47 protein-coding genes, 1 other RNA gene and 3 pseudogenes (1 of these 51 only partly in view) are annotated in these 57,671 nt (G+C 40.0%); 36 read left to right on the top strand and 15 right to left on the bottom strand.

Going from position 1 to position 57,671, the window contains the following annotated elements:
- The 14 genes from AC3ANV_RS03850 to ssrA all read left to right on the top strand — a co-directional run.
- Positions 1-485: the 3' portion of a GDP-mannose 4,6-dehydratase gene (locus AC3ANV_RS03850; protein ID WP_488312361.1), read on the top strand. 439 nt of this gene lie to the left of the window's left edge; only the last 485 of its 924 coding nucleotides appear in the window; its start codon lies off the left edge, out of view; the stop codon is at positions 483-485.
- 453 nt (positions 486-938) lie between these two features.
- The gene (gene rpoN / locus AC3ANV_RS03855; protein WP_488312362.1) at positions 939-2,267 is read left to right on the top strand and encodes an RNA polymerase factor sigma-54; all 1,329 of its coding nucleotides are present in this window, start codon (positions 939-941) and stop codon (positions 2,265-2,267) included.
- Positions 2,268-2,283: 16 nt separating this feature from the next.
- Positions 2,284-2,541: a glutaredoxin family protein gene (locus tag AC3ANV_RS03860; protein ID WP_488312363.1), complete on the top strand. Its 258-nt coding sequence runs from the start codon at positions 2,284-2,286 to the stop codon at positions 2,539-2,541.
- A 132-nt stretch (positions 2,542-2,673) separates the two neighbouring features.
- The gene (locus AC3ANV_RS03865; RefSeq protein WP_488312364.1) at positions 2,674-3,696 is read left to right on the top strand and encodes a sugar-binding transcriptional regulator; all 1,023 of its coding nucleotides are present in this window, start codon (positions 2,674-2,676) and stop codon (positions 3,694-3,696) included.
- Between the two features lie 50 nt (positions 3,697-3,746).
- Positions 3,747-4,754, top strand: a complete 1,008-nt coding sequence (gene gap / locus AC3ANV_RS03870) for a type I glyceraldehyde-3-phosphate dehydrogenase (RefSeq protein ID WP_488312365.1) — start codon at positions 3,747-3,749, stop codon at positions 4,752-4,754.
- Between the two features lie 155 nt (positions 4,755-4,909).
- Positions 4,910-6,094 (top strand): phosphoglycerate kinase, encoded by a 1,185-nt coding sequence (locus AC3ANV_RS03875; RefSeq protein WP_488312366.1) that lies wholly within the window; start codon positions 4,910-4,912, stop codon positions 6,092-6,094.
- A 156-nt stretch (positions 6,095-6,250) separates the two neighbouring features.
- Positions 6,251-7,012 (top strand): triose-phosphate isomerase, encoded by a 762-nt coding sequence (gene tpiA, locus AC3ANV_RS03880; RefSeq protein WP_488312367.1) that lies wholly within the window; start codon positions 6,251-6,253, stop codon positions 7,010-7,012.
- Positions 7,005-8,540 carry a 2,3-bisphosphoglycerate-independent phosphoglycerate mutase gene (gene gpmI, locus AC3ANV_RS03885; RefSeq protein WP_488312368.1) on the top strand — a complete coding sequence of 512 codons (1,536 nt, stop codon included), beginning with the start codon at positions 7,005-7,007 and terminating at the stop codon, positions 8,538-8,540. Before tpiA ends, gpmI begins: the two co-directional genes overlap by 8 nt.
- A gap of 24 nt (positions 8,541-8,564) precedes the next feature.
- Positions 8,565-9,863 carry a phosphopyruvate hydratase gene (gene eno / locus AC3ANV_RS03890; RefSeq protein WP_307407433.1) on the top strand — a complete coding sequence of 433 codons (1,299 nt, stop codon included), beginning with the start codon at positions 8,565-8,567 and terminating at the stop codon, positions 9,861-9,863.
- Between the two features lie 426 nt (positions 9,864-10,289).
- Complete coding sequence (gene secG / locus AC3ANV_RS03895) at positions 10,290-10,523, top strand: preprotein translocase subunit SecG (RefSeq protein WP_488312369.1); 234 nt, start codon at positions 10,290-10,292, stop codon at positions 10,521-10,523.
- A 233-nt stretch (positions 10,524-10,756) separates the two neighbouring features.
- The gene (locus AC3ANV_RS03900; RefSeq protein WP_488312370.1) at positions 10,757-11,503 is read left to right on the top strand and encodes an alpha/beta hydrolase; all 747 of its coding nucleotides are present in this window, start codon (positions 10,757-10,759) and stop codon (positions 11,501-11,503) included.
- A gap of 24 nt (positions 11,504-11,527) precedes the next feature.
- Positions 11,528-13,876, top strand: a complete 2,349-nt coding sequence (gene rnr, locus AC3ANV_RS03905; RefSeq protein WP_488312371.1) for a ribonuclease R — start codon at positions 11,528-11,530, stop codon at positions 13,874-13,876.
- Between the two features lie 88 nt (positions 13,877-13,964).
- Positions 13,965-14,432 carry an SsrA-binding protein SmpB gene (gene smpB / locus AC3ANV_RS03910; protein WP_488312372.1) on the top strand — a complete coding sequence of 156 codons (468 nt, stop codon included), beginning with the start codon at positions 13,965-13,967 and terminating at the stop codon, positions 14,430-14,432.
- A gap of 128 nt (positions 14,433-14,560) precedes the next feature.
- Positions 14,561-14,918, top strand: a transfer-messenger RNA (tmRNA) gene (gene ssrA / locus AC3ANV_RS03915).
- A 487-nt stretch (positions 14,919-15,405) separates the two neighbouring features.
- Here the strand turns inward: ssrA and arcC are convergent.
- The 7 genes from arcC to AC3ANV_RS03950 form a co-directional block, all read right to left on the bottom strand.
- Positions 15,406-16,368, bottom strand: a complete 963-nt coding sequence (arcC, locus tag AC3ANV_RS03920) for a carbamate kinase (protein ID WP_488312373.1) — start codon at positions 16,366-16,368, stop codon at positions 15,406-15,408.
- A gap of 58 nt (positions 16,369-16,426) precedes the next feature.
- Complete coding sequence (gene arcD, locus AC3ANV_RS03925; RefSeq protein ID WP_488312374.1) at positions 16,427-17,842, bottom strand: arginine-ornithine antiporter; 1,416 nt, start codon at positions 17,840-17,842, stop codon at positions 16,427-16,429.
- Positions 17,843-17,920: 78 nt separating this feature from the next.
- Entirely contained in the window at positions 17,921-18,931 is a 1,011-nt protein-coding gene (gene argF, locus AC3ANV_RS03930) for an ornithine carbamoyltransferase (RefSeq protein WP_488312375.1), read from the bottom strand.
- Positions 18,932-18,955: 24 nt separating this feature from the next.
- Positions 18,956-20,194 (bottom strand): arginine deiminase, encoded by a 1,239-nt coding sequence (gene arcA, locus AC3ANV_RS03935; protein WP_488314124.1) that lies wholly within the window; start codon positions 20,192-20,194, stop codon positions 18,956-18,958.
- Between the two features lie 446 nt (positions 20,195-20,640).
- Positions 20,641-21,342 (bottom strand): Crp/Fnr family transcriptional regulator, encoded by a 702-nt coding sequence (locus tag AC3ANV_RS03940; RefSeq protein WP_488312376.1) that lies wholly within the window; start codon positions 21,340-21,342, stop codon positions 20,641-20,643.
- Between the two features lie 33 nt (positions 21,343-21,375).
- Positions 21,376-21,828 carry an arginine repressor gene (argR, locus tag AC3ANV_RS03945; RefSeq protein ID WP_488312377.1) on the bottom strand — a complete coding sequence of 151 codons (453 nt, stop codon included), beginning with the start codon at positions 21,826-21,828 and terminating at the stop codon, positions 21,376-21,378.
- A gap of 711 nt (positions 21,829-22,539) precedes the next feature.
- Positions 22,540-22,761 (bottom strand): hypothetical protein, encoded by a 222-nt coding sequence (locus AC3ANV_RS03950; protein ID WP_488312378.1) that lies wholly within the window; start codon positions 22,759-22,761, stop codon positions 22,540-22,542.
- Between the two features lie 405 nt (positions 22,762-23,166).
- On the opposite strand from AC3ANV_RS03950, the gene AC3ANV_RS03955 reads away from it, so the two are divergent.
- The 13 genes from AC3ANV_RS03955 to AC3ANV_RS04015 all read left to right on the top strand — a co-directional run bounded on the left by AC3ANV_RS03955 (position 23,167) and on the right by AC3ANV_RS04015 (position 36,585).
- Complete coding sequence (locus AC3ANV_RS03955; RefSeq protein ID WP_488312379.1) at positions 23,167-24,609, top strand: GntP family permease; 1,443 nt, start codon at positions 23,167-23,169, stop codon at positions 24,607-24,609.
- 98 nt (positions 24,610-24,707) lie between these two features.
- Positions 24,708-25,409 carry a CoA transferase subunit A gene (locus AC3ANV_RS03960; RefSeq protein WP_488312380.1) on the top strand — a complete coding sequence of 234 codons (702 nt, stop codon included), beginning with the start codon at positions 24,708-24,710 and terminating at the stop codon, positions 25,407-25,409.
- A gap of 17 nt (positions 25,410-25,426) precedes the next feature.
- Positions 25,427-26,080 carry a 3-oxoacid CoA-transferase subunit B gene (locus AC3ANV_RS03965; RefSeq protein ID WP_488312381.1) on the top strand — a complete coding sequence of 218 codons (654 nt, stop codon included), beginning with the start codon at positions 25,427-25,429 and terminating at the stop codon, positions 26,078-26,080.
- A gap of 33 nt (positions 26,081-26,113) precedes the next feature.
- Complete coding sequence (locus AC3ANV_RS03970; RefSeq protein WP_488312382.1) at positions 26,114-26,899, top strand: 3-hydroxybutyrate dehydrogenase; 786 nt, start codon at positions 26,114-26,116, stop codon at positions 26,897-26,899.
- 344 nt (positions 26,900-27,243) lie between these two features.
- Positions 27,244-28,656 (top strand): sigma-54 interaction domain-containing protein, encoded by a 1,413-nt coding sequence (locus tag AC3ANV_RS03975; RefSeq protein WP_488312383.1) that lies wholly within the window; start codon positions 27,244-27,246, stop codon positions 28,654-28,656.
- A 78-nt stretch (positions 28,657-28,734) separates the two neighbouring features.
- Positions 28,735-29,370 (top strand): response regulator transcription factor, encoded by a 636-nt coding sequence (locus tag AC3ANV_RS03980; protein WP_488312384.1) that lies wholly within the window; start codon positions 28,735-28,737, stop codon positions 29,368-29,370.
- A 14-nt stretch (positions 29,371-29,384) separates the two neighbouring features.
- Positions 29,385-30,485 (top strand): sensor histidine kinase, encoded by a 1,101-nt coding sequence (locus tag AC3ANV_RS03985; RefSeq protein WP_488312385.1) that lies wholly within the window; start codon positions 29,385-29,387, stop codon positions 30,483-30,485.
- Between the two features lie 208 nt (positions 30,486-30,693).
- Positions 30,694-31,629: an ABC transporter ATP-binding protein gene (locus AC3ANV_RS03990; protein WP_488314125.1), complete on the top strand. Its 936-nt coding sequence runs from the start codon at positions 30,694-30,696 to the stop codon at positions 31,627-31,629.
- Positions 31,630-31,655: 26 nt separating this feature from the next.
- Complete coding sequence (locus AC3ANV_RS03995) at positions 31,656-32,777, top strand: ABC transporter permease (RefSeq protein ID WP_488312386.1); 1,122 nt, start codon at positions 31,656-31,658, stop codon at positions 32,775-32,777.
- Positions 32,777-33,922: an ABC transporter permease gene (locus tag AC3ANV_RS04000; protein WP_488314126.1), complete on the top strand. Its 1,146-nt coding sequence runs from the start codon at positions 32,777-32,779 to the stop codon at positions 33,920-33,922. The genes AC3ANV_RS03995 and AC3ANV_RS04000 overlap by 1 nt, the downstream gene beginning before the upstream one ends.
- Before the next feature lie 187 nt (positions 33,923-34,109).
- Positions 34,110-35,129, top strand: coding sequence for a polysaccharide deacetylase family protein (locus tag AC3ANV_RS04005; RefSeq protein ID WP_488312387.1), 1,020 nt, complete (start codon positions 34,110-34,112; stop codon positions 35,127-35,129).
- Between the two features lie 141 nt (positions 35,130-35,270).
- Positions 35,271-36,266 (top strand): AI-2E family transporter, encoded by a 996-nt coding sequence (locus AC3ANV_RS04010; RefSeq protein WP_488312388.1) that lies wholly within the window; start codon positions 35,271-35,273, stop codon positions 36,264-36,266.
- Positions 36,267-36,351: 85 nt separating this feature from the next.
- A complete protein-coding gene (locus tag AC3ANV_RS04015; protein WP_488312389.1) occupies positions 36,352-36,585 on the top strand; it encodes a hypothetical protein in 234 nt (77 codons plus the stop codon).
- Between the two features lie 343 nt (positions 36,586-36,928).
- Here the strand turns inward: AC3ANV_RS04015 and AC3ANV_RS04020 are convergent, their stop codons facing one another.
- Both AC3ANV_RS04020 and AC3ANV_RS04025 read right to left on the bottom strand, forming a co-directional pair.
- Positions 36,929-38,002, bottom strand: coding sequence for an IS110 family RNA-guided transposase (locus AC3ANV_RS04020; protein WP_488312390.1), 1,074 nt, complete (start codon positions 38,000-38,002; stop codon positions 36,929-36,931).
- Between the two features lie 399 nt (positions 38,003-38,401).
- Positions 38,402-39,625 carry an IS110 family RNA-guided transposase gene (locus AC3ANV_RS04025; RefSeq protein WP_488312391.1) on the bottom strand — a complete coding sequence of 408 codons (1,224 nt, stop codon included), beginning with the start codon at positions 39,623-39,625 and terminating at the stop codon, positions 38,402-38,404.
- Positions 39,626-40,517: 892 nt separating this feature from the next.
- On the opposite strand from AC3ANV_RS04025, the gene AC3ANV_RS04030 reads away from it, so the two are divergent.
- Positions 40,518-42,218, top strand: coding sequence for a hypothetical protein (locus AC3ANV_RS04030; RefSeq protein ID WP_488312392.1), 1,701 nt, complete (start codon positions 40,518-40,520; stop codon positions 42,216-42,218).
- Positions 42,219-42,436: 218 nt separating this feature from the next.
- Here AC3ANV_RS04030 and AC3ANV_RS04035 read toward each other — a convergent pair whose 3' ends face one another.
- Positions 42,437-43,753, bottom strand: coding sequence for an IS1182 family transposase (locus tag AC3ANV_RS04035; protein ID WP_488312393.1), 1,317 nt, complete (start codon positions 43,751-43,753; stop codon positions 42,437-42,439).
- A gap of 644 nt (positions 43,754-44,397) precedes the next feature.
- Between AC3ANV_RS04035 and AC3ANV_RS04040 the strand changes: the two genes are divergently transcribed.
- Positions 44,398-44,586, top strand: coding sequence for a hypothetical protein (locus tag AC3ANV_RS04040; protein ID WP_488312394.1), 189 nt, complete (start codon positions 44,398-44,400; stop codon positions 44,584-44,586).
- A 434-nt stretch (positions 44,587-45,020) separates the two neighbouring features.
- Here AC3ANV_RS04040 and AC3ANV_RS04045 read toward each other — a convergent pair whose 3' ends face one another.
- A complete protein-coding gene (locus AC3ANV_RS04045) occupies positions 45,021-46,118 on the bottom strand; it encodes a glycosyltransferase family 2 protein (RefSeq protein ID WP_488312395.1) in 1,098 nt (365 codons plus the stop codon).
- Positions 46,119-46,441: 323 nt separating this feature from the next.
- Positions 46,442-46,567: a hypothetical protein gene (locus AC3ANV_RS04050; protein ID WP_488312396.1), complete on the bottom strand. Its 126-nt coding sequence runs from the start codon at positions 46,565-46,567 to the stop codon at positions 46,442-46,444.
- A 126-nt stretch (positions 46,568-46,693) separates the two neighbouring features.
- Between AC3ANV_RS04050 and tnpB the strand changes: the two are divergent.
- From tnpB to AC3ANV_RS04065, 3 genes and pseudogenes are all read left to right on the top strand, one after another.
- Positions 46,694-46,990: pseudogene (gene tnpB / locus AC3ANV_RS04055) on the top strand (IS66 family insertion sequence element accessory protein TnpB).
- Between the two features lie 90 nt (positions 46,991-47,080).
- Positions 47,081-48,672, top strand: a pseudogene (tnpC, locus tag AC3ANV_RS04060) (IS66 family transposase).
- A 305-nt stretch (positions 48,673-48,977) separates the two neighbouring features.
- Positions 48,978-49,217 carry a GNAT family N-acetyltransferase gene (locus tag AC3ANV_RS04065; protein WP_488312397.1) on the top strand — a complete coding sequence of 80 codons (240 nt, stop codon included), beginning with the start codon at positions 48,978-48,980 and terminating at the stop codon, positions 49,215-49,217.
- 159 nt (positions 49,218-49,376) lie between these two features.
- Here AC3ANV_RS04065 and AC3ANV_RS04070 read toward each other — a convergent pair.
- Positions 49,377-50,601 (bottom strand): annotated as a pseudogene (locus tag AC3ANV_RS04070) (IS110 family RNA-guided transposase).
- Between the two features lie 571 nt (positions 50,602-51,172).
- The gene (locus tag AC3ANV_RS04075; RefSeq protein WP_488312398.1) at positions 51,173-51,880 is read right to left on the bottom strand and encodes a DNA alkylation repair protein; all 708 of its coding nucleotides are present in this window, start codon (positions 51,878-51,880) and stop codon (positions 51,173-51,175) included.
- Between the two features lie 269 nt (positions 51,881-52,149).
- Between AC3ANV_RS04075 and AC3ANV_RS04080 the strand changes: the two genes are divergently transcribed.
- Together AC3ANV_RS04080 and AC3ANV_RS04085 are read left to right on the top strand one after the other, a co-directional pair.
- Positions 52,150-53,124, top strand: coding sequence for a cation diffusion facilitator family transporter (locus tag AC3ANV_RS04080; protein ID WP_488312399.1), 975 nt, complete (start codon positions 52,150-52,152; stop codon positions 53,122-53,124).
- An 84-nt stretch (positions 53,125-53,208) separates the two neighbouring features.
- The gene (locus AC3ANV_RS04085) at positions 53,209-54,213 is read left to right on the top strand and encodes a DUF3231 family protein (RefSeq protein WP_488312400.1); all 1,005 of its coding nucleotides are present in this window, start codon (positions 53,209-53,211) and stop codon (positions 54,211-54,213) included.
- A 39-nt stretch (positions 54,214-54,252) separates the two neighbouring features.
- On the opposite strand, the gene AC3ANV_RS04090 is transcribed toward AC3ANV_RS04085, so the two are convergent.
- A complete protein-coding gene (locus AC3ANV_RS04090; protein ID WP_488312401.1) occupies positions 54,253-54,765 on the bottom strand; it encodes an acyl-CoA thioesterase in 513 nt (170 codons plus the stop codon).
- Between the two features lie 124 nt (positions 54,766-54,889).
- On the opposite strand from AC3ANV_RS04090, the gene AC3ANV_RS04095 reads away from it, so the two are divergent.
- Both AC3ANV_RS04095 and nadE read left to right on the top strand, forming a co-directional pair.
- Positions 54,890-55,990 (top strand): serine hydrolase domain-containing protein, encoded by a 1,101-nt coding sequence (locus AC3ANV_RS04095; protein ID WP_488312402.1) that lies wholly within the window; start codon positions 54,890-54,892, stop codon positions 55,988-55,990.
- A gap of 103 nt (positions 55,991-56,093) precedes the next feature.
- The gene (gene nadE / locus AC3ANV_RS04100) at positions 56,094-56,918 is read left to right on the top strand and encodes an NAD(+) synthase (RefSeq protein ID WP_488312403.1); all 825 of its coding nucleotides are present in this window, start codon (positions 56,094-56,096) and stop codon (positions 56,916-56,918) included.
- The last annotated feature ends 753 nt before the right edge of the window (positions 56,919-57,671 follow it).

The following is a 57,671-nucleotide window of genomic DNA, read 5'->3' on the forward strand; positions in this document are numbered from 1 at the left end:
TGAATTTATATTATAAGTCATATGGATTAAACGTCATACATGCCAGACCTTTTAATCATATAGGACCTGGCCAGAGGTTAGGATTCGTAACATCTGATTTTGCCTATCAAATAGCGCTTATCAATAAAGGGAGAACAAAAGATCCTATCCTCCGAATTGGGAATTTAAAAACGGCAAGGGATTTTACCGATGTAAGGGATATTGTGGAAGCTTATTACAATATCGCATGTTTCGGTAAAGCGGGGGAAGCTTATAATGTGTGTACAGGCCAAGAAGTTTATATTCAAGACATATTAGAGAAATTTATAAGTTTTTCAAATAAAAAGATCGATCTCGTAGTTGACCCAAGCAAAATAAGAGTGGCAGAGATTCCAAAATTAGTAGGGGAACCTGAAAAATTGTTTAAATTAACGGGATGGAAACCGAAACGGGAACTTGAGGATACATTAAAAGACATTTATGATTACTGGATAGGAGTTTTATGAAATAATGCCCCTATTTCATCTTCTTGTTCTCAATAAGAGTGTTCTTTTCGAAGAGTGAAATGTTTTAAGAGCCTTTCTGGACAGGAAAGGCTCTTTATGTGCGCTTGGCAGCGCATCGTTCTAATGGGTTAAAGTCCCTAACATGCCGTTGTGGCGGAAATGTATAGCTAACAGGTAGTGCGAGAATCGTGAGATTTCGTGCGGAAGACCTGAAGGCAAAACTCGGAACAGGTGGCTGAAACCATGTTGGCTGGTAAGATGGGGTAACCCTGCATAAAATGGGGATGTCCAATACCACTCTGTATCTTACTAGTACTTCGGTAAGGGGATAACAGGTATGAGTTGTCATCCACTTGTGGACACGCCCTCCAAATGAAAACTTTGCGCCTACCATTTTCTTGCCATACACCAATTCCTTTTAATCATGTAAAATAGAGAGTAGGGGGGATTGGAATGAATTTAAAGGCGGGTTTATGGCAACAGCAAACATTAAAATTGGCGATGACGCAGGAGCTCTCGCAGGCGATTGCTCTTTTGCAGTATTCGGCACAGGAGCTGGCGGCTTTTATAGAAAATAAAGCGCTTGAAAATCCTCTTTTACAGGTTGAACATGGAAATGTTCATCCAATGAATCCATTAATTGACCGGAACCGTAGGAAACACCAGAAGGCGGAAAAAGACTGGATTGAACAAATTGCTGACAAGCCGATTTCGCTGGAAGATCAATTAATTTCCCAGTTGAATTTAAAGAACTTCTCAGCGAAGCAATTAAGAGTCATCCGCCATCTTATCCAAAATATAGATGTAAACGGTTACTTCCTGGGTGATCTAACTGAAATAGCCCAAACATTAAATACACCAATAGAGCTTGTAGAAAAAAGTTTAAAGATCATTCAGTCCCTTGAACCTGTCGGTATTGGGGCGCGCAGCCTGCAGGAATGCTTATTGCTTCAATTAGAATATGAATATCCGGATAATGAACTGGCGCAGCAAATCATTTCAAACTATTTTGTTCTCTTTGCGGAAAAGAAGTGGAAGCAGATTGCAAAAGAGCTGCAGGTTTCACTTAAAGATATTCAAGATGTTTTTGATGAAATTCAATTGCTTAACCCAAAGCCGGGAGCACTTTTAGGCCATGATACAACAACCTATATTATTCCTGATACAATTGTTGAACGAAACGGGGAAGGATATACTGTAAGAATGTTTGATGACAACCTTCCAAGGATTAGTTTTAATGAGCACTATTATCAAAAAATCAATTCCAGACCTGACAACGATCAGCAGGTAAACCGCTTTTTACAGGATAAGTTTCAGGATTATCAATGGATTATGAAAAGTATTGAACAGAGGAAAGAAACCCTTACCAAGGTCGTTGCTAAGATTGTAGAGAAACAGTTATTATTTTTTCAAAAAGGACCTAAACATTTGCAGCCGATGACAATGAAGGAAATTGCAGGCGAGCTTGAGATTCATGAATCTACTGTAAGTCGTGCAGTCAGGGAAAAGTATGTCCAAACACCGGTAGGGACATATCCCTTAAAAACCTTTTTTACCAGCACAATTCAAACTGTTTCTGAAGAAAATACTTCGTCGTCTCAAGTGAAAAATGCGATTTCACTTTTAATAGAAAAAGAGAATAAACAAAAGCCGCTTTCCGATCAAGAGATTGTGGAACAATTAAAAAATACGGAGGGGATTGTGGTCTCAAGACGTACCATTGCCAAGTACCGCGACCAATTAGGCATTCCTTCCTCCTCAAAACGAAAAAGGTTTGATTGAAAGGAGGAGAATTGATTTGCGAGAGCATGCCATTACCTTATACACTCGGAAACAATGTCCTTTATGTGATAAAGCAAAAAAATCTTTACTGGAGCTACAAGAAGAGTGGAATTTTTCTTTAAAGGAAATTGATATTGCTGAAAGTGATGATTTAACTGAACGTTTTGGACTAATGATTCCCGTTGTTTATCTTGATGGAGAAGAAATCGCTTTTGGTATGGTTAACAAATTTGACATAAGTAACCGCTTACAGGTAAAAAGGGCAATCTTTTAAGTTGAAATAGGTTTTCACTCCTGTTAAAATAAAAAGTGTAGCAGGGGTGATTTTTTTACATGTGGTGGGACATAATATGTCTATGGTGGACGTTTTTTGACCAACTACATAAAATAAAGGAGCATGCAACACATGCAGTCATTCATCGACATTCAAAAGAAATTATTACCTGATCTCCTTCAAGTATTGCAGAAAAGATATTCCATCCTTAGAAACATTGGATTTATGCAGCCTGTCGGAAGAAGGAGCTTAGCAGTCAGCCTTGGATTTACTGAAAGAATTCTTCGCAGTGAAGTGGAATTTTTAAAGGATCAAAACTTAATTTACACAAATAATGTTGGGATGAGTTTGACATCTGAAGGAAAAAATTTACTCGAAGTTCTTGAAGGCTTGATGCGCGAATTGAAGGGTATTGATGTACTAGAATTAGAACTGAAACATCGCCTTGGAATCAAAAAGGCAATCATCGTACCCGGAAATAGTGATGAATCTCCGATGGTGAAAAGTGAACTTGGAAAAGCATGTGCAACTAGCATGAAAATGCTTCTCGGAGGAAAAAATATCATCGCTGTAACTGGCGGGTCCACAATGGCAACAGTAGCAGAGGAACTCTCACCGGAACTTGGTAATAAAGAGCTACTTTTTGTTCCTGCCCGTGGGGGAATTGGAGAAGATGTTCAGAACCAAGCTAATACAGTTAGTTCGATTATGTCAAAGAATACCCATTCTAAACACCGTGTTTTTTATGTACCGGACCAAGTCAGTCCTGAGATTTATGAGTCATTGCTTAAAGAACCCGACATTCATGAGGTAATACAACTAATTCAATCCGCAAGCATGGTTCTGCACGGAATTGGAGATGCTATCACAATGGCTAAACGAAGAAAAACGCCACCGGAAGAAATGAACAAGATCGAAGGTGGAAAAGCAGTTAGTGAAGCATTTGGCTATTACTTTAATGAAGAAGGCGAAATTGTCCACAAAGCATTAACAATCGGTCTGCAGCTGAATGATCTGGCAAGGATACCAAATGTAATTGCAGTAGCAGGCGGAAGCTCTAAAGCCAAAGCAATAAAATCGTATATGAAACAAGCGCCATCATCGACGATTTTAATTACCGATGAAGGTGCGGCAAGAATGTTATTAAAAGGGTAACACCTTTTTAAATAAAATAGACTCACCCAAACAAAGGAGGAAATTTTATCATGACAGTAAAAGTAGGAATTAATGGATTTGGACGTATCGGACGTAACGTATTCCGTGCGGCATTAAACAACAGCAATGTGGAAATCGTAGCAATTAATGACTTAACAGATGCAAATATGCTTGCGCATCTTTTAAAATACGATACAGTTCACGGAACTCTTTCTGAAGATGTTACAGTTGATGGTGAATACCTAGTAGTTGGCGGTAAAAAAGTAAAAGTTATTGCTGAACGCGACCCTGCACAACTTGGTTGGGGAGAGCTTGGTGTTGAGGTAGTTGTAGAATCTACAGGCCGTTTCACTAACCGTGAAGATGCTGCGAAACACCTTGAAGCAGGTGCGAAAAAAGTTATTATCTCTGCTCCGGCTTCAAACGAAGATATTACAATCGTAATGGGTGTTAACGAAGATAAATACGATGCAAACAACCACCATGTATTATCAAATGCTTCTTGTACTACTAACTGCCTTGCACCATTTGCAAAGGTATTAAATGATACATTCGGAATCAAGCGCGGTATGATGACAACTGTTCACTCATATACAAATGACCAACAAATCCTTGATTTACCACACAAGGACTACCGTCGTGCGCGTGCAGCTGCTGAAAACATGATCCCAACATCAACTGGTGCAGCTAAAGCCGTTTCTCTAGTTTTACCGGAACTTAAAGGTAAATTAAACGGTATGGCAATGCGTGTTCCAACTCCAAACGTTTCTATTGTTGACTTAGTTGCAGAATTAGAAAAAGACGTTACTGCTGAAGAAATCAATGCAGCATTAAAAGAAGCAGCTGAAGGTCCATTAAAAGGAATTCTAGCATACAGCGAGCTTCCATTAGTTTCTAGCGATTACAATGGCGCTACTGTTTCTTCTACAATTGATGCATTATCAACAATGGTTCTTGAAGGCAATATGGTTAAAGTATTATCTTGGTATGATAACGAAGTTGGTTACTCTAACCGCGTTGTTGACCTAGTTGATTACATCGCTGCAAAAGGACTTTAATTATACATTTAAATCATTGGCTTAGGATTGAAATCTCAATCTTAAAAGGGCTATAATGATTAATGGTATTACAAAGGGGAGCGGGGGAGATTCCCCCGCTCCTTTTTTAATGCAACCTGTTTTTATAGTAGCTTATACTCTAGGAGGCTCTTCGCATGAACAAAAAATCATTAAAAGATGTTGATGTTAAAGGGAAACGCGTTTTTTGCCGGGTAGATTTTAACGTCCCGATGCAGGATGGAGAAATTACGGATGAAACAAGGATTCGCGCAGCATTGCCAACCATTCAGTATTTAATGGACAACGGTGCGAAAGTAATTTTAGCAAGCCACTTCGGTCGTCCGAAGGGAAAAGTTGTTGAAGAAATGCGCTTAACTCCAGTTGGCGTACGACTTTCCGAATTGCTTGGTAAAGAAGTGAAAAAAGCAGATGAAGCATATGGTGATTCTGTTAAAGCGTTAATTGAAACAATGAACGAAGGCGATGTCCTTCTACTCGAAAACGTTCGTTTTTATCCCGGCGAAGAAAAGAATGATCCGGAATTAGCTAAAAACTTTGCTGAGCTTGCTGATGTTTATGTGAATGACGCATTTGGTGCTGCTCACCGTGCACATGCTTCCACAGAAGGAATTGCGCATAACCTTCCTGCTGTTGCCGGCTTTTTAATGGAAAAGGAACTTGAAGTACTAGGCAAAGCTTTATCAAATCCGGAACGTCCTTTTACTGCAATAATCGGTGGTGCGAAAGTTAAGGATAAAATCGGTGTTATTGAGAATTTATTAGAAAAAGTTGATAACCTCATCATCGGCGGCGGTTTGGCTTATACCTTTGTTAAAGCGCAAGGACATGAAATTGGAAAATCGCTTCTTGAAGCAGATAAGATTGATCTTGCAAAGGAATTTATGGATAAAGCGAAGGAAAAAGGCGTTAATTTCTATACGCCTGTTGATGCAGTTATTGCGGATGATTTCTCGGCAGACGCTAATTCAAAAGAAGTATCCATTGAAGAAATTCCTGCTGATTGGGAAGCACTTGATATCGGACCAAAAACGGCTGCGATTTATCGTGATGTGATTCAAAAATCAAAGTTAGTGATTTGGAACGGACCCATGGGTGTATTTGAAATCGATAAATTTGCTAATGGAACAAAAGCAGTTGCGGAAGCACTTGCCGATTCAGAAGGTACATATTCGGTTATTGGCGGCGGGGACTCTGCAGCAGCAGTAGAAAAGTTCAATTTGGCTGATAAAATGAGCCATATTTCCACTGGCGGCGGAGCATCGCTTGAATTTATGGAAGGCAAAGCACTTCCGGGCGTTATTGCTTTAAACGATAAATAATTTTTTAACTCAAGGCTATGTTAAAGCTCATTGTTGATTTAGCTCACTATGTTGATTGATTGGAGCGGAAATCAACAGGCAAGTTTAACAGAGCCTAACTCAAAATAATTTTATTTACTTTTTTCTGATTTACAAGCCGAGAAAGGATGTGCCAGCATGCGTAAACCTATCATTGCAGGTAACTGGAAAATGAACAAAACACTTTCTGAAGCAAAAAGCTTTGCTGAAGAAGTAAAAAGCCTTGTACCTGCTCAAGAAAAAATGGAATCTGTCATTTGTGCACCTGCATTATTTTTACAAAGCCTAGTAGAAACTGTTAAAGGCAGCAATGTGAAAATTGGTGCTCAAAATATGCATTTTGAAGAAAGCGGAGCATTTACCGGTGAAATCAGCCCGAATGCTTTAGCAGACCTCGGTGTACAGTATGTAATCATTGGTCATTCAGAACGTCGTGAAATGTTCAATGAAACAGACGAATCAGTCAACAAAAAGACGCTTGCTGCGTTCAAATATAACCTAACACCTATTGTTTGTTGTGGTGAAACACTTGAACAACGCGAAAATGGTGAAACAATGAATCTTGTTGGCTCACAAATTGAAAAAGCTCTAACAGGACTAAGCGATGATCAAGTGAAACAAACGGTAATTGCTTACGAGCCAATTTGGGCAATTGGTACGGGAAAATCTTCTACTGCTGAGGATGCAAACGAAGTTTGTGCGCATATCCGTCAGGTAGTTGCGAAACAATTCTCTGAGGATGTTGCAGCTGCTGTAAGAATCCAGTACGGTGGAAGTGTTAAGCCTGGAAATATCAAAGAATATATGGCACAACCGGATATTGATGGTGCATTAGTAGGCGGAGCAAGCCTTGAAGCACAATCATTCTTGCAACTTTTGGAGGCAGGACAATATGAGTAAGTCACCAGTCGCCTTAATCATCCTGGATGGTTTCGGTTGTCGAAGCGAACACAAAGGAAATGCGGTCTACCATGCGAAGAAACCGAATTTTGACCGTTTCTGGGGCACCTTTCCGCATTCTCATTTAACAGCTTCCGGTGAGGCTGTCGGTCTTCCTGAAGGACAAATGGGGAATTCTGAAGTTGGGCATTTAAATATTGGTGCAGGCCGAATTGTTTACCAAAGTTTAACCCGTGTGAATATTGCGATTCGTGAAGGCGAATTTGAAAAAAATGAAACGTTTACTGCTGCAGTGGAACATGTGAAGAAAAAGGGTACTGCCCTTCATTTATTTGGCTTGCTGTCTGATGGCGGCGTTCATAGCCATATCAATCATATGTTTGCATTGTTAAAGATTGCAAAAGATGAAGGTGTGGAAAAAGTCTATGTTCATGCTTTCCTCGACGGCCGTGATGTCGGACCGAAGACAGCAGCAACATATATTCAGCAAACACTGGATAAAATGAAGGAGTATGGTGTTGGAGAATTAGCGACTATTTCCGGTCGATACTATTCCATGGACAGGGACAAGCGCTGGGAGCGGGTTGAAAAATCCTACCGTGCAATGGTTTATGGTGAGGGACCGACTTACACCAATCCGTTAGAATTAGTAGAAGATTCCTATCAGCATGGAATTTTTGATGAATTCGTCATTCCGTCTGTTATTACGAAAGAAGACGGACAACCAGTCGCCACGATTCAGGATGATGATGCTGTTATTTTCTACAACTTCCGACCTGACCGGGCAATTCAAATTTCTAATACGTTTACAAATGAGGATTTCCGCTCCTTTGATCGCGGACCAAAGCATCCGAAAAATTTATTCTTTGTTTGCTTAACACACTTCAGTGAAACGGTTGATGGGTATGTAGCATTTAAACCAACGAACTTGGATAATACCATCGGTGAAGTGTTTGCCCAAAATGGTTTAAAACAACTTAGAATTGCCGAGACCGAAAAATATCCGCATGTGACATTCTTTATGAGCGGCGGACGCGAAGAGAAATTCCCCGGAGAAGAACGGATATTAATTAATTCTCCAAAGGTTGCTACCTATGACCTTCAACCGGAAATGAGTGCCTATGAAGTGACGGACGCGTTACTCAAGGAAATTCAAGCGGATAAATTTGATGCGATTTTATTAAATTTTGCTAATCCTGACATGGTTGGGCATTCCGGAATGCTTGAGCCAACTATTAAAGCGATTGAAACCGTTGATGAATGTTTAGGAAAAGTGGTTGATTTAATTCTTGAAAAAGGCGGATATGCAATCATTACCGCTGACCACGGAAATGCCGATGAAGTGGTGACGCTAGAAGGCGAGCCAATGACGGCACACACAACGAATCCTGTACCGGTTATTGTGACGAAAGCCGGTGTAGACTTACGCGATGGCGGCATCCTTGGAGATTTAGCTCCAACGATGTTGGATTTATTAGGTTTAGAAAAACCGGCCGAAATGACCGGAACATCATTGATTAAAAAATAATTTAAATTTTAAGGAGAGATACAAATGCCATTTATTGTTGATGTATACGCACGTGAAGTTTTAGATTCCCGCGGTAACCCTACTGTTGAAGTTGAAGTTTTTACTGAGTCAGGCGCTTTCGGACGCGCATTAGTTCCAAGCGGTGCTTCTACAGGTGAATACGAAGCTGTTGAACTTCGTGATGGCGATAAAGAACGCTATCTTGGCAAAGGCGTTTTAAAAGCTGTTGATAATGTTAACGAAATTATTGCTCCATACCTTGTTGGCGAAGAATTCAGTGTTTTAGATCAAGTTTCAATTGATAACGCATTAATTGAATTAGATGGAACAGAAAACAAAGGCAAATTGGGTGCGAACGCTATTCTTGGTGTTTCTATGGCGGTTGCTCACGCTGCAGCAAATTATTTAGATATTCCTTTATACCAATACCTTGGCGGATTCAACTCTAAACAGCTTCCGGTTCCAATGATGAATATTGTAAACGGTGGAGCTCATGCCGATAACAACGTTGATATCCAGGAATTCATGGTTATGCCGGTAGGTGCGCCAAACTTTAAAGAAGCCCTTCGTATGGGTGCGGAAATTTTCCATAGCTTAAGATCAGTTCTTAAAGGCAAAGGCCTTAATACTGCTGTAGGTGACGAAGGCGGCTTTGCTCCAAACTTAGGCTCAAACGAAGAAGCTCTTCAAACGATTATTGAAGCAATCGAAAAAGCCGGCTACAAGCCTGGTGAAGAAGTTATGTTGGCAATGGACGTAGCGTCTTCTGAAATTTACAACAAAGAAGATGGAAAATACCATCTTGAAGGTGAAGGCGTTGTGAAAACTTCTGAAGAAATGGTTGCATGGTATGAAGAGCTTGTTTCTAAATACCCAATCATCTCTATCGAAGACGGATTAGATGAAAACGACTGGGAAGGCCATAAGCTGTTAACAGAACGTATTGGCAGCAAAGTTCAATTAGTTGGGGATGACTTGTTCGTTACCAATACGAAAAAGCTTGCTGAAGGTATTGAAAAAGGAATTGCTAACTCTATCCTTATTAAAGTTAACCAAATTGGTACCCTTACTGAAACCTTTGATGCAATCGAAATGGCTAAACGTGCCGGTTACACTGCCGTTATCTCTCACCGTTCCGGTGAAACCGAAGACAGCACAATTGCTGACATCGCAGTAGCAACAAACGCCGGTCAAATCAAAACGGGTGCTCCATCTCGTACAGACCGTGTAGCGAAATACAACCAATTGCTTCGTATCGAAGATCAATTAGGTGAATCCGCTAAGTTTAACGGAATTAAATCTTTCTATAACTTAAGCAAGTAAACACTAGGAGGCACTCATTTTTTGATGAGTGCCTTTTTATTGTTTAGGAAATTATAAAATAATTTGGTATAGATAACTTGAAAAAGTATCTGAATCCAGCTCCATAAGGAAAGCTTCGGCAGCATTAGCATCGCACGAAGAAAAAGCGATAGCTTTTTCGAGGAGCGCCCAGCGGCTAGTGGACTTCGCTCTTCTCCCTACGATAAGTCAACATCGTATCGCTAACGCTATCCGTGTTTCCTTTATCTCAGTCGAAGCGCTCCAGTCCTGTCGTGCGCTAACCGGGCGCTTGCGCCTTTTGTTCCGCGATAATGTGGTTTCCTACAGCCTCCTAAAAGCTGTCACAATAACTACTATTGTTAAAAGGGCATTTATATGGTAAATTAAGAATACTGTGAAATGTACGTCTAACAGGAGGTGGCCTTCATGCATGTATTGGTTGTAACATTATTAGTAATCGTAAGTATTGGACTCATTGGAGTTGTTTTACTTCAAGCCGGTAAGAGCGCCGGATTATCCGGAGCCATTTCGGGTGGTGCCGAATCACTGTTCGGAAAGCAAAAAGCACGGGGGATTGATTTGATACTTCACCGTATTACTATTATTTTATCAATTTTATTCTTTGTTCTTGCTATCGCTGTTACTTACTTTAAAATCTAACCCGGCTGCTGGCCGGGTTTTTTGTCGTTTCATTAGAAAAATCCGGACCTGTGGATCTTTGTTTCAGTTTGCTGATTTGAAGGACTGTTTTCTTGTTGATAGAAAGGAATTTGTAGATAATTTATCCGCTTTAAATTTTAACTTCCCCACTTCGTAAGCCTTATTTCTGGAATGTTCACCCCCTCTTTGCTTAAACTAAGATAAGTTAACTGATTTTTAAAGGAGTTTTACAGATGAGAGTGACAATACCTAGGCCATTTACCTTTAAAGGAGGAAAAAGAGCCGTTCTTTTATTGCATGGTTTTACCGGCAATTCAGCAGATGTTAGGATGCTGGGCCGGTTTCTTGAAAAAAAAGGTTATACATGCCACGCACCACACTACAAAGGTCACGGCGTCCCACCGGAAGAACTAGTACATACAGGACCGGAAGATTGGTGGCAGGATGTAGTAAATGGATATGAATTTTTAAAAAGTAACGGACATACGGAAATTGCGGTCGCAGGACTTTCCCTAGGCGGCGTATTTTCTTTGAAATTGGGTTACACTGTACCTATAAAAGGTATTGTACCGATGTGTGCACCGATGTATATCAAAAGTGAAGAAGTTATGTACCAAGGAATTCTTGAATATGCCCGCGAATATAAAAAACGTGAAGGAAAATCAGAAGATCAAATCGAAATGGAAATGAATGAGTTTAAAAAAACTCCGATGAATACATTAAAGGCACTTCAGGAATTAATTGCCGATGTTCGTGATCATGTTGATATGATTTATTCCCCAACCTTCATTGTTCAGGCACGTCACGACCATATGATTAATACGGATAGCGCCAATATTATTTACCGTGAAGTGGAGTCAGATATTAAAGAAATTAAATGGTATGAAGAATCCGGCCATGTGATTACATTGGATAAAGAGCGGGAACAGCTTCATGAAGATATTTATGCCTTTTTAGAAAAATTAGATTGGAACGATTAAATCGTACCCCAAGGAGGGATTTGCTTGGAAGATAATATTCAAAAGCATGTAGACAGGCTTTTGCAATATATGAAGGATGAGGCATACAAACCATTAACGGTTCAAGAGCTTGAAACAGCCTTCGGTATTCAAGACTCGAGCGACTTTAAAGAGTTTGTAAAAGCGCTTGTTCAAATGGAAGAAAAAGGGTTAGTGGTTCGGACCCGCAGCAACCGCTATGGTTTGCCGCAAAAAATGAATTTAATTCGCGGAAAATTGACAGGCCATGCGAAAGGATTTGCGTTTGTGATTCCCGATGAGCCCGGAATGGATGATATTTTTATTCCGCCGAATGAAACAAACACCGCTATGCATGGTGATACCGTTTTAGCCCGTGTTTCATCGGAAACCTCCGGCCAGCGCCGTGAAGGCAGCATTATTCGCATCCTGGAGCGGGGTATCCAGCAAATGGTCGGAACGTATGTAGAAAGTAAGAGTTTTGGCTTTGTGATTCCCGATGATAAAAAGTTTGCCAGTGATATTTTTATCCCAAAATCGGCTTCCAAAGGAGCGGTTGAAGGACATAAAGTCGTTGTTAAGCTTGTCACCTACCCTGAAGGTAGGAAAAGTGCTGAGGGTGAAGTCATCGAAATTCTCGGGCACAAAAATGACCCTGGAGTCGACATCCTTTCCGTCATACATAAGCACGGGCTGCCGATGGCTTTCCCGGATGAGGTGCTAAAGCAGGCAATCGATACACCTGATACGATTGACGAGAGTGAATTGGCGAACCGACGCGATCTACGGAACGAAACAATTGTTACGATTGATGGTGCTGATGCGAAGGACTTGGATGATGCTGTAACCGTAACGAAGCTGGAAAATGGCAACTATAAGCTTGGCGTTCATATTGCCGATGTCAGCTATTATGTAAAAGAAGGAACACCAATTGACCTTGAAGCGGAAGAAAGAGCAACGAGTGTTTATTTAGTCGACAGGGTTATTCCAATGATTCCTCACCGGTTATCGAATGGGATATGTTCCTTAAATCCTAAAGTAGACCGTTTAGTGCTTTCTTGTAATATGGAAATCTCATCAGAAGGTCAAGTGGTGAACCATGAGATTTTCCAAAGCGTTATTAAAACAACTGAGCGCATGACCTATCATGATGTAAATAAGATTCTTGTCGATCAGGATGAGGAAACAATAGCTAGGTATGAGGCGCTTGTACCCATGTTTGAAATGATGGAAGAGCTTGCGGCGATTTTACGTAACAAAAGAATGAAGCGCGGCGCAATTGATTTTGATTTTAAAGAATCGAAGGTATTGGTAGATGATGAGGGTAAACCAACCGATGTTGTTCTCCGCGAACGTTCGGTTGCAGAGAGACTCATTGAAGAATTTATGCTTGCAGCGAACGAGACGGTTGCCGAGCATTTTCATTGGCTTGACGTACCGTTTATTTATCGGATTCACGAGGATCCGAAGGAAGATAAGCTGAGAAAGTTTTTCGAGTTTATTACCAACTTTGGCTATATTGTAAAAGGGACGGCGAATGATGTGCATCCAAGAGCCCTTCAGGAAATTATTGAAGAGGTTCAAGGGAAGCCCGAAGAAATGGTTGTATCAACCGTTATGCTCCGCTCGATGCAGCAGGCAAAATATGATCCGGAAAGCTTGGGACATTTTGGACTATCGACTGAGTTTTATACGCATTTTACATCGCCGATTCGCCGCTATCCCGATACAATCGTTCACCGTCTGATCCGTACCTATTTAATAGAAGGAAAACTCGATGAAACGACAAGGGAAAAATGGAATGCCCGTTTGCCTGAAATTGCTCAGCATTCTTCAAAAATGGAGCGCCGTGCGGTTGATGCGGAGCGTGAAACCGATGAGTTGAAGAAAGCGGAATACATGGAGGATAAGATTGGTGTTGAGTATGATGGGATTATCAGCTCGGTGACCAATTTTGGGATGTTCGTCGAGCTTCCAAATACGATTGAAGGTCTTGTTCATGTTAGTTACATGACTGATGACTATTACCGCTTTGATGAGCGCCATTTCGCCATGATTGGCGAACGGACAGGTAATGTGTTCCGAATCGGAGATGAGATTACTGTACGGGTTGTAAAGGTCAATAAAGATGAACGCTCAATTGATTTTGAAATCGTCGGCATGAAGGGTACTCGCAGAGAGCGATCCGAAACACCAAAAGTTTTCAAAACCGGTAGCGATACGAATAAGCCGCGACGAAACAAACAGCAGCAAGGTGACCGTAATAAAAAGTCTGAGACGTCAGGACAAGGTCAGGGGGACAAATCGAAAAAGAAGAAAAAATTTTACGATAATGTTCCGAAAGCAAAAAGTACAAAACGGAAAAAGAGAAGATAGTCATACGGGGGCCTCAACTTCGGCCCTCTTTTAATTGTCTGAACCTGTCCATTCTGCTAAAATAGTAGCCATAGAAGAGGTGAGAAACATGCCAAAAGGTGAAGGGAAAGTTGTCGCCCAAAATAAAAAGGCTTACCATGATTATTTTATTGAAGAAACCTATGAAGCGGGAATCGTTTTGCAGGGAACGGAAATTAAGTCGATTCGTGCGGGTAAAGTCAATTTAAAGGATTCCTATGCAAGAATCCAAAGTGGCGAAGCTGTTTTATTTGGAATGCACATCAGCCCATATGAGCAGGGGAATCGCTATAACCATGATCCATTAAGAACGCGAAAGCTTTTGCTTCATAAGCGTGAAATTAATAAGCTTATCGGTGAAACAAAAGAAGCCGGTTATGCACTTGTGCCGTTAAAGCTTTATTTGAAAAACGGCTTTTGTAAGGTACTGGTTGGGCTTGCAAAAGGTAAGAAGAATTATGATAAGCGGGAGTCCTTGAAACAAAAAGAAGCAAAACGTGAAATTGAACGAGCCTTCCGTGATCGTCAAAAAATGTAACTTACAAATAATTACAATTGAAAAATACGTTTAGTGTGGTATAATAAGTTTGTCGCTAAGTGATGCGACAGAAACTTATGCTCATAACAATTGTTGAGCTTTCGTTCGTCTAGCTTCATTTTTATAATGGGGACGCTACGGATTCGACAGGGGTAGTTTGAGCTTAGGTCGCGAGTCGAGGGGATCGGCCTCGTTAAAACGTCAAAGCCATAACTGGCAAAACTAACAACAACCTCGCTTTCGCAGCTTAATACTGCATAGCGGTTCCTCCCTCCATCGCCCATGTGGTAGGGTAAGGGACTCACTCTAAGTGGGCTACGCCGGATTCCACCGCCTGAGGATGAAGGAAGAGAACAACCAGGCTAGCTGACCGGACGCCTGTCGATAGGCATATGGCTCAGCGAAGCGCCAATATGTCGACTACACTCGTAGAAGCTTAAGTGCCGATATCTTTGGACGTGGGTTCGATTCCCACCGTCTCCACCATACATAGGTGGATAACAAGACCAGCAGAGATGCTGGTCTTTTCTATATCTGAAAAAATGCATCTTCGAATGTGATTTTCTTTTTTAGTAATTCTGAGTTATATTTCCCGTTTCGCGGAGTAACCTTTTCCTAATTTTCTAGTATCCAAAGAGAGCGGTTCCTTTTTTTATCTACTCTTAGATAATGGGTAATTTGTCTTAATATGTACAAAACAGTCTCTTTTTTCTTTATTATTAGTGAGTATGAGTCTTTATGGCGGTCGGGATTATAGTTCTTTTTATTATTTATTTCCCGCAAAAGAGCTGTTATCCGCCAACCCGGTTTAATTGTAAAAAAGAGATTATTAATCCTATTTTTTATTATGATTCTGGTTTGAAACAAAGAAAATGGTTGAAGAAAATCGGAAAAAATAAGATCTAATAAAGAGGCATCTGAACAATGCCTCTTTTCAAATTGTTTTGTAATTGTTAGGAATCACCCAATTGTATTACACAGATACCGGAGCACCGTGCAATGAAACGACCGTCCCGGCTTTTCCCTCAATTGCGTTAAAAGCCTGATCTAATGAGGTGATAATCGTTTTGCGCTCAGGGCTCGTTTCAGCGAAATGGAGCGCTGCTTCGACCTTCGGAAGCATGCTGCCGGCGGCAAAATGACCGGATTCGATATACGCTTTTAATTCGCCAACACTGATATCCTCTAATTTGCGTTGTGTCGGTTTGTTATAATCAATGTAAACATTGTCAACAGCAGTAAGGATAATTAACGCATCGGCATGGACTAATTCAGCCAGCTTTTGGGAAGCAAAATCTTTATCAATAACAGCTTCGACTCCGGCTAAGCCATTTTCTGTTTCAATTACCGGAATTCCGCCGCCGCCGACAGAGATGACAATTGTACCTTGCTCGACGAGCGAATTAATAATCGAATGCTCTTTAATGCTGACTGGTTTTGGTGAAGCTACAACCCGCCTCCAACCGCGTCCGGCATCTTCTTTAAAAAACGAACCGGTTTCTTCCATTAACTTTTTGGCTTCTTCTTCACTGTAAAAAGGTCCGATTGGCTTCGTAGGATTCATAAAAGCAGGGTCATTTTTATCTACGACAACACGGGTGACAACCGTCACAATATTTTTCACAATACCCCGTTCTTTAAGAGCCTTGTCCATTGCATTCTGCATCCAGTACCCGATCATTCCCTGACTCATCGCACCGCAGGTATCAAGCGGCATCGCAGGATTTTTTACAGAATCAGCGGCTTTTTGTTGTAATAGGATGTTTCCGACCTGCGGGCCATTTCCGTGAGAAATAATAATATCAACCCCATTTTCGATAAAATCGACCAGCTGTTTCGCTGTATTTTCAAGAGCCCTTTGCTGCGCTTCTGCCGTTGCATCCCCTGATTGAATGGCATTGCCGCCTAACGCAATTACTGCTTTTTTTCTCATCATAAGTAAAACCTCCAACCCGGTTGTATGTTCAAATTTATAAATGCATTCTGCGAATCCATTAAATACTTAAAGTCCCTATTGCTAATTCGTAAATGGCAAGAACCGCTAATAAGGTAAATCCGATGGCCGTTGCCAGCTCACCTCTCGTAAAGATAGTTTGTAAATTTGCTTCTTTTTGAACGCTTCGATAGACCAAGACGCCGGGTACATATAAGAGCATTGTTAATAACAGATAACTGACTCCGGCTGCATAAATCATCCAGATACTATAGATGCTGGCTATCACTCCAATAAAAATATTTTTTGTTCGATCAGAATGGCTGGTCGCTATCGAGTATTTAAGCTGATAAAAGGCTGAAAAGGCATAAGGAATTAAGATCGCTGATGAGGCTAAGGAAAAGGCAAAGTTATAGGCCTTATCAGTGAATAAGAACGTCAATAGGAATAGTTGGATTAATCCGTTCGTGATCCATAAGGAATTAATTGGCGCCCCATTTTTGTTTTCTTTGGCAAACCATTTTGGAAACAGCTTGCTTTTGCCTGCCAGAAATGGAATTTCCGATGCCAGCAATGTCCATCCCAGCCAGGCACCGAGAACAGAAATGATCAAGCCAATATTGATAACGGTTGCTCCCCATTTACCAACAACACTTTCAAAAACAAATGCCATTGAAGGGTGCTCTAAATGTGCCACTTGCGTTCTGCTCATTACACCCAAGCTCATAATGGAAATGAGGATATAAATGACCAGAGTACCAAGCAGACCGATAATCGTTGCTTTTCCAACATCTTTTTTATCTTTTGCCCGGCTGGATAAAACGACTGCCCCTTCAATACCAATAAACACCCATAGTGTTACGAGCATGGTGCTTTTTACTTGCCCCATAACATCGGAAAAGTGGAAGTGATTAGCTGTTCCCCAGAAACCTGCAGTAAATGTTTTAAAATGAAAGGCAAAAATGGCGATGATTAAAAATAAGAACACAGGTACTAATTTTGCAATGGTAGTAATCAGATTTACTAATGCCGCTGACTGGACACCCCGGAGGATTAAGGAATGCACCAGCCATAGAAGAATACTTGCCCCGATGATGGAGGCAACGTTTTGTCCGCCTTTAAATACAGGGAAGAAATATCCGATCGATGAAAATAGTAAGGTGGCGTAGGCTACATTTCCGAGCCAGGCGGAGAACCAGTAGCCCCATGCACTGTTAAAGCCCATGAATTTCCCAAAGCCTTCTGTCGCATAACTGAAAATTCCCCCGTCAAGGTCCGGGCGTTTATCTGTTAAATTTTGAAAACAAAAACCCAGGGCAATCATTCCAATACCGGTAATCACCCAACCTATGATGATTGCTCCCGCTGAAGCGCCGCCGGCCATATCAGTTGCGAGGTTAAACGCTCCGCCTCCGATCATCGAGCCCACTACGATTGCAATTAATGAAAACAGTCCCAGCTTCTTTCCATCAGCCATTTTGATTCCACTCCTTCATTTTTGATTGGCAAGAAAAGAACGGAGAAGGGAGAAAAGATCCCTTCTCCTGTGTGATTTTTATTCCGGATTACCTAATGTGGCTGCCATAACGGCTTTGATGGTGTGCATTCTGTTTTCAGCCTGATCAAATACCTTAGAATGCTTGCTTCGGAATACCCCATCCGTTACTTCCATTTCTGCAAGACCATGTTTTGTATAAATGTCTTTTCCATAGCTCGTTTCCTGATCATGGAATGCAGGGAGACAATGAAGGAAAATAACATTTTCATTACCTGTTTTTTCAAGCATGTCCATTTTGACTTGATAGGGAGAAAGGAGCTCAATTCTTTCAGCAAACTTGTCCTCTTCACCCATGGACACCCATACATCTGTGTAGATTACGTCTGCTCCTGCAACACCTTCATCGACATTACTTGTGATTGTCACGCGGCCGCCGGATTGTTTTGCCAATTCCTGTGCCAGTTCAACGATTTCCACTGCCGGGAATAAGGATTCAGGTGAACAGATGCGAACGTCCATACCGACAAGAGCACCGCCAACAAGCAGGCTGTTGGCAACATTGTTCCGTCCGTCGCCAACATATACGAATGTAATTCCTTCAAGGCGGCCAAAGTTTTCTTTTACGGTTAAAAAGTCAGCGAGTGTTTGGGTTGGATGCCATAAATCAGTCAAACCATTCCAAACAGGTACACCTGAATGTTCAGCCAGCATTTCAACTTTTTTATGCTCAAAGCCGCGAAATTCGATTCCGTCAAACATGCGGCCTAAAACTTTGGCTGTGTCTTCAATCGATTCCTTTTTCCCTAGCTGGATGTCATCCTTACCTAAATATTCAGGGTGGGCTCCTAAATCAGTACAGGCGACAGTAAAAGCACAACGAGTGCGTGTTGAAGGTTTTTCAAACAGCAGGGCAATGTTTTTTCCTTCAAGATGGCGGTGTGGAATGCCGTGTTTTTTTTCGTCCTTTAATTTAAAGGCTAAATCAATCAGGTACATAAATTCTTCTTTTGAAAAGTCCTTTTCTGCTAGAAAGCTTCTTCCATTAAATTTAGAAATTGTTGTTAACATCGAAATCTCTCCTTTTATGTAAAATTATTTAATGATGTCTTCACGAACAATTGGCATGCTCATACAGCGTGGACCCCCACGGCCGCGGGATAATTCCGAGCTGGTAATCTCAATAACTTCCATTCCATGCTGGCGCAGTAAATCATTCGAAATATAGTTTCGGTCGTACGTTACGACCACTCCCGGGGCAATTGCTAATGTATTGGAACCATCATTCCATTGTTCGCGGGAAGAGGCTATTTCATCGCCGCCGCCACAAGGTATTAATACTAGGTCACTCAATCCTAATACTTCTTTTAATGCTTCCTGCAGATTGGAGCGATGAGAGATCGCGGCAATTTCTGCTTCAGGGCCTTTTTCCAAAATATAGACATTCATATTGCCCTGTGGACCTTGAATAGCCGGGTGAATCGTAAATTTATCATGATCGACCATCGTAAATACCGTATCAAGGTGCATAAAGGCACGGCATTTAGGGATCTCAACGGCCACAACTTTCTTAATCGAATCCTGTCGTTTAAATAAATTAAGGGCCAGTCTTTCGATTGCTTTGGCAGAAGTACGTTCTGAAACGCCGATGGCCACAACTTCCTTACTAAGAATCAATTCATCCCCACCTTCAATGGAGAAGGAAAAGCTTCGGTCCAGCCAGACAGGAACATCGTGTCCTGCAAAACGGGGATGATATTTTATGATATATTCCATAAATAAAGATTCTCGCTGACGTGCGGGTTCCCGCATTTTATTAATCGAGATCCCATTTCCAATGCTTGCTGCCGGGTCACGGGTAAAATATAGGTTAGGCATTGGATCTAAATAGAATGGATAGTGATCCTCCATAAATTCATAAAGGTGAGTTTTTTTACTCTCTTCTATTTCCCTTTTGAGTACACCGCTCATTACCTTTTCAACCATTGCTGAAGTAGGAAAGGATAGGAGATATTCCTTCAATACCTTCGCTGCTCCATTAACATTTGCCTGGCTTTCTCGTAAAATATCATCGATAAATTGTTTTCGTAATTCTTGATTACTTAATGTTTCAACAACCAATTTTTCGAGGTATAGAACTTCTATGCCTCTATTTTTTAATGTCTCGGCAAAATAATCATGCTCTCTCTGAATAACCGGTAAATACGGGATATCATCAAATAATAGTCTTTGAAGGTACTCCGGTACGAGATTTTCTACTTCTTTCCCGGGGCGTTTAAGTAAAACGGTTTTTAACGTACCGATTTCCGATGTAACATTGATCGGATGGTTTATATTTTTTTGGATTAAGGAATTCGAAACGATCTCTGTTATACTGCTCATCTTTCTTCCTCCTTTTTTGATAACTCCTTGCTACGTTTTTAGTTTAATAGATGTAAGCGGTTTATTTTGTAATGTCCATAACAAACAGACTGTTAAAATCATTACGTTTTTTTGTCGATCACATAAGGGTCCATGCATATTTATTGAGTTTTTCGATTCAATTCGTGACTTCGTTTCCTGACCATGTGAATAATCATTGAATATATTCAAAAAAGGGGTTATAAAGTTCCATTATTGTGAAAATTCCGATAGTGAGTGACAAAAAAACCGTTGATAGGAATCTATCAACGGTCATTTTGTAAAGATAGAAAGTATAAATTTTTGAACTTAGATAACTGTCTAGCTCCAACGCCCAGCGACTAGTGTACTTCGCTAAACGGGCGTTTCCGCTTTTAGTTTTATCCAATTTCTTTAAAATAATCCGGTTTATGAATTTTAATAATTTTGGAGCAAACCGAGATAACCTGATCCCGTTTTAATTGGTTCATAATTAAACTGACGGTTTCTCTCGTTGTCCCGGATAGTTTGGAAATATTGGAGGCGGTAAGCGGACATGGGATGGTAATATCGTCTCCGTCCTGTTCACCAAGATCATCCATTAAAAATTGCAGGGAGTGTAAAACCCGTTCCTGGGCACAAGGGATAAGGATTTTTTGGACGCGCTTTTGATGGAGGCTGAGAATATCGGAAAGCTTTGAGATCACATACATTAAGGACTTGGAATTTGTTTTCAGCAATTCCTCCAGGACATGAGTTTGGATGAAATAAACATGGATATCGGTTACAGCGATGGCAGAATTATGGTAAACATCATCGGTAAATAAGCCCCCATACGGAAACATTTGATTACTTTTGATAAAGTCCAGGTAGAGCATGCTACCCTCTTCGCTGCCGCTCTCGTACATCACATACCCGTCAAGTAAGAAGAAGATTTTATCCCTTGGATCTCCCTCCATAAAAAGCCGTTGGTTTTTCTTGTAGGTTCTACAATAAATAAAAGGAAGGTATTTTTGTAGTGTTTTTACCGGAAGACAAGAAAAAATATCGAACTGGTGTAAATCTGAAATCACATCCATTTTAACCACATTGGAATGAAGCATATGATCTCTCCCTTACTAAGAGTTATAATCATCTTATCTTTGATAGTTTTCAATTTGCTGTTTAATGCTGGATGCCGCTTTATGGGACCTGCAAATGATCAAGCAGGTATCATTCCCGCAAATGGTTCCTGCCTTGCCCTCCATTTCCAATGAATCCAGCAAAGCGCCAAACGAATGGGCATGTCCCGGCAACGTTTTCATCATTACAAAGTAGTTGATGACTTCCAAACTAACCAGTGCATCCCTGACCTTGTGCTTGAGCTTTTCAAAAATGATAAAGCTATTTTCCATTTCAAAGCTATACTTGAGACAGCCGTCCTTTGAAGGTACTTTAATAAGTCTTAATGTCCTTATGTCTCTTGAGATTGTTGCCTGTGTAACCTGCAACCCCTTATTTGAAAGCATTTGACTCAGCTCTTCCTGTGTTTTTATCTCGTTTTCAGAGATAAGTTTTGTAATCTCTTGTAATCTCATCTCTTTATTCATTGGCCTAACTCACTTTCAAAGATATTCTATAATATCATCATATTGCCAAATACTCTCAAATGAAATGTACAAAAGGTGAACAATTCCTTTAAAATATGGCAAAATGAAAAAGCGACAGACACAAATAAAGATAACTTAGTCGTTGTCCTTGTTGTTTTACTAGGATAATTATTTAATGATTTTAGATGAAACCAATAAGTATAATAGGGAGAGTATTGAACGAAAGGTAAGGACAAAATCTTCCAGATGAGCAAGGAAAAATGTCCTTGAAAAGGAGTTTGAAGGACAAAATCTTTTAGGTGAGCAAGGAAAATGTCCTTGAATAGGAGTTTGAAGGACAAAATCTTTTAGGTGAGCAAGGAAAATGTCCTTGAAAAGAAGTTTGAAGGACAAAATCTTTTAGGTGAGCAAGGAAAATGTCCTTGAAAAGAAGTTTGAAGGACAAAATCTTTTAGGTGAGCAAGGAAAATGTCCTTGAAAAGAAGTTTGAAGGACAAAATCATTCAGAAGAGCGGGAAAAATGTCCTTGAAAAGAAGTTTGAAGGACAAAAAAATTTAGAAGAGCGGGAAAAATGTCCTTGAAAAGGAGTTTGAAGGACAAAATCTTCCAGATGAGCAGGGAAAATGTCTTTGAAAAGAATTTGTGAAGGACAAAATCCTCCAGATGAACAAGGAAAATGTCCTTGAACAATTCAACATTATGAACGGGGCTCAATACCCTCCCATAACCGCTGGACCTATGGATAGTACTAAAGCCGCAATCCAGCAGATACTGCTTAGAACAATGGCTACAATTGCAAAGACAAGATAGCTTTTACCGATTTGTTTCTTTTCTGCATCTTGGTCATTCATCCAAATAATCCCTAAGAAAATCCCGATAACTGGAAAAATAAACAACAAAATGTAAAGAAGTACTTTTTGACCGCTAGACACATTTATCACCTCCGTGAGGATAAAATGAAGAGAAATTCACACTAATAGAAAATGTATGTGGCAGCGCAGGAAATTTGCTTGTCTCTATTCGTTGAATATTCTAACTATTGTTTTAGAAATAAACATATATTGATTCCGAAAAAACGGAATTTTCCAGTTTTTCGGAATCAACAAACCGCAAAATTCCGAAAAAACGGAAAGGTTTTATCCCCAAAAAACCATTCAGTAACGATAAACACTCATTCAAGTTGGTCTTTATTCGTTATTTTCTAATAATTATGAATATATAGATACCTTGGCATGGAACTTGCAATTTAATCATCATGTAAGGGGAATTTGAATAAAGGAGGGAAAATTTGTAACCGCTTTCTAAATGGAGGTAATTATTGAACAAGGGGGATTTAAATGGATTTAATCGTTATCCTTTTAGCATTGGGTTTATTAATGTTTGTTGCCTATCGAGGCTTTTCTGTCATTTTATTTGCTCCAATTTGTGCCCTTTTTGCTGTTCTCTTGACAGAGCCAAGCTATGTTTTGCCGTTCTTTTCAGGAGTATTTATGGAAAAGATGGTCGGATTTATTAAAAATTACTTTCCTGTCTTTTTATTAGGTGCTATTTTCGGTAAGGTTGTTGAAATGTCCGGCCTTGCAGAATCGATTGCCAAAACAATTGTTAAATTAATTGGAGCTAAACGGGCCATTCTGACAATCGTCCTGTTAGGTGCTATCTTAACCTACAGCGGTGTAAGCTTGTTTGTAGTGGTTTTTGCAGTATTTCCGTTTGCAGCGCATTTGTTCAGGGAAGCGAATATTCCAAAACGTTTGATTCCGGGAACGATTGCATTAGGCGCATTTTCTTTTACAATGGATGCCCTGCCGGGTACTCCGCAAATTCAAAATGTTATCCCGATCGCCTTCTTTAAAACCACTATTTATGCAGCGCCGGTATTAGGAATTATTGGGGGAATATTTGTTTTTGCTATTGGACTTTTATACTTAGAATCGAGAAAGAGAAAAGCCGCAAGAACAGGTGAAGGCTATTACGGTTTCGGTACAGAAAATGCCGCGGCTGTGGAAGACGCAAATCTCGCAGGCAAAAACGAGCCTGTCGCCAACTTCTCTACTGATCAATCGATAGCCCGTCAAATTTCGGCTTTTGTGCCTCTCGTTCTTGTGGGGGTAATGAATAAGGTCTTTGTTACAAGCATTCCGAAATGGTATCCAAATGGCTTTGATTTTTCAAAAATAGGCCTAAAAGCCTTTGGTGTAGTCGATACTGCTGCGGTTGCAGCCATCTGGGCAGTTGAAATGGCCTTAGTCGTAGGAATCGTGACTGCTATGCTTTATGACTGGAAACGAGTGACTCATAACTTTAAAGAGGGTTTGAATGCAAGTATCGGCGGTTCATTGCTGGCGACGATGAATACTGGAGCTGAGTACGGCTTTGGCGGAATCATCGCAGCTTTGCCAGGCTTCTCTGCCATCAGTGGCGGGATTTCCCACACATTTACGAACCCGCTCGTGAATGGTGCTGTTACGACCACCACACTTGCAGGGATCACTGGTTCCGCATCCGGCGGTATGGGAATTGCCTTAAGTGCAATGGCAGAAAAATATAATCAGGCCATTGCAGCGGCTCATATACCGCCGGAGGTAATGCACCGTGTAGTTGCCATGGCATCCGGCGGTATGGATACGCTTCCGCACAATGGAGCTGTTATTACGTTGCTTGCTGTAACAGGGTTAACACATCGGCAATCGTACCGCGATATTTTTGCCGTAACCGTTATTAAGACACTTGCCGTTTTCTTTATTATTGCCTTCTACTCTTTAACAGGAATTGTATAAGAAACGATCCGTACGAACAAAGGTTGCTAGCGATATTAACCGGTTAGTGACCTTGCCTTAGAATTCAAAAAATAGATTAGTAGAAAGGTGAGAATAAAATGGATAGTGGAAAAATAATTGATTCCTTCGAGGTTGCTATTCAAGATATTCAGGACGGTGCGACCATTATTGTAGGAGGGTTTGGTCTTTGCGGGATACCTGAGAAGGCAATTTTAGCTTTACGGGAAAAAGGGGTAAAAGACTTAACCATTGTCAGCAATAACTGTGGTGTGGATGATTGGGGACTTGGGCTTTTATTAGCGAATAGACAGATTAAGAAAATGATTTCCTCTTATGTGGGAGAAAACAAGATTTTTGAACGTCAATTTTTAAGCGGTGAATTAGAAGTAGAGCTTGTCCCTCAAGGAACACTTGCCGAACGAATCCGGGCGGGCGGCGCCGGAATTCCCGGTTTCTATACGGCAACGGGTGTAGGGACACCTGTTGCCGAAGGGAAAGAACATAAAGAGTTTGATGGGAAAACATTTATTCTTGAAAAAGGAATTGTCGGAGATTTTGCTCTCGTAAAGGCTTGGAAGGCAGATCCTTTGGGGAATTTGGTGTATCAGAAAACGGCACGAAATTTTAATCCGCTTGCAGCGATGGCAGGGAAAATAACGATTGCAGAGGTTGAGGAAATGGTGGAGATTGGTGAACTAAATCCTGACCAAATCCATACACCGAGCATATATGTACAGCGGGTTTTAGCAGGGGAAAATTACGAAAAGCGAATTGAACGAAGAATGGTTATTCAAGCATAGAGAGGAGAATTTGTTCGATGGATGTACGACAAACAATCATAAAGCGGGCAGGGCTGGAAATAAAAGACGGTATGAATGTTAATTTGGGTATTGGGATGCCGACACTACTGGCAAATGAAATTCCCCCCGAATACAGTGTATTGCTCCAATCGGAAAATGGGTTGTTAGGAATTGGTCCATATCCGCTTTCAGAAGAAGTAGACCCGGATTTAATCAATGCAGGAAAGGAAACAGTTACAGTTGTTCCCGGCTCCTCCTATTTTGATAGCGCCGAGTCGTTTGCAATGATTCGCGGCGGTCATATCGATTTAGCTATCCTTGGTGGTATGGAGGTGTCCGAAACCGGCGATCTTGCCAATTGGATGATACCGGGGAAGATGATTAAAGGGATGGGCGGTGCCATGGACCTTGTCAACGGGGCTAAAAGGGTTGTTGTTGTCATGGAGCATGTCAATAAGCATGGGGAATCAAAAGTAAAACCAAAATGCGATCTGCCTTTGACAGGAAAAAACGTTGTCAACAGATTAATAACTGATTTGGCTGTTTTTGATTTTAATGAGCAAGGAATGATTTTAATAGAATTGCAGAAGGGTGTATCAATTAAGGAAGTTCAAGAAAAGACCGAGGCTCAATTTACAGTGAGTCCGCAATTAATGTCGAACCAACAATAATTACTCTATTGTATAAAAGGGAGTGAATCATCCATGGGTAAGCTTTTAGAAGGAAAAACAGCCTTTATTACAGGTTCAGCCAGCGGAATAGGGCTTGAAGTTGCCAAAACCTTTGCAAAGGAAGGGGCCAAGGTTATCATTTCAGATGTAAATATGGAGGCAGCTGAAAAGGTGACAGCTGAGTTTACATCACAAGGGTTTCAGGCATTAGCCGCCCCTTGTGATGTTACGGATGAGGAGGCCTTTAAAAGGAGTATTGAAAAGGCCTATCAAACCTTTGATCGTATCGATATTTTGGTCAATAATGCAGGCCTGCAATATATATCAGCCATTGAAGAATTTCCGACGGAAAAATTTAAGTTATTGATTAATGTTATGCTGACTGCCCCTTTTATTGGGATTAAAAACGTATTCCCATATATGAAGAAGCAAGGATTTGGAAGAATCATTAACATGGCCTCAATTAATGGACTGGTCGGTTTTGCCGGAAAAGCAGCCTACAATAGTGCAAAGCACGGGGTAATTGGCTTAACAAAAGTAGCGGCATTGGAAGGGGCGGAACATGGAATAACGGTAAATGCACTGTGCCCCGGATATGTTGATACTCCGCTAGTTAGAAATCAGTTAAAAGATTTAGCTGCAACGAGAAATGTTGGACTCGACAGTGTTATGGAAGAAGTGATCTTCCCGCTTGTTCCGCAAAAAAGACTGCTCTCGGTTGAGGAAATTGCAGATTACGCCGTCTTTTTAGCCAGTGATAAAGCAAGGGGAGTCACCGGGCAGGCGGTTGTTCTGGATGGAGGCTATACGGCGCAATAAACATCGTCTCGGAACCCTGTACGGGTTCTTTTTTAAATTTTAGGCTATGTTAAAGATCATTGTTGATTTTGCTCACTATGTTGATTGGAGCGGAAGGCGCGAGACTCCTCGAAAATGCTATCGCATTTTCTTCGTGCGGTGAGTATTCGTGGAAGCTTATTCAATGTCCTGCGGAAAAGCAGGTCAAGGGAGACACCACAGGCTTAATGCTTGAGGAGGCTCCCGACCGCCCGCGGAAAGCGAGTGCCTGGAGCGGAAATCAACAGGCAAGTTTAACAGAGCCTGATTTTTAAAAAAATCCTCTGCTATAATAGAACTATCATGTCATGAAGGTGAGAAATACGATGAACGGACTTGCTCATATTCCCTATAACTGGCTTGAAGAAATTATTAATCTGGCAGCAGAACAGTTTGTCTTGGTCGATCGGCAAGGAATCATTCAATATATTAATAAAGCATATTGTGAATTTATCGGGACAACGGTTGAATTGGCAATTGGGAGACCTGTACAGGATGTCATCGAGAACACGCGTATGCATATTGTTGCTCAAACCGGTAATGCTGAGCTGGCAGCAGTTCAATCCATTAATGGGAGCGAAATGATTGCGAACCGTTTTCCGCTTATCGTCGATGGAGAACGGGTGGGTGCCATCGGAACGGTGATGTTTCGTAATCCCGAGGAATGGCGGCACTTCCGGACAAAAATACAGTCTCTTATGGAAGAGCTAACCTATTACAAAAACCGGTTCGAAAAAGAGCTGAAAAGTAAGTACAGCTTTAACGATTTAATTGGTAACAGTCAAGCATTTTTGGCTTCAAAAAAACTGGCAGAGAGAGTTTCAGGAAGTCAATCTTCGGTGTTATTATTGGGGGAATCCGGTACCGGTAAGGAATTATTTGCTCATGCGATCCACTCCAATAGCACTCGTGCAGCATTCCCGTTTGTTCCTATTAATTGCGCCTCCATTCCGGAGCAATTATTGGAGTCGGAATTATTTGGCTATGAGGAAGGGGCATTTACCGGTGCCAAAAAAGGCGGAAAAAAAGGACAATTTCAAAACGCCAATTTCGGTACGATTTTTCTTGATGAAATAGGCGATATGCCCCTTTCGATGCAAAGTAAGCTTTTAAGAGTCCTGCAAGAAAAAGAAGTTCAGCGAATTGGCGGTCAAAAATCAATTCCTGCCGATGTCCGGGTGATTGCAGCAACACACAGGGATTTAGAAAAAATGGTGCAGGAAGGGAAGTTTCGCCAAGATTTATATTATCGTTTGAATGTTATTAAAATAGAAATTCCTCCGCTTCGAGAACGGAAAGAAGATATCGAAATCATTGGCAGGCATTTATTAAAAAAGCTTGGTCGAAAATTCCTTAGCAAGGATATTACATTATCAACTGAAGTCATTGAGAGACTTCAGAATCATATGTGGCCGGGAAATATCCGTGAGCTGGAGAATGTGTTAGAGAGAGCCATTAATGTCTTGGATGGCAAAACAATTGAGCTGATTCACCTGCCGCTTTACCTCCATGACCATGAAGAAAATCAGTGGATGCATCAAAAGTTATCATCCGAACCGGCAAATAATCCTTCCGTTTTTCCCGTTCAGCCATTAAAAGAAACGGTCGCACAAGCTGAAAAACAATCGATTCAAAACGTCCTAAGGATCACACAAGGAAATAAGCTTGAGGCAGCAAAGTTACTGCAAATCAGTAAAACCAGCTTCTATGAAAAATGCAAATTATATGGTATTAAATAAGTTGGGGCATGAATAATGTAAACGTAGAAATAATCAGTTAAGACAAACACAACCATTGAAGGATGTGATGGGAGCTTAATGAAAATAAAAGTAATTATTGCCGATGATAATTCCTTTATTCGTGAGGGTATGAAAATTATCTTAAGTACATACGAAGAGTTTGAGGTATTGGAGACCGTTAATGATGGACTTGAGGCCTTGTCGTTTTGTAAAAAGCATGAAGTTGACGTGGCGCTGCTGGATGTTCGGATGCCGAATATGAACGGTGTAGAGGCGACAAAATTGATTACGGAACAAACAAAGACGAAGCCGTTGATCTTAACGACCTTCGATGATGATGAATATATTCTTGATGCCATCAAAAACGGGGCAAAGGGGTATCTATTGAAAAATAATGATCCCGAACAAATTCGCGACGCAATTAAAAGCGTATTTAACGGCAACACCGTGATGCAGGAGGTTGTTCTCGATAAAATAAAAGCAAATTTAGGAGAAAATAAACCTGAAAGCAAAGTAGATTCCAGCCTTTTTACGGAAAGAGAGCTTGATATTATGTCCTTGATTGCAAAGGGACTATCAAACAAGGAGATTTCGAAACAGCTGTTTATTTCGGAAGGGACCATCGCTAACTATATTACCTCGATTTTAGGAAAAACAGGTCTTAGCCATCGCACGCAAATTGCGATTTTCTACTTAACCGGAAAAGTTAACTAGCTGAGGGATGAAGGATGGAATTCTGGATAATTATTTGTAAACTTGTCCTATTAGTGTACATTGCCGTAACGTATATTGATTCAGCGATAACCAATATCCCTTGGGTTGTATTTTCTTTTCTGTTATATCTCTGTATTAATGTAGCTATTTATATTGTGAAAATAGAAATGGGAAAAAAAATCCTTCTTCTATTATCGATTATTCAACTAGTGGTTACCTATTATGAAGTACAGTCTTTGTTTCTCTTGCTGTTGCCGTTAAGTCTATGCGAATTATCCGCTTATTATATCGACAAAAAAATAACTTTGTTTGTATTGGTGCTGTTGCCGATTATTTGGATTGATAACACGGAAGCCTACCAATACGGTCTTGTGGCCGTATTTAGTTTTATGATATTTACGATGCTCGAGCAGTTTACCACACGAATTCACCATCAAGAAAACCAATTAGACAATATGAGAAAAGACATGCAGAAATTATCGAAGAGCTTCAATGAAAACAAAGAGTTCATCAGACAGTCTGAATATACGTTTAAATTAGAAGAGCGGAACCGACTCGCCCAGGTCTTTCATGATAAAATCGGCCATTCGATGACGGGGGCGTTAATTCAAATGGAAGCATCAAAGCGGCTGATCAATACGGACAAAGAAAAAGCGCAAGAACTTCTGCAAAACGCGATAAATATTTCTAAAGTAGGAATTGAAAACATTAGAATTACCTTGAAAAATTTGAAGCCGCCTACAGAACAAATGGGGATCAACCGCCTGAAATTATTCATTGATGATTTTTCAACCAAGCATACCATTCATACTCCTATTACCTTTAAGGGGAATATGGATCGGATCACGCCCATCCAATGGAAAATCATTCACGAGAACTTGACGGAAGCTATGACCAATGCCCTTAAATATTCTGATGCGACGGTCATTTCCCTCGAATTACATGTGCTGAATACCATGGTCAAGGTGGTAATAAAGGATAATGGCAAAGGGGTTCAAAAAATCAAAAAGGGTCTGGGAATCGTCGGCATGGAGGAACGAACAGCCTCCATTAATGGAACGATTATCGTGGATGGCACTGAGGGATTCTCGGTTACGATGCTGCTCCCGATCTAGTGATGAAATTTTTAATAAGGCAATGTTAAAGCTCATTGTTGATTTTGCTCATTATGTTGATTGGAGCAGAAATCAACAGGAAAGTTTAACAGAGGCTTTAATAAAAAAATATGAAGATTCTCATGTGAAAAGGATGAATTACTGCACTTATGCAGAATCATCCTTTTTTTTATACTAAATACATAAAGAGCGAGAGGTGATATCAATGATGAACGTATTAGAATTGAAAAACCTAACAAAGAAATTTGCTGACTTCATTGCAGTTGACAATATTTCCTTATCCATTGCAGAAGGTGAAATATTCGGGTTTTTAGGCGCCAATGGCGCCGGTAAAAGTACGACGATCAATATGATTGCAGGACTATTACGGATTAATGATGGCGAAATCAAGATCCTTGGTAAGAATATCGCGAAAAACAGTAAATTTGCCAAAATGAATATCGGAATTGTCCCGCAGGATCTGGCCATTTATGAGGATTTGACGGCAGCTGAAAATATACGGTTTTTTGCAGGTTTATATGGATTACGCGGTGCAAAATTAACGGAACGGGTGGATGAGGCTTTACAGTTTGTTGGGCTAAGTGACAAGCATAAAGAATATCCAAAGAATTTTTCAGGCGGGATGAAAAGGAGATTGAATATCGCCTGTGCCATTGCCCACCGGCCAAAACTGATTATTATGGATGAGCCGACAGTCGGGATTGATCCGCAATCAAGGAATTATATTTTGCAATCCGTCCGAAAATTAAATGAAATGGGCTGTACAATTATTTACACAAGTCACTACATGGAAGAAGTCGAAGAAATTTGTACAAAAATCGCGATTGTCGACCATGGCAAAGTGATTGCAGAAGGAACGAAGGAACAATTAATTGCCATTATCACCAATACGAAGGATGTTTGGATAGAGGTTAAAACAGCTGAAAAAATTAATGCAGATTTAATCAAGGAAATTACAGGAGTAAAATCAGTTCAACTTGAAGAAAACTTTATTAAAATCAATTCAGATATTGAAGTAAATAATTTAAATAAAATTATTCAGCATTTAATTAATCATAATATCGAAATTAGTTCACTGGAAGAAAAAGAACCAAACTTAGAAACGGTATTTTTAACACTTACGGGTAGAAATTTACGTGATTAATTTTTAAAGAAAGGAGGGACTATCCTTTGAACACATTAACGATTGCTTTAAAGGAAATCAAACAATCATTTCGCAATGTTCGTACATTCGTTTTCATGCTGGCATTTCCTATTGTTTTAATGTTGATTTTAGGAACGGCATTTTCAAATGTCTTTGATAGCAAGGTTTCAGTTGGTGATATCCATGTTTTATATAAAACTTCAGCAGGACCGGAATTAAACTCCTACTTTCAAGCTTTCACAAAACAGGCGGGAAAATCAGATGTCCATTTTAAAGAGGCAGCTGACAGCATCGATGGTAAAAAAGAAGTAAAGGAAAATAATTATACTGCCTATGTTGAGCTTACAAAAGAAGGAATCACGTTGTACGGAAATAATCGAAACAATATTGAGGATAGCATTATCCAAGGGATGCTGGTAGCTTTTGCCGATAAATATAATGTGGCAGCTGCCGTTGCCGGTGTTGATGCATCAAAGGTAAGTACAGCGGTGACAAGCGGGACAGAACACAATTTTATAAAGGAAAGATCGTTGCAGGCGGCAAAAGAGCCCGGCTCGATGGACTATTATGCCATGGCGATGACAACGATGATTGCTCTTTATGGAGCGGTTTATGCAAGTACACTAATACGCGGGGAAAGAGTAAGAAATACAGCGTTACGTCTGGCAGCGGCACCGGTTAAAAAGGGTGAAATTTTTCTCGGAAAGATCCTTGGCTGTCTCGTAATGAATGCTCTTTGCCTATTGGCTGTTGTCGGCTTTAGTCATTTTGCTTTTAAGGCGAATTGGGGCGATCATGTTGGCATAGTGCTTTTGGTGCTACTGACAGAAGTATTCCTGGCTGTTAGCTTTGGGTTAGGAATAAGCTACATCACTAAAACAGGGGAGGCTGCAAGAACGGTTGTGATGATCGTTATTCAAATATCCTCTTTCTTTGGCGGCGCCTATTTCAAAATCGAGAATCCGACGGGAATTATGAACATCATTACAAAGCTTTCCCCTCTATCGTGGATGAATAATGCGATAACAAAAATCATTTATGCCAATGATTTCACAGCGGCAATCCCGACAATTAGCTTAAATCTGGGAATCTCGCTACTATTTTTGGGCATTGCCCTCATTTCCTTACAAAGACGGGAGGGGTTATGATGAAGGATATTTTTTGGCTGATGAAAAAAATATTGAGTGTGACCTTTAGAAAGAAACGAAACATCATAATCTATTTCGGCATGCCGTTAATCGGAATCTTTATCTCCTTTCTTGCCTATGGAGGTTCAGGACAGCAGACACTTAAGGTAGGGGTTATCAATCAGGATCAGCAGCAGATTGCGGGTGATACAATCCATTTTTTAGAGAGCTTGAAGAATGTTCATGTAACAAAACTAAAAGAATCGGAAGTCAACGATAAAATTACTTCAGGTACACTTGATTGCGCTATAACGCTTAATCAAGGCTTCTCAGAAAGCATTTTACATGGACACCCGAGAAACATTCAAATTGTTTCGATTAAAGGGGCGCAAATAACCGCCTTTGTAAAGTCGTATTTGTATAATTATCTCGATAATATTGTTAGTATCAGTAAAGCATCCAATGGAGATTCGGCGACTTTTAATAAAATGTACACAAGGTATCAACAAGCTGAGTTCAAGCTTACCGCGAAATCGTTAGAGGACACATCGAAAAATAAAGATATGACCTATCAGACAATCGGCTTTTTAATCATGATTATGCTAATGTCAGCAGGAAATTTTGCAGAGATCATTATAAAAGAAAAAGAAAATAGAACCTACTTTCGCTTACTCTCCACGCCGATTAATGCTAGAAAATATGTGTTAGCAAATATCGCTGTTAATATGACCGTTATGTTGGCCCAAATCCTTTTTACTTTATTCTTTATTACCAACATCTTTCATATAGAAATGCATGTTCCTTTCTGGGAAATGGCCATCGTCTTGATTATGTTTGCCTTAGTCGCAGTTGGGCTGTCATTAATGATTGTTTCGTTTGCAAGCACTTCCGGCTCGGCAGGTGCATTACAAAACTTAGTTTTTACCCCGTCATGCTTACTGGCAGGCTGCTTCTGGCCGGTAGAAATAATGCCAACGGCTGTGCAAAAGATCGCCGATTTTATGCCTCAGCATTGGACGTTAGATACGATCAGTAAACTGCAGCACGGAAGTCAATTGGGAAGCTTGTATCTTAACTTTATGATTTTAATAGCATTTGCTCTTGCATTTTTCCTAATTGCTACGTATAAGTTTGGAAGAAACAATAGTGTGAAGAATTTTGTTTAAGAGTCAAGTATGGCCGAACCCACTTTATTCGTTGGTTCGGTTTTTTTGTGCCCAATTCCCTATATCTATTCTAGTAAAATTGTTTTTTAATAGATTTGTAATATTTTTAAAATATTAGAAGCAAATTTTGGAAAAAATCGTCTATAATTAAAAGAAAATAAATATTACAACAAAGAGGGATTGGAAAATGGGGATACTAAAAAGCGGATGGACGAAAGGGATAGTGCTTCTCTTTTTTGTCGGAGGGTTCTTGATTGCAGGAATAGTTGTAAATCATTATTTACGTGCAAAAGCCGCAGGCAATGAACCTATTAATCAGCAAAAAACAAATCTGACTCAAAGTCACGGGGTAGAAAAAGTTGCACAATTAGCCCATGGTTCTAAGGTGGAAAAAGAAGTAATTCGCCGTAAGCAAAATGAAGCGTATATAGAGAATCGGCAAAAAACAGTTCAAGAGACTAATAATGTACCGGAAAATAATCCTGTAAATAATCCTGTAAATAATCCTGTACCTGCAGAAAAACCTGTTGTAAATGACTCAGCCGGTACAAAACCGCTATCAGAGCCAAATGCAGGTGAACCGGAACAAAATACACAATCGGCGAATACTTCCCCCAAAACTGTTTATTTAACATTTGATGATGGGCCTGAAAGCTTTTCCGGTCAAATCATTGCACTGTTAGAGCAGTATCACTTTAAAGCAACATTCTTTATGCTTGATGGGAATATTAGGAAATATCCGGACTCCGCAAGGCTTATGGTCAAAATGGGAGAAAGTGTCGGACTCCATGGCGTTACCCATAACCGAAAACTATTTTATGCATCAGTAGATTCAGTTCTAGGAGAAATGAATCAGGACCGTAATACATTAAAAGAAATTACGGGCGTTGATTCTGTTTTGATCAGGACACCCTATGGCAGCGTTCCTGATTTGACACCTGAAGAAAAGAAGGCCGTTTTTGATAATGGCTATTTAATGTGGGATTGGAATATTGATAGTAAGGATTGGTTTTACAGAGATGCCCGCTTTGTCGATAGTGTCATTGAGCAATTACAGAAGAGAGCAAGTAAGCCGGGACCAATTGTGATCCTTATGCATGAGAAAAAAGAGACACTTGCCCAATTACCGAAGCTCCTGGATTATTTAAGTAAACAGCATTATGAGTGCATACCGATTGACCGGACAATTTCCCCGGTTCATTTCTAACTTCTATAGTAGAAAGTTGTAAAAATTTCACTTTGATATTTCTTTAGAAGTAACAAATATGTACTAATTTGGTATAATAAATATATTGTGAAATTTTTATCATTTTATTAATTGAACAAAAATGAGGTTAGAAAATAGCGTATGGTGAATAAACTTATTCAAAGCAGCGGTTTTAAAAGGATTTTAATTTTTATTTTCATTGCTATCGTTTTATATGCGATGAAAGACATGATTAACTTAATTTTATTTACGTTTATTTTCACATTTTTAATGGATCGGCTGGTTAAATTTATTGAGGGGAAAATACCAATAAACCGGAAATTGACAGTAGTTATTTCCTACGCCGTTATTGTCGGATTGCTGTCATATGCACTGGTCATGTATTTACCGCTTATTGCGACAGAAATAAGGGAGCTGATTAGGCAGCTAACCGTTTTTTATACGAAAAAGCATGAAAACTCTTTTTTGAATTATTTGGTTACCCGTGTAGAAAAAATCCAAATTTCTAATTACCTGGAGCAAGGATTTACCTTTATCATCAAATATTTTACGGATATTAGTAAGTTTGGTTTGCAAGTACTTTTGGCGATTTTGATGAGCTTATTCTTCTTATTGGAAAAACCTCGTTTGATTGCATTTACAAAGAAATTCAAGACGAGCAAAATAGCATCGATTTACGAAGAAGTTGAATTTTTTGCCCGGAAATTTGCAAGAACGTTCGGTAAAGTGATTGAAGCCCAATTAATTATTGCTGTTGTTAACTGTACATTAACAACGATTTCCTTATGGATCCTGGGTTTTCCGCAACTGGGCGGACTATCCATCATGATTTTCTTATTGGGCTTGATTCCTGTTGCAGGGGTAATTCTTTCGTTAATTCCGCTATCCATCATTGCCTATAGTATCGGCGGAATGATGAAGGTGCTTTATATCGGACTCGCTGTTTTGATTGTTCACGGAATCGAAGCCTATATTTTAAACCCGAATTTAATGTCATCAAAAACAAACCTGCCCGTATTTTATACGTTTATCGTGTTAATTTTTTCAGAGCACTTTTTTGGTGTTTGGGGGCTGATTGTCGGAATCCCGGTGTTTGTTTTCCTATTGGATGTCCTGGAAGTGACGGAGATTAAATAATTAAGTCTAAAAAACAAAACCCATTCTCATAATAGGAATGGGTTTTCTGTTATTCTAGTAATAGCGAAGTTAAGGAGGAATTTGCATGAGCGAATGCAAGCTAAATCATTCACAGTCCGATGTCCAAAGTAAATATGAATCGCAAGCGGCTTTTTTACCCGAGGAAATGAAGCCATTATTCGAACGCTTCTTTAAAAATGAGCATTCACAAGAGCTATTAAATGAAGTATTTCACCTGTTAAAAAAGTATGACTTAGCATCAGAAGACGAAAAAGGTGAGCGAACAAACCGCTTGAATCTAATCCTGAAAAACATCTGATGAGTGTTAACTATGGATGAGGGACGGTCCCCGATCCGGTGATAATATAATGGGGCCTGTGTATTAACATACTATCCTGAAAATAAAAAATGGGAAAAGAGTGTTTTAGACAATAGGAAACTAGACCCCAGTAAAATCCAATTTTTTTAAAAGATCTGGATGGGGTAACTAACTATATTTTTCAACTATAATTACGCAATAGCTTCAATTGTAACCTTACAGCCAAGAGTCTCTAATCGCCTTATTGATTGTTTAATCACGATTTCTTTCTTTCGTCTGTCGAAGTAATCCGCTCCCAACTCAATATATGGAACTCTTTTGTTTAACATGTGATACGCAATGGTTAAAATGGTATGTCCAACCGCAACTGCTGCCCGTTTTTTCCCAACTCTTGCTGATAAACGTTGGTATTGGGATGAAAGATAGGTATTTTTTGTCCTTGCAGCTGAATGTGCTGCTTCAACAAGTGCTGCTCGTAATTTTTTATTTCCTTTTCTCGTTTTTCCAGACTTTTTTTTCCAGCACTTTCATTGTTACCTGGAACCATTCCAGCCCATGAACATAAATGAGGAGCTGAAGGAAATTGCTTTGAAATATCTATGCCAATACCAATCTCAGCCATGAGCTGTTCAGCGTGACCTCGACCTATTCCAGGAATAGAATCAAGTAGTTCAATATCTTCTTCATAAGGTTGCATTCGTTTCGTTACTTCTTCGCTCAACAATTCAATTTGTTGATCCATAAAATCAATGTGTGAAAGTTGGGTTTTTAACATCATTTTTTGATGGGGTCCAACGGATCCTACTAAAGCACGTTCTAAATCATCCTTTTTTTTCTTCAATCTTGCTTTAGCTAAGTTTGATAACGTCTCTGGATTATTGACACCATTAATAATCGCTTCAATTATTGCTCGACCTGATACACCCATAATGTCAGTCGCAACCGAAGAAAGTTTGATATTGGCACCTTCTAACACCTTTTGGATTCTACTAATCTCCCTAGCCCTTTCTTCAATGAGACTTCGTCTGTATCGAACTAACTCACGCAACTCTCTTTGCTCTCGATTAGGAATATAACTGTGTTGAAGTAGACCATGGCGTAGCAATTTCGCAATCCATTCTGCATCTTTAACATCGGTTTTACGACCTGGTACAGCCTTAATATGAGCAGCATTTACAACCATCGGTTGTATTTCCTCTAGTTCTAATAGATTGTAAATGGGTTTCCAATATACGCCTGTACTTTCCATCGCAACGTGAGTACATCGTTTACTTTTAATCCAATCTACCAATTCGAAAAGATCATGTGTCATAGTGCCGAAGGTTTCGATTTCTTTCCCTTTTTGTGTAATTGCGCAAGCAGTAATACTTTTTTTGTGGACATCAAGTCCACAACAGCGATTATATACAACATCCATTATAAAAACCCTTCCTAGGCTGAAGTAAATTAGGGCTGGTGCAACAACCATATAAGATTAATCTATCCTGCGTGCTTCTCAACAGAGAGCAACAATTTGTGGTGCACCTGGTCGTAATGAATCAGTCTACCATGCGGGCTCAAAAGCACCATAGTTTAACGACCTTCCTTCGCCAGCCGTATTAACAGGATTGACAGGAGGAGAGGGAACTAGACTAGTATAAAAACATTTTCATTCATTTGATGGTGTCGCGAAAGCGACATGAGTGTCTACCATGAAAATAAACTTCTGTAACTTTCGTAAAATGGCAATACTAAAGAAGACGCAGCTCATTTGATTTTTTTTTAAAGGGGAGAGCTCCTAAACATGATCTCTCTTATTGAAGGTAAATTGACTAGATCAAGATGCTTCAGATTCTTGTAGAGTAACTGTGTATCCTAAACTTTCAAGTCTTCGAAGTGAATGCCTAACAATAGATTGATGTTTTTGCTTATCAAAGTAGTCTTCACCTAAATCTACATACATTTCTTTACGGGTCAAAAGATAATAAGAGATGCGTAATATTGCGTGAGCGACTACAATTCCTGCACGTTTTTTGCCTTTTCGTGATGCTGTACGCCTATACAGTGCTCCGAGATAGTTTTTAGATCCTCTAACAGAATGAGCTGCTTCAGTTAAAGCTGACCTTAAATATTTGTTTCCTTTTTTGGTTTTAGCGGATTTCCTTTTTCCTGCACTTTCGTTATGTCCAGGAACTAATCCAGCCCAGGAACACATATGAGGAGCACTTGGGAATTGCTTTTTAACATTTGTACCTATCTCCGATAACATTTGTTCAGCCATTTTCTTAGATATACCTGGAATTGAGTCTAACCGATCTATATCTTCTTGATAAGCACTGACTCTTTGAGATACTTCTTGATCCAACATATCAATTTGTTCAGTGAGAAAATCAATGTGCTTTAAAATGGTTTTTAACATTAACCGTTGATGTGGATTGATATAACCTTTAAGTGCTAGTTCCAGTTCATCTTTCTTCTTTTTCATTGTGCGTCGAGCAAAGTTTGCCAATTTTTCAGGATCTTCTTCGCCTTCGATAATAGCGTTGAGCATGTCCCGAGCAGAAACGCCCAAAACGTCTGAAACCACAGAGCCTAACTTAATGTTTGCACCCTCTAACACTTTTTGAATTCGATTATGTTGTCTAGCTAGTTCTTCAATGATACTCCGACGATATCGAACTAGTTCACGCAGTTCCCGTTGATTTCGATCTGGAATATAACTAGCTTTTAAGAGTCCGTGACGTAGAAGTTTAGCAATCCATTCAGCATCCTTAACATCGGTTTTGCGTCCAGGAACAGCTTTCAAGTGTTGAGCATTCACCACTAAAAACTCAATATCTTCAGCCTCTAGTAAATTAACGATTGGCTTCCAATATACACTCGTACTCTCCATGGCAACATGGGTACAATTGTGCTGTTTAATCCAATCAACCAACTGTAATAGAAATACAGTTTTAGTCGAAAACGTTTGAATCTCCTTTCCTTCTGGTGTCATAATGCAGGCAGTAATATTGTCCTTATGGACATCCATACCGCATGCTCTTTCAATGACTACTTCCATTGAAAACATCCTTTCTACGGCAATGAATATAATTAGAGGCTGGTGCAGCAACCAGAATAGGATTAATCTACTATGAGTGCTTCCCGTAAGGGAGCGACAGTCTGTGATGCACCGAGGTCGTTGGAGTCAGACTAACGGATGGGCTCTCACGCACCATAGTTAAGCGACCTTCCTCTCCCAGCCGTAGAATCAGTATTGACGGTTCATAACCATTTTCATTCTCTGTGGTGAAGCGCTGGTTTTTGCTCTTCATGGATGGCTAACGGTGCTTGAGTTTAAGATCAGAGTCGTCATTGGGGCAGCTTTTTCAAATTGAACAAACGGGGCAGAATAGCTCAATAAGGTAAGTTTAAATGAGTCCAATAAAAAATAGCAGATAACTTATTATTCGCCGTTTTTTGTGAATAAAATTGATACTGGTTTTTCGATGATTATGTTTTTCACTATTAAATCATACGAATGTAAATCAGATTAACGCCTATTTTCTCCCGATCCATGTGTAGTAGCCGTTCCGGTCTTTACTCTTGTTCGATATAAATGTATCAAACAAGAAAGGAGAAATGGTTTGTGAAGGAAAAAAATGGGGAAAGAAACCTAACACAGCTAAAAATAAGATGCCATGAGTAAAGAACGTTGCCCACATTGTGACAAGAGAGATTGTCAGTGCAAAAAAGATCGTTGCTCACGTTGTGACAAGAGAGATTGTCAGTGCAAAAAAGATCGTTGCTCACGTTGTGACAAGAGAGATTGTCAGTGCAAAAAAGATCGTTGCTCACATTGTGACAAGAGAGACTGTCAGTGCAAAAAAGAGCGTGGCTCTAGAGGAGCAAGAGGACCTGCTGGACCACCAGGACCTCCTGGAGCAAGAGGAGCCGCCGGAGCAAGAGGAGCAATGGGACCACAGGGACCAGCCGGAGCAAGAGGTGAAATGGGACCACAGGGACCTGCCGGAGCAAGAGGTGAAATGGGACCACAGGGACCAGCCGGAGCAAGAGGTGAAATGGGACCACAGGGACCTGTCGGAGCAAGAGGTGAAATAGGACCACAGGGACCAGCCGGAGCAAAAGGAGCAACAGGAACTGCTGGAGCAACAGGACCAGCTGGAGCAACAGGGGCAACAGGAACTGCCGGAGCAACAGGGGCAACGGGACCAGCCGGAGCAACGGGACCAGCCGGAGCAACGGGACCAGCCGGAGCAACGGGACCAGCCGGAGCAACGGGACCAGCCGGAGCAACAGGGGCAACGGGACCAGCCGGAGCAACGGGACCAGCCGGAGCAACAGGGGCAACGGGACCAGCCGGAGCAACGGGACCAGCCGGAGCAACAGGGGCAACGGGACCAGCCGGAGCAACGGGACCAGCCGGAGCAACAGGGGCAACGGGACCAGCCGGAGCAACGGGACCAGCCGGAGCAACAGGGGCAACGGGACCAGCCGGAGCAACAGGGGCAACGGGACCAGCCGGAGCAACAGGGGCAACGGGATCAGCCGGAGCAACAGGGGCAACGGGACCAGCCGGAGCAACGGGACCAGCCGGAGCAACGGGACCAGCCGGAGCAACAGGGGCAACGGGACCAGCCGGAGCAACGGGACCAGCCGGAGCAACAGGGGCAACGGGACCAGCTGGAGCAACAGGGGCAACGGGACCAGCCGGAGCAACAGGGGCAACGGGACCAGCCGGAGCAACAGGGGCAACGGGACCAGCCGGAGCAACAGGGGCAACGGGACCAGCCGGAGCAACAGGTGCAACGGGACCAGCCGGAGCAACAGGGGCAACGGGACCAGCCGGAGCAACAGGAGCAACGGGACCAGCCGGAGCAACGGGACCAGCCGGAGCAACAGGGGCAACGGGACCAGCCGGAGCAACAGGGGCAACGGGACCAGCCGGAGCAACAGGTGCAACGGGACCAGCCGGAGCAACAGGGGCAACGGGACCAGCCGGAGCAACAGGAGCAACGGGACCAGCCGGAGCAACAGGGGCAACGGGACCAGCCGGAGCAACAGGGGCAACGGGACCAGCCGGAGCAACAGGGGCAACGGGACCAGCCGGAACTGGAGGATTAATTCCATTTTCAACGGGTATAATCATTAGTGGTGCTACAGTAGTATCAGCTGCTCCAATTTTAATGGGTTTTGGTAATCACACGGTTGAAGTTATTAACGGTTCTGGAGAATCAACTATGCCACCAGAAGCAGGTGGTTTTGCTTTCCCAATTCCCTTTGCGGGAACCGTTCAAAATTTACAAATAAGCGCAGATTTATTGGTTGCTTCAGTGGTTTCTATAAATACTCTAGGTCTGCAATATGATTTTACAGTTTTCGTCGCACCTTCAGTTCCTAATAATGGGATTGATCATCTTTCTTCACCTTACCTGACAACTCCGCTGACTAGCTCGGTTAGATTTGGATTTCCGAATACGACCATTACACCTGGTACTTTCCGTACAGCAACCAATATAAATGTCGGATCATTACCAGTCGCAGCGGGTGATCGTATTGGTATTCGTGTAAGGACGCTTGCATCTACTGATCCCTCAGCAGCTGATATCACCCAACTCTCATTTAGCGCCAGTCTATCGTATACACCTTCTTAATAAGCCTCCAGCATTGTAATTCTTGGGTAGGTGAACGATTCGGGAAATGAACCGCCACATCTAAAATATTTCCAATTAAGGAATTAACCTGTCATTTATATGACAGGTTTCAGATTGTAGACAAAAGGGCATCCGAATAAGTTCATCATTCATTAGGGTGCCTTTTTGTAGTATTTTTGCTCGTAAGAGCAGAATTCAGACCTATCCTATTCCCATTATTACGCCATTTCTGGACTTTTCCATGTCCAACTGGCCATCTTTTTCAAATTCATGGCAGCAAAAGTAAGCATCGCTTGCATGGACAATTTTTTTAGGCCTCTTAAGGTTGTCCAACGCATACCATGCTTTTCCTTAGCATCCGCAAATACACGTTTAATTGTTTCTTTACGTTTTGCATAGATACTTTTATTCTCTTGTGTTTGACGAAGAAGATCAGCTTCTTCTAAATAATTCTCCCACACATGTCGCTGAATCAGTTTTTTATGTTCCTTACTCTGGGTACACTGTGAAAGTAATGGGCAGTTTTGACATTTAATTGGATTAGAAACATATTGCCGATACCCTTTCTTCGTCGTTGTTGTGTATTTTAAAATTTGTCCTTCCGGACAAATATAACAATCGTGGTGTTCATCATAAACATAATCATGCTTTTTTAAATAACCTTCTTTAGTCCGCGGGCGAGTATAAGGTAAAACAGGTGTCATATCATTTTCAAATATGTATTGAGCAATGGCAGGTGTTTTGTATCCAGCATCAGCGGCGACAGCAACAGGTTTTTCGTGGTTATCTATTACCTTTTCGAGTAGAGGCTCTAAGATGACACTATCGTGAATATTCCATGGTGTGACTATGGCTCCTAGTACAAAGCCCTTACTGTCAGAAGCAGCATGAAATAAGTATGCATACTGTTTAGTTCGCTCATCTTTAACGTAATAACCACTCTCTGGATCAGTAGTACTTTCCTTAATTTCTTTATGTTCTTCTTCTTCAAATTTATCCGGAGGAAAGGGTTTCTTTCGATGGTCCTCAAGGTCCTTATTAATTTCTTCTTGAAGACGTGCTTCATAAGCTTTTGCTTCTTTACGAACTTCTTTTACCTTGTATTTTTTCTTATTTGCACTTGCCTTTACATGTGTTGAATCAATAAATACATGATCACCTTTTACCAACTTCTTCTCTGTCGCTTCCCTCAATATACGATAGAAGATCTGTTCAAATAGATCTGTATCCTTAAAACGGCGTTCATAATTTTTCCCGAAGGTTGAAAAGTGTGTGACTTTATTGTGAAATCCAAATCCTAAAAACCAACGATATGCTAGATTCGTTTCAATTTCTTCTATATGTTTTCCGCATAGATCGAATACCGAAGGTATATTGAATGAATGCCATCTTAATACCACAGGATCAATACTGGGACGACCACGTTCTGAAGAATACATATCTTGAACTAGCGAATAAATAAATGAAAAATCGATAGCAGCTTCCATTTTACGCACCAAATGGTTAGCAGGAACAAGTTGTTCCAGTGCAATCATTTCTAATTGGTCCCGATTCATCTGAGTATTTTTAGTTAGTTTTTCCTTACCCCATTAAATACTTTACAACTTAATTATACAAAAAAGACTGCCGAGAAATCCGATTTTTTTTGGATTTGTCGACAGTCTGTAGCTGTCATTTATATGACAGGTTTTTATTTTATGATCAAAAAGACTATGGAGTCTATAGATGTAGCAAAAAAGGGAACTGAGGTTACTTGGACTGAAAAAGAACTCGTTTTACAAGATCATCAAAGAATATGAAAGTAATTATGGGGTTTTCTTTACTTGGAATTTCCTTTTTTAGTATTTGGGAATTATCTGACAGACTAGAGCACGAACCGTAGGACTTTTAGGACCAATAGGACCACAAGGAATAGCAGGACTAATAGTCGCAACGGGACCCCAAGGAACGGGAGGTGGGTTATCCGAATTCGCGTACATTTACAACTTAGATGCTCAAACGGTTGCGGTAGAGGCGGATGTTAATTTTAGTACAAATGGTCTTCTTACAGCTGGAATTACGCATGCCCCCGGAACCTCTCAAATTGTAGTTACCCGTCTAGGAGACTACGAGGTTACTTTCTCCGTGTTGGGTGTATAATCCAACCAATTCGCACTATTTTTTTAATGGCGCTCCGGTTGTGGGAACTGTCTACGGTTCAGGTGCCGGCACTCAGCAAAACAACGTTCAGGCTATAATCGCCATAGCAGCTGGCGATGTTCTTTCCCTTCGAAATCACACTTCAGCTGCAGCAGTTACCCTTCAAGCTTTGGCAGGAGGCACACAAACAAACATAAACGCTTCTATTGTCATTAAGAAATTAAATTAGTTTCGAATGGATATGGAACTCTCACAAAATTGAAGTTGTAAAGCAGTTTCCAAGCTATATCTAGCGGTCTAGGTGGATAGATAGGAAAACATATGGCGGAAAGTTCACAGGGCTCTAACGTTCAATTTAACAATCTGTAGATTCGAACAACTGGGGAGCCCTATTACTATGGAACTTTTAGAATTAATAAGGTAATAATTATTAAATCTCCTGCATATGGAGATTTTTTTATTTTCGAATATGTAGTTGTAGCTTAGGAAACTTCATCAGAATAGATAATGTATATAATATCCGGGTATTTGAAGGTGAAGAATTAAAAACATATCTCTTACGAAATTGCTCTTAGGGAATCTTTAGCTTATTGGTTTTTCACCCCTCGCTCATCAATGGGAAGAATTGAGGGGCGGCAAAAATTCGTACTGGCACATCATTATTTATTCCTTTTTATTCCTATTAAAATAGTTTTTAAAAAACTCTTCATTACTCTTCACGGTAGAGTCATTTGGTCGATATACTTTTGCTTGATTATTATGTTCCACAGACCTTTCTAAGTCCCCTATTTCCCAATGACAAACACATAACTGAAGATGTGGATACCATGTTGAATAGGCTTGCTGCTTAAATCCTTGATTGTTATCTTCCTCGATCTCAAGAGCTAAGCGGTACCAAATAATTGCCTTTTTAAAACTTCTATTGTCCTTATAAAGGTCCCCTAATCGACAAGAAACTTCGGGTCGCGGAATATCATACTTAATCGACAAAACCAGTGATTCTATTTCTTTTTCTAAGTTACCAAGGTTTCTATAACAAACCGCAATATTAATACAAGCGCGGATTTCATCTTCTATCCACCCTTTTTTGGTATCTAAGAATTCTTGATAATAACTAATTGCTTTTTGAAACTGAGCGTGATCTTTTAATTCATTTGCAAAATAAAATAAATCCCTAGGTGTAAATTCTTCTCCATTATTCAGACGGTTTTCATAAATTTTAAGGTTGCGCTCGCTTTGAACAGATTGGTTAGATTTATCAGATTTACGATGAGTAATTACTATATCAGCAGGAAAAATATTACCACTAACATCTAAATATTCATGGACAGGACCAACCCATTTGAAATTTCTCTCTCTTTTAACTAAACGGTTTCTCCTATAATTAAAGGTCGGATTGCCATATTCATCGAGATCAATGGTATAAATCATGGAGACTGCATCAATTGATGCATCTAGATTATTCTTTAGTGTTTTAAATTTTTCCTGGTCTTTTTCAAGTAAAATGTCATCCCCATCTAACCATAAGATATAATCCATTGTTGCATGACTAAAAGCAAAGTTTCTAGCAGAAGAAAAATCATCAATCCATTCAAAGTCTATAATTTTATCAGTGAACTGCTTCGCTATTTCCTTGGTCTTATCTGTTGAACCTGTATCAACAATAATAATTTCATCACAAATTTCCTTTACACTACTTAAACATTGATGTAATACCTCTTCTTCATTTTTCAATATCATACATAGACTAACAGTACACATAATCCATCACCACCAAATTGTAAATTCTTCATACTATATGATGTTTCAAGGTATTAAGTAACTAAAGTTGGTCATGAAAAAGAGCTAGTGAATTAAGAAACAATTATCCTGATAAAAATGTACGAGTTAGTCTTACTAAACCATCTGACGATTTAGAAGAAATCGATTATTTCCTTTCTAAAGGTTTTGTTACACAGCGAAATCATTTAATTATGAAACGTGACTTAACAGAGGAAATACCGTAAGCCCCCAATCAAACAACGCATATAAACACACAGCGCCTCCTGGTACTATGAATGTATCAATTTAAGGGAGGTGCTTTTTCAAATGCTGCAACAAAAACTTACAATTGTCCCCGTTACATTGCAATCCGAAAACAAAGTTTCATATACATCCACTTCATCAACAACCTCAGCTAATAACGTATGTACGATCAAAACGGCAAACATAGAAATCTCTTTCTCCAACGGCGTGGATGAGCACATCATCCAAACGGTTATGAGGGAGCTGAAACATCTGTGAAATACGACTATACAAGTGTGGAAAATATTTACATCATTTGCGGAGAGACAGATATGCGAAAAGGCATTGATGGACTGGCAACACTGATTCAAGATTCTTTCGAACTTGATCCATATGGCGATTCCATTTTCTTATTTTCAGGATGGAGTAAAGATCGCTATAAATGTTTATATTTCGACGGTGATGGCTTCGCTATGCTTTAGAAACGTTTAGATAACGGCAAACTCCAATGGCCAAAAGATGAAAATGAAGTACGCAATCTTTCACAACAGGAGCTTCGCTGGCTCCTTGAAGGGTTATCAATCCAGCAGCCAAAGGCAATTCAGTCATCATCAAAAGGTGTCTTCTAAATTCGTTAGAGCCCTTCATTTTATCTTTATTCCACTGTTCGAACTCGTTATAATAAGAGGAGTAAATCCGAACGAAGAGTGGTGAATGATGTGACGAACGTTTCTTCTACGAGTGAAAATCAATTTGAGAGATTAATTCGATTGCTTGAAGAGCAATTGGCTCATTCGAATCAACAAAACCAAGAACTATCAAAAAAATTGGATCAATCGTTGAAACAGAATGAAGCGTTAACGCAACAACTTCGGCACTTAACAAAGCTCTTATATGGCTCTAAAACAGAAAAATCGAGATATAATACCCCAGAAGGGCAAGCGTCATTATTTGATGATGACCCGTCTTTTAGAGAAACTGAGCACACAGAAGAACAAAGCTAACAGACCATTTCTTATACTGTTGTTCGAACTATTCAAAAGAAAAAACGAAATGATTCATTACGTGATGATATCGAAGTAGAGGCACTTCACTATCATCCTGAAAATACGCAATGTGACTGTTGCCAAGGACAAATGATTGAAATTGGCAGTACAATCGTACGCGAAGAAGCAGAATTTATTCCGGCAAAAATGAAGAAAGTTCAACACATTGAACACGCGTATGAATGTAAAAATTGCAAAGGCGATGCATTTCAAAAGGCGCAAATTAAACGTGGTAAAGCACCACAGCCTCCTATTCAACGAAGCATCGCAAGTCCTAGCGTACTTGCCAAAGTAATATATGATAAATTTTCACAATACTTACCGCTTTACCGTCAGGTAAAGGAATGGGATCGTTATGGCCTAAATACCAATGATAAGAACCTTTCGAATTGGGTCATTCGTGCATCACATGATTGGTTATTCCCTATTTACAATCGAATAAAGCATTTGATGATGGCTAAATCGATTTTACATGTCGATGAAACTTATGGACAAATCATCAACCGGTCCGATGGGAAATCAGGCCAAACAAATGCCTATAATTGGGTTATCGAAGTGTACCAAGCCAGGGGCCAACAATGATTCTCTTTCAAAGTTCATTATCACGGGCTCGATCCGTCCTTGAAAGTTTCATTGACGGCTTTTCTGGAACGATTGTGTGTGACGGCTATTCTGCCTATGATAAGTTGGAAGGCATTACCTTCGCAAATTGTTGGGCGCATGTTCGACGTTATTGGTTGAAGGCAGACAGCAAAAATGGGCAAATTGGTGTGAACTATTGTGACGATTTATATCGACTCGAAAGGAAGTTTAAACATTTGTCCCCGAGTAAGCGCAGAAAAAAACGCCAAAAATACTCGAAGCCAATTGTAGATAAATTCCTTGAATGGGTTGAAAAATCACCATTCTACGGAAAGAATGCCCTCGCGAAAGCAGCTGAATACACATTGAACAGGGCAAATGGACTCAAAGCATTCTTGAATGATGGGTGCATTGAAATTGATAATAATCCAGCCGAAAATGCCATCCGTCCCAACGTTCTAGGAAGAAAAAATTGGCTATTTAGTGTTAGTGAAGCAGGCGCAAAAGCCAATGCCATTTGTTTAAGTATCGCAGAAACGACCAAAAGTAACGGCGTTGATTTCTACGAATACATAAAGAAACTTTTGATGGATCTACCGAATCTCGGAATCCATCAAAACCCTGGAATTTTAGATCAATACATGCCCTGGTCAAAAATGATTCAGGCAGAATGTTGCAAATAAATAAATAAGCCGTATATTCGATTGAAAAAATTAGGATATTCGGCTATTTGTGTTGCGTACCGGAAAGGTACACTTCTTTTTTATTTCGGGCTTACGAAATACCGAATGTTCCTCTTCTGGATAATATTAAAATCGTTAATTGGAAAATGGATACTCAAGCCGAACAAGAACAATATCTTGGAACTGAAGTTGAAGGTGATTTATAAGGTGTATGTTGGAGTCTAAATCGTCTGAAATGGACTAAAAGTGGCTCAGAATGGGATACTTATACAGCATTTGATGGAGATAAAGTAGTCGGTAGTGTAATGACTTGGGGAATAGGTGACGAAAGAAGTGCTACCGAAAATATTTTTGTGTTACCAGATTGGAGACGAAAAGGTATTGCTAAAGCAGTTATAACAGAGGCTTTAAAGTTTCTGAAATACAAGGGAAAAACAAAAGCTACTCTTGGTGTATTTGGAGATAATGGAAGAGCCATATCTTTATATCAGTCATTGGGTTATAAAATGCTTTTTATTAATATCGAATTTGGGCTTGATTTATAACTAAAGACTGTTTATTAACAATGATAATAAATTGTTCTTCAACTATCCTGAAAATAAAAACGATTATATGGGATTTTGGGCAATACGAAACTAGACCCATTAAAATCCGTTAAAAAAAAAGGATCTGGGCTCTTAATTAACAATATATGCTGTCCTTCATTAGGCTATAGCTTCAACCATTACTTTACAACCAAGTACCTCTAGTCGTTTAATAGATTGTTTGAACACTATTTCTTTTTTTCGTCGATCAAAGTAATCTGCACCTAACTCAACATAAAGTTGCCTTTTGTTTAATAAATGATAAACAATCGTTAAAATGGTATGTCCAACCGCTACTACTGCACGTTTTTTTCCAATTCTCGCTGCCAAGCGTTGATATTGGGAAGAAAGATAAGTGTTTTTAGTTTTTGCTGTTGAATGTGCTGCTTCAACAAGTGCCGCTCGCAACTTTTTATTACCTTTTCTCGTTTTTCTGGACTTTTTTTTCCAGAACTTTCGTTATTACCTGGAACCATCCCTGGCCACGAACAAAGATGGGGGGCTCTAGGAAATTGCGAAGCAATGTCTTTTCCTAGTCCTATTTCAGACAAAAAGTTGTTCCGCATGGCTTCTACCTATGCCTGGAAAAGAATCTAGTAATTTAATATCTTCCTCATAGGGTTGCATACGTTGCTGGACTTCTTCACTTAACATTATGATTTGTTGATCCAAAAAGTCGATATGTGAAAGCTGAGTTTTTAACATCATCTTTTGATGAAGTCCGAGGGATCCGAATAAGGCACGTTCCAAATCATCCTTTTTCTTTTTCATGCTTCTTTTTGCCATTCTAGCTAATACTTGTGGATCATGGATTCCATTGATGAGTCCCTCAATCATTGATCGTCCGGACACACCCATAATGTCTGTTGCAACAGAGGAAAGTTTGATATTAGCACCTACCAACACTTTCTGCATTCTACTTATTTCTCTTGATCTTTCTTCAATAAGACTTCGACGGAATCGAACAAGTTCTAGTAATTCTCTTTGATCTCGATTTGGAATATAACTGTGTAGAAGAAGACCGTGACGAAGCAATTTTGCGATCCATTCAGCATCTTTAACATCGGTTTTGCGTCCTGGGACAGCCTTGATGTGAGCGGCGTTGACAACCAATGGTTGAATGTCTTCTAATTCAAGAAGGTTGTATTAGTTTCCAATAAACACCGGTACTTTCCATAGCAGCGTGAGAACAAGATTTACTTTTAATCCAATCTATTAATTTAATCAGATCGTGCGTCATCGTACCAAATGTTTGAATTTCCTTTCCTTTTGAAGTAATGGCACAAGCCGTAATGTTCTTTTTGTGAATATCTAATCCACAACACCGTTCATTAACAACATCCATTTTTATTTTCCTTCCTACGGGCTGAAGTAAATTAAGGCTGGTGCAACAACCATATAAGATTAATCTATCCTGCGTGCTTCCCGTGAGGGAGCGACAATTTGTGGTGCACCTGGTCGTTAAAAATCAGTCTACCATGCGGGCTCGAGGCACCATAGTTGAACGACCTTCCTTCGCCAGCCTATAAAAAGGATTGACAGGTATAATGAAAACTAGACGGGATTAAGAACCATTTTCATTCATTTGATGGTGCCGCAACGCGGCATGAGAGTCTACCATGAAAATAAGTTTCTTCAAGATTAGAAAAATGACAATACTTAAGAAGAACCTGCTCAATCGTTAAAAAAAAGAGGAGAGCGATAATTAATAGTTTATGGATTAGGGTTGACTGGATTAAGGTCAGTATCAGTATTGACACTTCCTAACCATTTTCATTCTCTGTGGTGCTGCACTGATTTTGTGCTGCATGAATGGCTAACGGGTTCACTTCATAGGATCAAACAGTAAAATCACAAGGCATCGTGTGTTTTTTTGTTATAATTTACAGTTTTGCACCTCACAATTGAACCAGTCATTAACATATACAGGTTTTCTTTTTTACACCAATTTTCTGCCGATGTTCTATTTTCTTTATATAGTCAGTGGCAAGAGGAACTTTACAGGCGGTATTCCCCACATCGACATGGACCTTTCCAATTTGTTCTGCGGCCTTGATAGCTTCATCATGCAGTGCAGCAACATAGGCTCCAACACAAATAACAAAGAGATTCATTACATAGCGGACACGGTTTCGTTCATTATGAATGGTTGTTTCAACTTGATGTATCAAAGTGAGGATTTCCTCAATGTCTAATTGGTCATCAGAAGTGATCGATAGATAATTTGCATATGTACTCCATCCGCAAACCGCTACCATTTCTTCCTCTGATTTCATCCACTCTCGCGCCAGCTCAAGAGCATAATTACTTTCAGCCGCAACTCCGGCAACCGTATATTCTGCTAACAAATACCAATTTGCCATTTTTGCCCATCCTTGAAGAGTTTCTTTCTCCATTGATTTTGGATTTACGGAGAGACCGGCTAAATACATTGCATCATGATTTCCAGAATTGAATAGTTCCAGTGCTAAATGATGATTTTTCTTCACATACTTAACGAGCTTTTTTAAATCACCAACCTTGACCCCAAAAAAAGGCTCCTTCGCACCATGATTCAAAAAGGTTTTCTTTGTTTGTGGCAATCCCATTTCAGCGAGCTTGCCCATGATTTCATCAAAATTCAATTCAAAACCTCCCTTTTAAAAATAACGCTACTATTTAAATGTGTTACTTATTTTACCATTATTTATCTATACTGGAAAACAGGCCTTTTAAAATGGTTTTACAACAGTTATTTTTATAAAAGGCGATGTTAAACTTGCCTGTTGATTTCCGCTTCAATCAACATAGTAAGCAAAATCAACAATGAGCTTTTACATAGCCTTATGAAAAAGTTCCATTTAGAAAATATTAATGATAGTTATAAATGATGAAATAGAAGAAAGGAGATATAATGAGTGAACTTTTTCAGTTATTAAAAAGAGGAAATAAATCGGCGATGCTTGCAGCTATTATTAATGCAATTATTGCGATTATTAAAGGTGCTGCTTTCATGTTTACAGGCAATGTTGCCATGTTTGCCGAAACTATGCATAGTCTCGGGGATGCAGCCAATCAGTTTTTTGTATTTGTGGGTTCGGCCTTAAGTAAAAAGGCACCAACCGAACGTTTTCCAAATGGATTTGGCCGGTTGGTCAACTTGGTTCTTTTAGGTGCTGTTTTAATTGTCGGTATTATGGCTTTTGAAACAATAGTAGAAGGCTGGCATCATGTTGTCCATCCAACTGCATCACATGGCTTTATTCTTAATATATTGGTTTTGGCTGTATCAACCTTACTTGAAACCTTTGTCCTTATTAAAGCAATGAAGGAAATTTTACATGACATTGAAATTGAGGCAAAAGGATTGAATGTATTTTTTCAAAGCTTTGCAAATCTGGGAAAAGCAAAACCTGCAACGAAATTGGTGTTCATGGAGGATTTGGTGGCTACATTTGGAGGTTTATTAGCCATTACTGCGATTATTATTTCACATTTTTCAGTATTCCATCGTGCTGAAGGAATTGCCTCTATGTTAATCGGAGCGATGATGTTTTTTGTGGTAGGAAAGGTTTTTTTGGATAATGCTGCCGGAGTTATTGGCCAAGCGGATGAAGAAATGGAGAACAAAATCGGCGCTTTAGTAATGACAGATCCTGATGTAAAAGATATCCAAGGCATTACGGTCATTAAAGAAGGAGAAGATTTGCACGTTGAATTGGAAATTGAAGTAGATCCAAAAATAACGGTTGCTGAAGCAGATGATATTAAGGACCGTTTGGAAGAAAAAATAATGGCGGAAAAAGGAGTTGTTGATGTCACCATTGAGTTTGATGAAGAAGATGGCGTTATGACTTGGCAAAAGCGCAGTGGAACGCCAGTAAAATAGGAGTTTTAATCAATTATTGAATATGAATAAATCAAATCAACAATTGGAAATCTATTCATAATGTATTTTTCAAGGGGGCAGATTATGGTTGAACACAATGCAAGGTTATCCAGTGCAGAGTTGGGAGGACTATGGGCTACTTTTATCCAGGAGAGCATGACGGTTTGTTTATTGAAATACTTTCTTTATCACAATCGGGATAAAGAAATAAAAACTATATTGCAGATGGCCTTAAAGATTTCAGAGGGTCATATCCAACAAATAACGGCCATATTCAATTCGGAAGGTATCCCGCTACCTGATGGCTTTACGGAAAAAGACGTAAATCTATCTGCCCCCCCATTATTTTATGATCTGTTTGCCCTTAGCTTTGTTTATTCGATGAGCCGCCTAGGAATGATTAATACTGGCTTTATTACCTTGAATGTGGCAAGAGAAGATGTGATGGAGTTTTTCGTCACCATGGTGAATCAATCAGCAACATTATATCAAACATCGACAGCCTTAATGCTGACAAAAGGTATCTATGACCGGCCGCCGATGATTCCCTATCCAAAGCAAGTGGAGTATGTTGAAAAGAAAACTTATATAATTGCCTTTGGGAAAAAAAGGCCGTTAAATTCAATGGAACTGACGGAGATTTTTTTTAATACTGAGCGAAATTATTTTTCTATATTACTTTGTATGGGATTGCTGCAGGTGGTAAAAGACAAAGAAATTCATCAGTATATTCAGGACGGTAAAAAAATTTCTGAGAAACAAATCCAAACCTTTAATGACATCCTAATGAGAGAGGAACTATTAGGTAATGTTCCATTAACAATGGAAGTAACGGATTCAACAGTTCCTCCTTTTTCAAACAGGCTTATTGTTACACTTTTCCATGCCTTAAATTCAATTGATATAACCCTTATTGGGCATGCCTTAGCCTTATCGATGCGAACAGACCTTGCTGCTTATTATCAAAAGTTCATTCTTGAGATAATGCTTTATGCCGAAAAAGGTTTTTCACTCATGGTCGAGCGCAGCTGGATGCAGGAACCGCCACATGCACCTGATCGCAGGGAGTTACAGAAATTGAATGATTAAACAATAAGAAAAGGTTCGCCTCTTTGGGCGAACCTTTTCTTATTCCCATGGTTTATAAGTGGTAAAGTAATTTGCAAGCTCCTTACTGCTTTTTCTGTGCTCTTTCCGCTTTTCCGCTCGTTCTTTACCGGTTTCATATAGCTTTTTTTCCTCTTCGGTCTCCGGAATAATCGCTGGAACTTTTGTCGGCTTACCATCGTCATCTAATGCAACAAAGGTTAAAAAGGCTGTAGCAGCTATTTTTCGATCGCCTGTTTTAAGATTCTCGGCGATCACTTTAGCGCAAATCTCCATTGAAGAGGTTCCTGTCCACGTTACAAAGGTTTCGATACAAACGGAGTCTAGAGGAGTAATCGGACTTAAAAAGTCAACAGAGTCAATCGAAGCTGTAACACTTTCTGTTCTTGAATGCCTTTCTGCGGAAATGGAGGCCACCATGTCGATATCACTAATTAATTTTCCACCAAACAAAGTATTATGGTTATTCACATCATTTGGAAAAATTCTGCTAGTTCTGACTACCCTTGAATCATTGCACTTTCTTGCTTCCACAAATAATCCCTCCAATAAAGAAAAACTCTTTGTCCATTTAAAATATGGATGAACAAGTTCCATTTTATACATAATAATCCATAAATAAACTGTCAAGCAAATACTTGAAGATGAGGGTTTAAAAATGAAATATAAATATCTTCTGTTCTATTTGTTAATGGCCATAATTTTCTTTGGACTTTCAAGCAGTGAAAGCTCTGAAGCCCTTTTTAACCAAGAATACTTTAAGCCTTATAATGTTTCTGCCCATTATGAAAAAAAACCGGTAAAACCGGGCTCAAAGAAAGAGCATATTCGGCAGAAAATTAAAGATTATTTAATTATCAACCATTTAAGCGGGAGTATTGCGGTAGTAAAAAACAATAAGGAGGTTTTTACTCAAGGAATAGGATATTCAAATATTTTTAATCGAACTTTAAATAGTCCATCGACTACCTATCCGATTGGTTCGATAACGAAAACGATTGTTGCTGTTTGTATTCTTCAGCTTCAGGAAAGCGGAAAGTTGACGATTCATGATCCGGTATCTAAATATGTCACCAACCTTCCGAAGAAAGTAAAAATTGTCCATTTGTTAAATCATACTTCAGGAATCCAACCTCCGATTTGGCATATAGGGGACAAAAAGCCGAAGGATATCATTAAGAAAGCAGGGAAGCGAGCAAGTAAATTCCCCCCGGGGACGAAATGGGACTATAACGATATCAATTACTTAATTCTTGGCCACATTGTCGAAAAAGTATCAGGGTCTACTCTACAGGAATATATCGAAAAAAATATTTTTAAAAAGGCTTCCATGGTAAATGCAGGTTTTATCACTTCCGAAAACCCTGCTCCATTTACATCTAACGGATATATCAAAATCGCTGAACAGTTAATCAATTCCAGTAAACTGAATACGTATTTACTTTTTGGATGTGGGAATATTTATGCCACCGCACTTGATTTATGCCTGTTTGATGAAGCATTAATGAGCGGTAAGCTCATTTCAAACCAAAGTTTAAAGGAAATGGTAGCACCGGGGCCCAAATCGGGCTATGGTCTGGGACTTTACCATACAGGTGACCGAATTTACAGCAGAGGGGTTGTCGGAGGTTGGGAATCGCTCCATGTTTATTATAAAGATAAAACTTCCATCGTGGTCCTTCTGAATATCCGTGATAAACAGAATGATATCAAGAACATTGCCAACGACATTTACAACATTTTGAATGAAAAACTTTAATCGAACCCATTTTAATTTTGGAAGTATACCCCATTTAGAATTATAATGAAGGGTATGGTACATTACATATATGAACCGGGTTTTAAAATGGGAGGCTTTGAGGATGACATTACAAGAGCAAATTATGAAGGAATTAAATGTGAATCCAGATATTCAACCGAAAGAAGAGATTAGAAAGCGGATTGCCTTTTTGAAAAACTATTTAGTAAATTCAAAGGCAAAAGGCTTTGTTCTTGGAATTAGCGGCGGGCAGGACTCAACGCTTGCCGGCCGTCTTGCACAGCTGGCGGTAGAGGAGTTAAGGAATGAAGGGAAGGAAGCGACCTTTATAGCGGTTCGTCTACCATATGGAGTCCAACAGGATGAAGAGGATGCAAAACGGTCATTGGCATTTATTCAAGCAGACCGTGAGTATGTCTTTAATATCAAAGACGCAGTTGATGATGTTCAAAAAGAGTATAACTCTATAACAACGGGTGATCCGTTAAGCGATTTTCAAAAAGGTAATGTTAAAGCAAGGGTAAGAATGATTGCACAATATGCAGTAGGCGGCATGGAAGGCCTTCTTGTCATTGGTACTGATCATGCTGCAGAAGCGGTTACCGGCTTCTTTACGAAGTACGGTGACGGTGGAGCGGATATTCTTCCGTTAACAGGTTTAACAAAACGTCAGGGAAAAGAATTGCTAAAAGAGCTTGGTGCTGACGAACGGCTATATTTAAAGGTTCCTACAGCTGACTTGCTTGATAAAAAACCAGGCCAGGCTGACGAAACTGAATTGGGAATTACGTATGATGAACTTGATGATTATCTGGAAGGAAAATCCGTTGCAGCTGAGGTTGCTGAAAAAATTGAACAGCGCTACCTAATAACGGAGCATAAAAGAAGACTTCCGGCATCGATGTTTGATAGCTGGTGGAAGGAGTAGTAAAAAAAGGGGGCTGCTGCTAACAGCTTCTGTTTTTCGGGTACAAAACTTAAAAAACATTAAAAAAGGGTATCAAATCGTAAAGATTTCGTTGCCCTTTTTTAGTTGGTATTACAGTGTTGAGTAAAGCTACTTTTTATTCACTATCCCAGCCCTCATTCGGACAGGATGAGTTTGATTTTCACTTAAGTAGTCCGAATCCAGCCTTCATTCGGACAGGATGAGTTTGATTTTCGCTTAAGTAGTCCGAATCCAGCCCTCATTCGGACAGGATGAGTTTGATTTTCACTAAAGTAGTCCGAATCCAGCCCTCATTCGGACAGGATGGGTTTGATTTTCACTTAAGTAGTCGGAATCCAGCCTTCATTCGGACAGGATGGGTTTGATTTTCACTTAAGTAGTCCGAATCAAGCCCTCATTCGGACAGGATGAGTTGATTTTCACTTAAGTAGTCCGAATCCAGCCTTCATTCGGACAGGATGAGTTTGATTTTCACTTAAGTAGTCCGAATCCAGCCTTCATTCGGACAGGATGAGTTTGATTTTCACTTAAGTAGTCCGAATCCAGCCTTCATTCGGACAGGATGAGTTTGATTTTCACTTAAGTAGTCCGAATCCAGCCTTCATTCGGACAGGATGAGTTTGATTTTCACTTAAGTAGTCCGAATCCAGCCTTCATTCGGACAGGAACAGCTTGTTTCTTACTAACATAGTCCGAATCCAGCCCTTATTCAGACAGGAAAGGTTTTTTTTC

The organism is Neobacillus sp. DFD-2R (assembly GCF_057747865.1).

Bases quoted from the DNA above. Each gene is read 5' to 3' on its own strand.
- AC3ANV_RS03970 (WP_488312382.1), top strand. From the start codon at position 26,114: ATGGGTAAGCTTTTAGAAGGAAAAACAGCCTTTATTACAGGTTCAGCC.
- AC3ANV_RS03960 (WP_488312380.1), top strand. From the start codon at position 24,708: ATGGATAGTGGAAAAATAATTGATTCCTTCGAGGTTGCTATTCAAGAT.
- secG (WP_488312369.1), top strand. From the start codon at position 10,290: ATGCATGTATTGGTTGTAACATTATTAGTAATCGTAAGTATTGGACTC.
- tpiA (WP_488312367.1), top strand. From the start codon at position 6,251: ATGCGTAAACCTATCATTGCAGGTAACTGGAAAATGAACAAAACACTT.
- arcD (WP_488312374.1), bottom strand. From the start codon at position 17,842: ATGGCTGATGGAAAGAAGCTGGGACTGTTTTCATTAATTGCAATCGTA.
- AC3ANV_RS04065 (WP_488312397.1), top strand. From the start codon at position 48,978: ATGACTTGGGGAATAGGTGACGAAAGAAGTGCTACCGAAAATATTTTT.
- AC3ANV_RS04050 (WP_488312396.1), bottom strand. From the start codon at position 46,567: ATGTTTGCCGTTTTGATCGTACATACGTTATTAGCTGAGGTTGTTGAT.
- AC3ANV_RS03975 (WP_488312383.1), top strand. From the start codon at position 27,244: ATGAACGGACTTGCTCATATTCCCTATAACTGGCTTGAAGAAATTATT.
- argR (WP_488312377.1), bottom strand. From the start codon at position 21,828: ATGAATAAAGAGATGAGATTACAAGAGATTACAAAACTTATCTCTGAA.
- AC3ANV_RS03865 (WP_488312364.1), top strand. From the start codon at position 2,674: ATGCAGTCATTCATCGACATTCAAAAGAAATTATTACCTGATCTCCTT.
- AC3ANV_RS04015 (WP_488312389.1), top strand. From the start codon at position 36,352: ATGAGCGAATGCAAGCTAAATCATTCACAGTCCGATGTCCAAAGTAAA.
- eno (WP_307407433.1), top strand. From the start codon at position 8,565: ATGCCATTTATTGTTGATGTATACGCACGTGAAGTTTTAGATTCCCGC.
- AC3ANV_RS03875 (WP_488312366.1), top strand. From the start codon at position 4,910: ATGAACAAAAAATCATTAAAAGATGTTGATGTTAAAGGGAAACGCGTT.
- argF (WP_488312375.1), bottom strand. From the start codon at position 18,931: ATGTTAACAACAATTTCTAAATTTAATGGAAGAAGCTTTCTAGCAGAA.
- gap (WP_488312365.1), top strand. From the start codon at position 3,747: ATGACAGTAAAAGTAGGAATTAATGGATTTGGACGTATCGGACGTAAC.
- AC3ANV_RS04080 (WP_488312399.1), top strand. From the start codon at position 52,150: ATGAGTGAACTTTTTCAGTTATTAAAAAGAGGAAATAAATCGGCGATG.
- gpmI (WP_488312368.1), top strand. From the start codon at position 7,005: ATGAGTAAGTCACCAGTCGCCTTAATCATCCTGGATGGTTTCGGTTGT.
- AC3ANV_RS04025 (WP_488312391.1), bottom strand. From the start codon at position 39,625: ATGGAAGTAGTCATTGAAAGAGCATGCGGTATGGATGTCCATAAGGAC.
- nadE (WP_488312403.1), top strand. From the start codon at position 56,094: ATGACATTACAAGAGCAAATTATGAAGGAATTAAATGTGAATCCAGAT.
- AC3ANV_RS04000 (WP_488314126.1), top strand. From the start codon at position 32,777: ATGAAGGATATTTTTTGGCTGATGAAAAAAATATTGAGTGTGACCTTT.
- arcC (WP_488312373.1), bottom strand. From the start codon at position 16,368: ATGATGAGAAAAAAAGCAGTAATTGCGTTAGGCGGCAATGCCATTCAA.
- AC3ANV_RS03980 (WP_488312384.1), top strand. From the start codon at position 28,735: ATGAAAATAAAAGTAATTATTGCCGATGATAATTCCTTTATTCGTGAG.
- rpoN (WP_488312362.1), top strand. From the start codon at position 939: ATGAATTTAAAGGCGGGTTTATGGCAACAGCAAACATTAAAATTGGCG.
- AC3ANV_RS04020 (WP_488312390.1), bottom strand. From the start codon at position 38,002: ATGGATGTTGTATATAATCGCTGTTGTGGACTTGATGTCCACAAAAAA.
- AC3ANV_RS03900 (WP_488312370.1), top strand. From the start codon at position 10,757: ATGAGAGTGACAATACCTAGGCCATTTACCTTTAAAGGAGGAAAAAGA.
- AC3ANV_RS03965 (WP_488312381.1), top strand. From the start codon at position 25,427: ATGGATGTACGACAAACAATCATAAAGCGGGCAGGGCTGGAAATAAAA.
- AC3ANV_RS03985 (WP_488312385.1), top strand. From the start codon at position 29,385: ATGGAATTCTGGATAATTATTTGTAAACTTGTCCTATTAGTGTACATT.
- AC3ANV_RS04010 (WP_488312388.1), top strand. From the start codon at position 35,271: ATGGTGAATAAACTTATTCAAAGCAGCGGTTTTAAAAGGATTTTAATT.
- AC3ANV_RS03990 (WP_488314125.1), top strand. From the start codon at position 30,694: ATGAACGTATTAGAATTGAAAAACCTAACAAAGAAATTTGCTGACTTC.
- AC3ANV_RS04030 (WP_488312392.1), top strand. From the start codon at position 40,518: ATGGGACCACAGGGACCAGCCGGAGCAAGAGGTGAAATGGGACCACAG.
- AC3ANV_RS03955 (WP_488312379.1), top strand. From the start codon at position 23,167: ATGGATTTAATCGTTATCCTTTTAGCATTGGGTTTATTAATGTTTGTT.
- AC3ANV_RS04095 (WP_488312402.1), top strand. From the start codon at position 54,890: ATGAAATATAAATATCTTCTGTTCTATTTGTTAATGGCCATAATTTTC.
- AC3ANV_RS04085 (WP_488312400.1), top strand. From the start codon at position 53,209: ATGGTTGAACACAATGCAAGGTTATCCAGTGCAGAGTTGGGAGGACTA.
- AC3ANV_RS03940 (WP_488312376.1), bottom strand. From the start codon at position 21,342: ATGCTTCATTCCAATGTGGTTAAAATGGATGTGATTTCAGATTTACAC.
- AC3ANV_RS04035 (WP_488312393.1), bottom strand. From the start codon at position 43,753: ATGATTGCACTGGAACAACTTGTTCCTGCTAACCATTTGGTGCGTAAA.
- AC3ANV_RS04045 (WP_488312395.1), bottom strand. From the start codon at position 46,118: ATGTGTACTGTTAGTCTATGTATGATATTGAAAAATGAAGAAGAGGTA.
- AC3ANV_RS04005 (WP_488312387.1), top strand. From the start codon at position 34,110: ATGGGGATACTAAAAAGCGGATGGACGAAAGGGATAGTGCTTCTCTTT.
- smpB (WP_488312372.1), top strand. From the start codon at position 13,965: ATGCCAAAAGGTGAAGGGAAAGTTGTCGCCCAAAATAAAAAGGCTTAC.